Source organism: Clostridium pacaense (assembly GCF_020709765.2).
Classification (GTDB): domain Bacteria; phylum Bacillota; class Clostridia; order Lachnospirales; family Lachnospiraceae; genus Enterocloster; species Enterocloster hominis.
This window is the reverse complement of sequence record NZ_JAJFEB020000003.1, coordinates 1-57,671: the sequence shown is the minus strand read 5'-3', so window position 1 is coordinate 57,671 and position 57,671 is coordinate 1. Positions and strand designations below refer to the sequence as shown.

General features: G+C 51.3%; 49 protein-coding genes (1 of these 49 running past the window's edge). 12 read left to right on the top strand and 37 right to left on the bottom strand.

The window, feature by feature from the left end:
* Window positions 1-1,293: the final stretch of an ATP-binding protein gene (locus LK536_RS36395; RefSeq protein ID WP_227795208.1), read on the top strand. The gene continues 1,548 nt to the left of window position 1, outside the view; only the last 1,293 of its 2,841 coding nucleotides appear in the window; its start codon lies beyond the left edge, outside the window; the stop codon is at window positions 1,291-1,293.
* 107 nt (window positions 1,294-1,400) lie between these two features.
* Here LK536_RS36395 and LK536_RS36390 read toward each other — a convergent pair whose 3' ends face one another.
* Together LK536_RS36390 and LK536_RS36385 are read right to left on the bottom strand one after the other, a co-directional pair.
* Window positions 1,401-2,729, bottom strand: a complete 1,329-nt coding sequence (locus LK536_RS36390; protein WP_227795367.1) for a replication-associated recombination protein A — start codon at window positions 2,727-2,729, stop codon at window positions 1,401-1,403.
* 21 nt (window positions 2,730-2,750) lie between these two features.
* A complete protein-coding gene (locus LK536_RS36385; RefSeq protein ID WP_227795207.1) occupies window positions 2,751-3,773 on the bottom strand; it encodes a hypothetical protein in 1,023 nt (340 codons plus the stop codon).
* Between the two features lie 203 nt (window positions 3,774-3,976).
* Between LK536_RS36385 and LK536_RS36380 the strand changes: the two genes are divergently transcribed.
* Entirely contained in the window at window positions 3,977-4,822 is an 846-nt protein-coding gene (locus tag LK536_RS36380) for an RNA polymerase sigma factor (protein ID WP_227795206.1), read from the top strand.
* A gap of 12 nt (window positions 4,823-4,834) precedes the next feature.
* The gene (locus LK536_RS36375; RefSeq protein WP_227795205.1) at window positions 4,835-5,518 is read left to right on the top strand and encodes a DUF2461 domain-containing protein; all 684 of its coding nucleotides are present in this window, start codon (window positions 4,835-4,837) and stop codon (window positions 5,516-5,518) included.
* A gap of 58 nt (window positions 5,519-5,576) precedes the next feature.
* Here LK536_RS36375 and LK536_RS36370 read toward each other — a convergent pair whose 3' ends face one another.
* The 5 genes from LK536_RS36370 to LK536_RS36350 all read right to left on the bottom strand — a co-directional run bounded on the left by LK536_RS36370 (window position 5,577) and on the right by LK536_RS36350 (window position 9,402).
* Window positions 5,577-6,512, bottom strand: coding sequence for a patatin-like phospholipase family protein (locus LK536_RS36370; RefSeq protein ID WP_227795204.1), 936 nt, complete (start codon window positions 6,510-6,512; stop codon window positions 5,577-5,579).
* A gap of 79 nt (window positions 6,513-6,591) precedes the next feature.
* A complete protein-coding gene (locus LK536_RS36365) occupies window positions 6,592-6,885 on the bottom strand; it encodes a YciI family protein (RefSeq protein ID WP_008721274.1) in 294 nt (97 codons plus the stop codon).
* Between the two features lie 80 nt (window positions 6,886-6,965).
* Window positions 6,966-7,394 (bottom strand): prenylated flavin chaperone LpdD, encoded by a 429-nt coding sequence (gene lpdD / locus LK536_RS36360; protein ID WP_227795203.1) that lies wholly within the window; start codon window positions 7,392-7,394, stop codon window positions 6,966-6,968.
* A gap of 5 nt (window positions 7,395-7,399) precedes the next feature.
* A complete protein-coding gene (locus tag LK536_RS36355) occupies window positions 7,400-7,960 on the bottom strand; it encodes a UbiX family flavin prenyltransferase (RefSeq protein ID WP_008721271.1) in 561 nt (186 codons plus the stop codon).
* Window positions 7,939-9,402 carry a UbiD family decarboxylase gene (locus tag LK536_RS36350; protein ID WP_235712093.1) on the bottom strand — a complete coding sequence of 488 codons (1,464 nt, stop codon included), beginning with the start codon at window positions 9,400-9,402 and terminating at the stop codon, window positions 7,939-7,941. Before LK536_RS36350 ends, LK536_RS36355 begins: the two co-directional genes overlap by 22 nt.
* Window positions 9,403-9,542: 140 nt before the next feature.
* On the opposite strand from LK536_RS36350, the gene LK536_RS36345 reads away from it, so the two are divergent.
* The 5 genes from LK536_RS36345 to LK536_RS36325 all read left to right on the top strand — a co-directional run bounded on the left by LK536_RS36345 (window position 9,543) and on the right by LK536_RS36325 (window position 15,619).
* Complete coding sequence (locus LK536_RS36345) at window positions 9,543-10,427, top strand: LysR family transcriptional regulator (protein ID WP_130789338.1); 885 nt, start codon at window positions 9,543-9,545, stop codon at window positions 10,425-10,427.
* A gap of 100 nt (window positions 10,428-10,527) precedes the next feature.
* Window positions 10,528-11,163: a TetR/AcrR family transcriptional regulator gene (locus LK536_RS36340; RefSeq protein ID WP_081739075.1), complete on the top strand. Its 636-nt coding sequence runs from the start codon at window positions 10,528-10,530 to the stop codon at window positions 11,161-11,163.
* 77 nt (window positions 11,164-11,240) lie between these two features.
* Entirely contained in the window at window positions 11,241-12,509 is a 1,269-nt protein-coding gene (locus tag LK536_RS36335) for an MFS transporter (RefSeq protein WP_227795201.1), read from the top strand.
* A complete protein-coding gene (locus tag LK536_RS36330) occupies window positions 12,494-14,827 on the top strand; it encodes an ABC transporter permease (RefSeq protein ID WP_227795200.1) in 2,334 nt (777 codons plus the stop codon). The genes LK536_RS36335 and LK536_RS36330 overlap by 16 nt, the downstream gene beginning before the upstream one ends.
* Before the next feature lie 33 nt (window positions 14,828-14,860).
* Window positions 14,861-15,619 carry an ABC transporter ATP-binding protein gene (locus tag LK536_RS36325; protein ID WP_227795199.1) on the top strand — a complete coding sequence of 253 codons (759 nt, stop codon included), beginning with the start codon at window positions 14,861-14,863 and terminating at the stop codon, window positions 15,617-15,619.
* Between the two features lie 21 nt (window positions 15,620-15,640).
* On the opposite strand, the gene LK536_RS36320 is transcribed toward LK536_RS36325, so the two are convergent.
* The 4 genes from LK536_RS36320 to LK536_RS36305 form a co-directional block, all read right to left on the bottom strand.
* Entirely contained in the window at window positions 15,641-17,008 is a 1,368-nt protein-coding gene (locus tag LK536_RS36320) for a homoserine dehydrogenase (protein ID WP_008721256.1), read from the bottom strand.
* A gap of 49 nt (window positions 17,009-17,057) precedes the next feature.
* Window positions 17,058-18,047 carry a zinc-dependent alcohol dehydrogenase gene (locus LK536_RS36315; RefSeq protein ID WP_227795198.1) on the bottom strand — a complete coding sequence of 330 codons (990 nt, stop codon included), beginning with the start codon at window positions 18,045-18,047 and terminating at the stop codon, window positions 17,058-17,060.
* 86 nt (window positions 18,048-18,133) lie between these two features.
* Window positions 18,134-19,459, bottom strand: coding sequence for a GntP family permease (locus tag LK536_RS36310; protein ID WP_227795197.1), 1,326 nt, complete (start codon window positions 19,457-19,459; stop codon window positions 18,134-18,136).
* A 510-nt stretch (window positions 19,460-19,969) separates the two neighbouring features.
* On the bottom strand, window positions 19,970-21,892 hold the full coding sequence (locus LK536_RS36305) for a sigma 54-interacting transcriptional regulator (RefSeq protein ID WP_008721246.1): 1,923 nt from the start codon (window positions 21,890-21,892) through the stop codon (window positions 19,970-19,972).
* Window positions 21,893-22,110: 218 nt separating this feature from the next.
* Between LK536_RS36305 and otnK the strand changes: the two genes are divergently transcribed.
* Both otnK and LK536_RS36295 read left to right on the top strand, forming a co-directional pair.
* Window positions 22,111-23,406 (top strand): 3-oxo-tetronate kinase, encoded by a 1,296-nt coding sequence (otnK, locus tag LK536_RS36300; protein WP_227795196.1) that lies wholly within the window; start codon window positions 22,111-22,113, stop codon window positions 23,404-23,406.
* A 15-nt stretch (window positions 23,407-23,421) separates the two neighbouring features.
* Window positions 23,422-24,015, top strand: a complete 594-nt coding sequence (locus LK536_RS36295) for a class II aldolase/adducin family protein (protein ID WP_227795195.1) — start codon at window positions 23,422-23,424, stop codon at window positions 24,013-24,015.
* A 155-nt stretch (window positions 24,016-24,170) separates the two neighbouring features.
* On the opposite strand, the gene LK536_RS36290 is transcribed toward LK536_RS36295, so the two are convergent.
* The 26 genes from LK536_RS36290 to LK536_RS36165 all read right to left on the bottom strand — a co-directional run bounded on the left by LK536_RS36290 (window position 24,171) and on the right by LK536_RS36165 (window position 55,811).
* Window positions 24,171-24,965 (bottom strand): hypothetical protein, encoded by a 795-nt coding sequence (locus LK536_RS36290; RefSeq protein WP_227795194.1) that lies wholly within the window; start codon window positions 24,963-24,965, stop codon window positions 24,171-24,173.
* Between the two features lie 146 nt (window positions 24,966-25,111).
* Window positions 25,112-26,239 carry an alpha/beta hydrolase family protein gene (locus LK536_RS36285; RefSeq protein ID WP_227795193.1) on the bottom strand — a complete coding sequence of 376 codons (1,128 nt, stop codon included), beginning with the start codon at window positions 26,237-26,239 and terminating at the stop codon, window positions 25,112-25,114.
* Window positions 26,217-27,026, bottom strand: a complete 810-nt coding sequence (locus tag LK536_RS36280) for a response regulator transcription factor (protein ID WP_227795192.1) — start codon at window positions 27,024-27,026, stop codon at window positions 26,217-26,219. The genes LK536_RS36285 and LK536_RS36280 overlap by 23 nt, the downstream gene beginning before the upstream one ends.
* Before the next feature lie 49 nt (window positions 27,027-27,075).
* Window positions 27,076-28,848 carry a sensor histidine kinase gene (locus tag LK536_RS36275; protein ID WP_227795191.1) on the bottom strand — a complete coding sequence of 591 codons (1,773 nt, stop codon included), beginning with the start codon at window positions 28,846-28,848 and terminating at the stop codon, window positions 27,076-27,078.
* A 112-nt stretch (window positions 28,849-28,960) separates the two neighbouring features.
* Window positions 28,961-29,785, bottom strand: a complete 825-nt coding sequence (locus LK536_RS36270; RefSeq protein ID WP_227795190.1) for a carbohydrate ABC transporter permease — start codon at window positions 29,783-29,785, stop codon at window positions 28,961-28,963.
* The gene (locus LK536_RS36265) at window positions 29,785-30,639 is read right to left on the bottom strand and encodes a carbohydrate ABC transporter permease (RefSeq protein ID WP_227795189.1); all 855 of its coding nucleotides are present in this window, start codon (window positions 30,637-30,639) and stop codon (window positions 29,785-29,787) included. The genes LK536_RS36270 and LK536_RS36265 overlap by 1 nt, the downstream gene beginning before the upstream one ends.
* A gap of 118 nt (window positions 30,640-30,757) precedes the next feature.
* Complete coding sequence (locus LK536_RS36260) at window positions 30,758-32,128, bottom strand: ABC transporter substrate-binding protein (protein WP_227795188.1); 1,371 nt, start codon at window positions 32,126-32,128, stop codon at window positions 30,758-30,760.
* Window positions 32,129-32,395: 267 nt separating this feature from the next.
* Complete coding sequence (locus LK536_RS36255) at window positions 32,396-33,481, bottom strand: acyl-CoA--6-aminopenicillanic acid acyl-transferase (RefSeq protein WP_040381196.1); 1,086 nt, start codon at window positions 33,479-33,481, stop codon at window positions 32,396-32,398.
* An 86-nt stretch (window positions 33,482-33,567) separates the two neighbouring features.
* Complete coding sequence (locus LK536_RS36250; protein ID WP_008721227.1) at window positions 33,568-34,041, bottom strand: hypothetical protein; 474 nt, start codon at window positions 34,039-34,041, stop codon at window positions 33,568-33,570.
* A gap of 11 nt (window positions 34,042-34,052) precedes the next feature.
* The gene (locus LK536_RS36245) at window positions 34,053-34,841 is read right to left on the bottom strand and encodes a DUF3100 domain-containing protein (protein ID WP_034576566.1); all 789 of its coding nucleotides are present in this window, start codon (window positions 34,839-34,841) and stop codon (window positions 34,053-34,055) included.
* Between the two features lie 28 nt (window positions 34,842-34,869).
* On the bottom strand, window positions 34,870-35,934 hold the full coding sequence (locus LK536_RS36240; RefSeq protein ID WP_025483556.1) for a tartrate dehydrogenase: 1,065 nt from the start codon (window positions 35,932-35,934) through the stop codon (window positions 34,870-34,872).
* Between the two features lie 196 nt (window positions 35,935-36,130).
* A complete protein-coding gene (locus LK536_RS36235; RefSeq protein ID WP_227795187.1) occupies window positions 36,131-37,465 on the bottom strand; it encodes a sulfatase family protein in 1,335 nt (444 codons plus the stop codon).
* Window positions 37,466-37,506: 41 nt separating this feature from the next.
* Window positions 37,507-38,340, bottom strand: a complete 834-nt coding sequence (locus LK536_RS36230; RefSeq protein WP_227795186.1) for a carbohydrate ABC transporter permease — start codon at window positions 38,338-38,340, stop codon at window positions 37,507-37,509.
* Window positions 38,341-38,352: 12 nt separating this feature from the next.
* Window positions 38,353-39,228: a carbohydrate ABC transporter permease gene (locus LK536_RS36225; RefSeq protein ID WP_008721219.1), complete on the bottom strand. Its 876-nt coding sequence runs from the start codon at window positions 39,226-39,228 to the stop codon at window positions 38,353-38,355.
* A 100-nt stretch (window positions 39,229-39,328) separates the two neighbouring features.
* A complete protein-coding gene (locus LK536_RS36220; RefSeq protein WP_227795185.1) occupies window positions 39,329-40,705 on the bottom strand; it encodes an ABC transporter substrate-binding protein in 1,377 nt (458 codons plus the stop codon).
* A 169-nt stretch (window positions 40,706-40,874) separates the two neighbouring features.
* Window positions 40,875-41,597, bottom strand: a complete 723-nt coding sequence (locus LK536_RS36215) for a response regulator transcription factor (RefSeq protein ID WP_227795184.1) — start codon at window positions 41,595-41,597, stop codon at window positions 40,875-40,877.
* Window positions 41,575-43,290: a sensor histidine kinase gene (locus LK536_RS36210; RefSeq protein WP_025483566.1), complete on the bottom strand. Its 1,716-nt coding sequence runs from the start codon at window positions 43,288-43,290 to the stop codon at window positions 41,575-41,577. Before LK536_RS36210 ends, LK536_RS36215 begins: the two co-directional genes overlap by 23 nt.
* 133 nt (window positions 43,291-43,423) lie before the next feature.
* Window positions 43,424-44,305 (bottom strand): LysR family transcriptional regulator, encoded by an 882-nt coding sequence (locus tag LK536_RS36205; protein WP_008721213.1) that lies wholly within the window; start codon window positions 44,303-44,305, stop codon window positions 43,424-43,426.
* 16 nt (window positions 44,306-44,321) lie between these two features.
* Window positions 44,322-45,923, bottom strand: a complete 1,602-nt coding sequence (locus tag LK536_RS36200) for a sensor domain-containing diguanylate cyclase (protein ID WP_025483569.1) — start codon at window positions 45,921-45,923, stop codon at window positions 44,322-44,324.
* Window positions 45,924-46,109: 186 nt separating this feature from the next.
* Window positions 46,110-48,584, bottom strand: coding sequence for a DNA helicase RecQ (gene recQ / locus LK536_RS36195; protein WP_227795183.1), 2,475 nt, complete (start codon window positions 48,582-48,584; stop codon window positions 46,110-46,112).
* Window positions 48,585-49,051: 467 nt separating this feature from the next.
* Window positions 49,052-50,029 carry a nucleoside hydrolase gene (locus LK536_RS36190; protein WP_329602197.1) on the bottom strand — a complete coding sequence of 326 codons (978 nt, stop codon included), beginning with the start codon at window positions 50,027-50,029 and terminating at the stop codon, window positions 49,052-49,054.
* A gap of 82 nt (window positions 50,030-50,111) precedes the next feature.
* Window positions 50,112-51,029 (bottom strand): ABC transporter permease, encoded by a 918-nt coding sequence (locus LK536_RS36185; protein ID WP_227795181.1) that lies wholly within the window; start codon window positions 51,027-51,029, stop codon window positions 50,112-50,114.
* Window positions 51,026-52,105: an ABC transporter permease gene (locus tag LK536_RS36180; protein WP_227795180.1), complete on the bottom strand. Its 1,080-nt coding sequence runs from the start codon at window positions 52,103-52,105 to the stop codon at window positions 51,026-51,028. Before LK536_RS36180 ends, LK536_RS36185 begins: the two co-directional genes overlap by 4 nt.
* Before the next feature lies 1 nt (window position 52,106).
* Complete coding sequence (locus LK536_RS36175; protein WP_025483575.1) at window positions 52,107-53,645, bottom strand: ABC transporter ATP-binding protein; 1,539 nt, start codon at window positions 53,643-53,645, stop codon at window positions 52,107-52,109.
* Between the two features lie 84 nt (window positions 53,646-53,729).
* On the bottom strand, window positions 53,730-54,848 hold the full coding sequence (locus tag LK536_RS36170) for a BMP family lipoprotein (RefSeq protein ID WP_025483577.1): 1,119 nt from the start codon (window positions 54,846-54,848) through the stop codon (window positions 53,730-53,732).
* 24 nt (window positions 54,849-54,872) lie between these two features.
* Window positions 54,873-55,811, bottom strand: coding sequence for a nucleoside hydrolase (locus tag LK536_RS36165; RefSeq protein WP_227795179.1), 939 nt, complete (start codon window positions 55,809-55,811; stop codon window positions 54,873-54,875).
* 286 nt (window positions 55,812-56,097) lie between these two features.
* On the opposite strand from LK536_RS36165, the gene LK536_RS36160 reads away from it, so the two are divergent.
* Both LK536_RS36160 and LK536_RS36155 read left to right on the top strand, forming a co-directional pair.
* Complete coding sequence (locus LK536_RS36160; protein WP_025483579.1) at window positions 56,098-57,111, top strand: LacI family DNA-binding transcriptional regulator; 1,014 nt, start codon at window positions 56,098-56,100, stop codon at window positions 57,109-57,111.
* Between the two features lie 245 nt (window positions 57,112-57,356).
* The gene (locus LK536_RS36155) at window positions 57,357-57,533 is read left to right on the top strand and encodes a DUF6774 domain-containing protein (protein WP_168164728.1); all 177 of its coding nucleotides are present in this window, start codon (window positions 57,357-57,359) and stop codon (window positions 57,531-57,533) included.
* Window positions 57,534-57,671: the final 138 nt, after the last annotated feature.

Genomic DNA, 57,671 nt, shown 5'->3' with positions numbered 1-57,671 from the left:
ATGGGAGAACTGATTTATGCCAACCCTGTGGCCTTCATAATCATCTTCAGCGCATTTGTGCTGTTGTCAGCCGCATCCATCCTCTATATCATGAAGGCGCGGCTTAAGAACGCCATGATTCAGGGAGAGCTTGAAAAAGCAGAGGCCCAAAGCAGGGCCAAGGGAGAATTCCTGTCCAGGATGAGCCACGAAATACGTACACCCATGAACGCTATCATGGGGCTGGCCAACCTGACCTGCATGGAAGGACATCTTCCTGAACGTGTGGAGAATAATTTAAAGAAGATATTGTCCTCCTCCCAGTATCTGCTGTCCCTTATCAATGATATTCTGGATATGTCCAGGATTGAGAACGGGAAAATGGAAATAATGGACGAAAGTTTCTCCCTCCGCCACCTACTGGCGGATTTGGAGGGCATGATGCGCAGCCAGGCAGAATCCAAGGGCATCCTGTTCACAGTGGATTTGGCAATCACCCATTCCGATATCCAGGGCGATCCGGTCCGGTTAAGACAGGTGCTGGTGAACCTGCTGTCCAACGCAGTCAAATTCACCCCTGAGGGCGGCCAGGTAACGCTCCTGGTCCGGGAAACGGAATCCGATGAAACCAGGGCTGGCTTCCTCTTCTCAGTAAAGGACAATGGCATTGGGATTGCGGAAGAATATCAGAAACAGATTTTTGATTCCTTTGAGCAGATTGGGTCCTCCAGTGCAAAAAGCGCCGGAACAGGCCTTGGCCTTCCCATCAGCAGCAGTATTGTAAATGCGATGGGCGGTAAGCTGAAGGTAAAAAGCGCCCTTCATCAGGGGGCTAAGTTTTATTTCCAGGTCGTGTTCCAGCTGTCTGACCAGCCTGAGAAGCCTGCCAACTCCGCCGCGGAACCAGAAGTGCCAGGGTCTGCCCCCCTGGACGGTATGCGGATCCTGCTTGCTGAAGACAATGACCTGAACGCAGAAATCGCGACCGAGCTGCTTCAGATGAATGGGGCCAATGTAGAACGCGTATCCAATGGACTGGAAGCGCTGGAGCATTTTACTAAAAGCCCGGCCGGCACGTATCATGTAATCCTTATGGATATACGCATGCCGGTGATGGACGGCCTGGAGGCAACCAGACGGATCCGGGCCAACGCGGATCCGGCCGGCAGCTCCATTCCCATCATTGCCATGACTGCCAATTCCTTTAAGGAAGACTCTGATGCTGCTGTCCAGGCCGGCATGACCGGGTTTGTATCCAAACCAGTGGACATGGCATATCTGCTAGATGTATTGAGGCAAAGTCTTTATAATTAAAGTCTTTATAATTAAAGTCTATATAAACAAGGAAACATATTAAAAAAGCGGCTTTCATCCGTTTCACTTCCCATAGGGAAGCCACGGATACGGCCGCTTTATCTTTGTCACACTTCTGTCGATTGTCCGGATTTCCATTGTCTTATCTGTTCCAGACGCCTTTTAATTTCCGGCTCCTTCCCCTGGCCGTTTGGATGATAATATTCCCTGTCTATAAGCGCATCCGGCAGGCACTGCATGCGGGCCATCTTCTCCCCTGTGTCATGGGCATATACATACCCCTCCCCATAATGCAGTTCTTCCATCAGCTTCGTGGGCGCGTTCCTTATGTTCAAGGGGACGGTTTCCGCCATGGTTGCCTGGGCATCCTCTTTGGCTGTCTCATAGGCCGCATAGGCGGAATTGGACTTGGGGGCCATGGACAGGTAAATGACCGTATGGCTCAGATGTACATTGCACTCAGGCATACCCAGAAAATGACATGCCTGGTATGCTGCCACCGCAAGGGGCAGGGCCTGGCTGTCCGCCATTCCCACATCCTCACTGGCAAACCGGATCAACCGCCTTGCCACATACAGAGGGTCCTCCCCTGCTTCCAGCATCCTTGCCAGCCAGTAAACCGCTGCATCCGGGTCAGAGTTGCGCATGGACTTGTGGAGTGCGGAAATGATATTGTAGTGCTCCTCCCCCTTCTTATCATAGAGGAAGCTTTTCTTCCCAATGCACTGCTTCAGCACCTCCATGGTAACCGTGGTCTTATCCGCACTTATTTCCCCGTTGGTCACAGCCATCTCCAGGGTATTGAGGGCGGTCCTGGCATCTCCCGCCGCAAACTGGGCTATCATATCCAGCATATGGTCATCAATATCCACATCCAGATAACCCAGCCCCTTGGGACTCTTTAAAGCCTTTTTCAGCAGGCTGGAAAGATTTTCCTGGGTCAGGGCCTGGAGCACGAATACCCTGCACCGTGAAAGGAGGGCGCCGTTGATTTCAAAGGAAGGGTTCTCCGTGGTTGCCCCAATCAGTATGATGCTGCCCTTTTCCACATAGGGGAGGAAGGCGTCCTGCTGTGCCTTATTAAAGCGGTGGATCTCGTCCACGAATACCACTGTCTTAATCCCCATCCTCCGGCTGTTCTCGGCCTGGGCCATCACCTCCTTAATCTCCTTTATACCGCTGGTGACCGCGCTGAAATTAATGAATTCAGCATGGGTTTTATGGGCTATGATGCCTGCAAGCGTGGTTTTGCCCACCCCAGGCGGCCCCCAGAATATCATGGACGGGATCTTGTCCTGCTCTATGAGCTGGCGGAGTATCTTTCCCTTTCCCAGCAGATGCTCCTGCCCCACAAACCCGTCCAGGTCATCCGGCCTGAGCCGGCTTGCCAGGGGATTATAGACCTCGCGGTCGTCAAACAATGACATCTGTTCCATCATTATAATCCACCTTTCTCTTTACTTTCTCTTGTTTTCAAATGCATACCGCTTCGAATAATAATAGGTGACCGTCCCCTCACCCACGAACTCCCCATCCTCCTGGTACAGGCGTATGGCAGCGGGAAGAAGCATCGTCTTCTGAATCTCCCGGCAATGGTACAGCATCATCTCATAGACCGCATCGCCTGTCTTCAGGCTTTCCATGCCGTCATAGGAGTCTACGATGGCGTACAGCAGTTCATTCCCGGCCTGAGGTTCGTTTCTGTGGGCCGCTTCCATGCCGCCTTCCATATCTCCCTCCGCCGGTACCACCGATACACATGCCAGATAAAAACATTGTTTATCCAGCTTCTTATCCTGACCGGACAGATTAAGCTGTACCTGGAACAGATCCGGGTTTTCACTGTACAATTCCTGCGTAATCCCATGGTTCACACACGTCCCATTTCCGTCATATAGTTTAAAGGGCATGCCCGGCCGTTGAAAACATTCCGGATAATCCGGCGGTATCTCCATGATGACATCCAGATTTTCCGCTAAATGAAAGACAGCATCCTTCCTCCCAAGAGAAGATGCATCCCTGGGATCCAGTATCTCCGTTTCCATCCTGGTATTATAATATAAATAAACAGGTTCTCCAGAAAGGAATACAGCCCTTCGTATACACTCCTCCTCTAAAACTGGCTGTCCCCCGCCTTCTTTTCCTTCCACTTTTTTCAAATAGACATGGGTGGGCTGGATGAACATAAAATAGACAAATGCCAGGGCCACGACTGCCTGTAACAGGGACATCCCATGGCTGTAACGGAACACACGCAGGGCATTCCATCCGAAAAACGCCACAATCAGCATCCTCACCAGATAAGAAACAGGCAGGCTCATCTCCCCCCGCCATCTGACCTTTCCGGTAAAACGGCCTCTCTCATAAGTAAAGACAAAACTTTCATAGACATTCTGGCAATGTTCACACGTACCACGGTAAAACTTAGGCTTATCAATCTCACGTCCGCACCAGGGGCACTTCTTTTCTACCATCAGCATGGGCTGGCTCCTTTTCCTTCAAGAGTATGGCTTACAGCATCTGTATTAAATATATCATGAAAGGCTACGACTTTCCAGATAATCCGTTTCATGACAGACCGAGGCGTAAACTTTATTGACATGGCAGCCAATGACTGTATAATATGATTTATCTGTCACACATCCCCCAATGCCTTGTCTAATTAATAAGGAGGTATAAGAAAATGAATAAAAACCAGAATGTATCAGAATTAATTGACAAGGCCGCTGCCGGGGACAGGGAATCCCTTGAGGCGCTGATCGGCAGCATACAGGACATGGTCTTCAATCTCTCACTGCGGATGCTTGGGACATTTCCTGACGCCGAGGACGCGTCCCAGGATATCCTTCTGAAGGTGATGACCCACCTTTCCTCTTTTAAGAAGGAGAGCAGCTTCTCCACCTGGGTCTTCCGCATTGCCACCAATCACCTGATTAACTACAAAAAGCATATGTTTGCCGGACGTCCGCTGGATTTTGAATTCTATGGGAATGATATCCGCTGCGGAATGCCCGGGGATCTTCCTGACCTGACCCAGGACGTTGACAAGGAGCTTCTTGCAGAGGAGCTGAAAATGTCCTGTACAAATGTAATGCTCCAATGTCTTGATATGGAAAGCCGCTGTATCTTCATCCTGGGCACCATGTTCAAATTAGACAGCCACACAGCCGGGACCATACTCAACATGACGCCGGAAGCTTACCGCCAGCGCCTTTCCAGGATACGCAGGAAAATGGCCGGTTTCCTCACCGAATACTGCGGCGAATACGGCTCCGGGACATGCCATTGTGCCAGCCGGATAAACTATGCCATTAAAAGCCGGCGGCTGGATCCCCAGGCCCTGGATTATACCGCTGCAAAGGAAATCAATCCCGAAACAGCCGAGAATTTTAAGAACGCCATGGAAGACATTGATGGCCTTGCTTCCCATTTTACATTCTGCCGGATGTATGAATCACCGGAACGGACAAAACAGTTCTTTTCCAGTTTTTTAGGATCCGCGGCACTGTCATTCGTAAAAAACGCATAGGAGGGACTGTCAATGACGGACAACACAATATTAAGATACCTGACTGAATTAAACGATAACAACGACCGCCAATGGTATCACTCCCATAAAGAGGAATTCCAGAAAGCCAAGACTGAATTTGAGGGCCTGATCCAGGAACTGATTTACAGGATTGGGAAAACCGACAGCAGCATCCTGCACCAGAATCCCAGGGACCTGACCTTTAAGCTGGTAAGGGATACGCGGTTCAGTCATGACAAATCCCCTTACAATCCGGCCTTCCGCGCCCATATTTCCTCGAAAGGGAAGCTTCCCATCCCGGTGGGATATTATATCATGATAAAACCCGGCGGCCAGTCCTTTTTAGGAGGAGGGCTTTTCACGGATATGTTTAAGGATGCAACCGCCATGATACGGGACCATATCCTTACGCATCCCGGCCAGTGGGAACAGGTTATCCAGTCTCCTGATTTCAAGGAAACCTTCACGGTCAGGGGCATGGCACTTAAAAATGTCCCCCGCGGCTACGACAGGGAACATCCTATGGCAGAATATCTGAAATTTAAAAGCTGGTACCTGGAATATCCGGTCAGCGATTCAATTGTTGGGGATACGGAACAGTTCTTACAACTGGCCGTGGATATTTTCCTGAAAATGAAGCCCTTTAATGACTATCTGAACCAGGCCCTTGCAGGGTTTAAAATGCCGGAAAGATGAAGGAGTTGGACATCTGCCGGAACTGAGGGCTGGGCGGATTCTAGGGACCAGGTGGATTCTAGCTGCCGGGCGGATCCTGGCTGCCGGGCGGATCCTGGATGCCGGGCGGATCCTGGACACCAGGAAGTCCTTCCCTGTCCAGCACCTTCCTGATTGTGGGAATCATCCTCCTGGTATATTGGTATCCAATCTCCACACACGCCTCCATTTTATCAAATGAGAGCAGTCCGGCATCTTCCGGGAGGGGCAGATGGAGCCGGAGTGCCTCTGACGGTGGACGGTATTCTTCCAGAAGGCTGCCCATAATGGAAAATGAATGGGAAAGTACTTCAATGATTGAATCATCATCCGGCGCCGAATACGGCGCCCCTACGTCCACGGCTATGACGGGCCACACCCCGGCTGCTTTCAAAAGCCCGCCCGGCTGGTTGTGGGTAACGCCTCCGTCCACCAGAAGGCAGGAACCGATTTTTCTGGGTGCAAATACTCCCGGCACGCTGGAGCTGGCCATCATGGCTTCACACAGATAGGCGTCCCAGGACCATCTCACATGCATCTGCGGGCTGGCTGTTTCTGAATTGGTAAAACACAGGGTCTGGCCGCTTATGAGGTCCACTGCGGGAATCACAAGCTTTACCACGGATTCGTCCAGCTGCTTTCTGCCGGTAAGTTCACAGAAGTAGGAAAGCAGTTTATCCCCCTTGATATACCCCTGCAGATTGATTCTTCTCCCGGTCAGAAGCCGGGGCACAAATTCCATAATCCCGGAATAGTCCGGGTCCAGGTAGTCATTTCCATGGACAGCCAGCTGGTGTACTGCCTTCTCCATCTCATGAATCTGCATACCGGAGGCATACAGGCCCGCGGCGATGCTGCCCGCGCTGGTGCCTGCCACTGCATCCGGCAGAAGCCCCGCTTCTTCCAGCGCCTTCAGTACGCCCACGTGGGCAGCCCCCCTGGTCCCGCCCCCTGACAATGCCAGTCCATAATGCATAAAGGTCCCCTCCGGATCTCACATCCTATGGTATAGGATATGACGGAGAGGACCTGAATGCCCTTACTTTTCTTTCATTTTATTCCATCCAGGTTCCGGCGGACGGATTTATATAGTGGGGTTCAAACTCCACCCACCTGTAGTCCTGGATGCCATGCAGTTTAAATGGTTCGTTATCCAGATACGCCTCTGCCTGTTCTGCGGTATCCGCCCTTATAATAAAAACACCGCCGCTCATATCTGTCTTTAATCCGGAAATCAAGACGTTCCCCTGGTCCATGGCCTTCTGTGTGTAAGCCATGTGCTGTTCCATGATGGCATCATCCATGTTTTCCGCTGCCCGGATGATTCCTTCTACCATAAAATATTTCACAGTCAATCCTCCTGTCCGTTATCCCTGTGCTTCAGGCCGTTCCTGAAAATGTTTTCCGCCATCTGCGGGTTCATTCTGTATTATACCACAGATGTCCCATCGGATTCACATGATTTATAAAACCGGCAGGCCTCCTCCAGCATTTCCCCGCAGATCTGCACAACCAGTCCGATGCCGTTCTTAGACAGGCCATCAAAATGAATCCCGCACTCCACGCTGAACGGCTCCCCCAGGACACGGCAAAGCGTTTCCGACCAATGGCTGCTGACCACGCCGTCTTTATGTCCCGGAAACTGGATTGTTTCTGTATCCCGGCCCGGCGAAGTCCGGCTGAAGGCGCCCACATGGGTTCTTGAACCTCCTGTAATCAACACACTGCCTCCTTCATCCAGCCGGAACATATATGCCCTGATGCAGCCGGAAACTTCAGGATCATCAATCCATTTTTCTATAACAGCAGGACAGGGCGGATTTTCCATATGGATTTTTTCTGCACAAATCTTCCCCATAACCGTCAGCCTCCCCAGCGCCTGAAGCCTTCATATTCCATGCCCAGCTGGTCCATTATCCTTCCGACTATGTGATTGGTCATTTCTTGCAGTGTCTCCGGCTTATGATAATAACTGAGGACCGGAGGAAGGATGACAGCGCCCATCTGGGACAGTTCGTACATGTTGCGCAGATGGACCTGGCTCAGCGGGCACTCCCTGGCCACCAGCACCAGCCTGCGCCTTTCCTTCAGGGTCACGTCCGCCGCCCTGAGGAGCAGGTTATCGCTGTATCCGCTGTGGATGCCGGCCAGTGTCTTCATGCTGCAGGGGACCACGACCATGCCCATTGTCTTAAAGCTTCCGCTGGCCAGGGCCGCGCCCAGGTCCTGGTTATCATAGACCACGTCTGCCAGCTGCCCGATTTCCCCGGCGGACATCCCGGTTTCCTGTTCGATGGTCATGGCGCCGCCTCTTGAGATGACCAGGTGGGTCTGTACCCTCTCTTTTTTAAGCGCCTTTAAAAGGGCTTCCGCAATGGGCGCGCCGGAAGCGCCGCTGATTCCTATGACAATCCTGTCAGCCATTTTTCCAGGTCCACCTCCATAAAACGCGCCCTGACAAACCGCTTCTTCTGGTCATAGGGCACGGTACAGTCAAAGATTGTCTTGCATGCAATGCCTTTCCCCCGGATACCAGGTGAACACTCCGGGGTATTGGACGGGTCCAGGGGATGGCAGCGCACGCCGGGAATCGTGATGATGTCCGCGTCTCCCTGGAACCTTGTATTCATGGCCCACAGTACATCGCTCATGTCAAAACAGTCCACATCCTCATCCACCAGGAACACATGCTTTAACTCGCTGAACGCGGAAAATGCAAGCAGGGCTGCCTGGCGCTGCCGCCCCTCGTCGCTTTCCGTCTTCTTTTCAAACTGCAGTACCGCCATGTATTTGCCGCCTCCTGCCGAAGGACAGTATACATTCTTAAGCCGCCCCGGCATGGCCTTCTCCACCATGCCGTAGATGCTGGCCTCTGTGGGGATTCCCGCCATGGACACATGTTCCTCGCTGGGGCCGATACAGGTCTGCATGATGGGGTCCTTCCTGTGGGTCACCGCCTTTACCCGGATAAGCCAGCACTGGCTGCTGGCAGGACCCGTATAGCCCGGAAATTCCGGCATGGCGAATCCCGTGTGGCTGTTCTGGTCCTCCTGGACCCGCACGCCGGGAACCACCTCACCTTCAATGACATACTCTGCATTGGCAATGGCCCTCTCTTTAACCGTAAGGCACCTGCACAGCTTCACCGGTTCCCCCCTGAGCGCGCCTGCAATGGACAGCTCGTCGTATCCAAGAGGTGTTGTGGGAGGTTCGAAGCAGGAACCGATCTCGATGGCAGGATCCACGCCAATGCTGATGGATATGGGCAGTGCCTGTCCCAGTTCTTCCGCCCGTTCCGCCATGGCGCCTATATGACGCGCCCCCGGGGTAAAGAAAATGGACAGCTCATCTTTTCCCTGGATGCAGAGCCGGTGGATGGTCACGTCGCTGGCCCCTGTGTCGGGATGGCTGGCATAACACATCCCCAGTGTAATATAAGGCCCCGCGTCATCCGGTGTATTGGTCGGCGCCGGGACCAGCTTGGCCAAATCGAATCCCGGCTCATTTGCCAGGTGCACCACTTCCTGGCAGGCCGCCTTTTCCTCTGTCACAACCGGCTGTATGGGGTGTGACGCACATTCCCACAGTTTCTTCCCTAGATCCCCGCTCCGGCATCCAAGAAGGGCAGCCACACGGGTCCTGCTGGATAAAACGCCGATTGCCACCTTTGCATCCGGATGCCCCTTTATCCTGTTAAATACCATGGCAGGCCCTTCCTTCGTGGGGCGCATCACCGTTCCTCCTGCACCGACGTAACGGTATACGCCGGAAAGCTCCGCCCTGGGGTCCACCTCCACCTCTGTCTCTGCATACTGGCCCGGCATGGTCTTTAAAAGCTCCAGGGCCGAACGCAGGTCATTTACCATCTGTCCCACCTGATATACCTCCTCTTTGTTGTCATTTTTCCATATGAATGCTTCCATGTCCAGTTTATATTTTTTCATCTATGGAATCAATTCAAGTTGTGGTATAATTGTTTCCATAATGGAATCATTGGAGGCAGGCCATGACATTTGAACAATTACAATGCTTTATTGCATCCGTGGAGGAAAAGACATTCTTTGATGCCGCCCAATCCCTTTATATCTCCCAGTCCTCCCTTTCCAAACAGATCATGAAGCTGGAGCAGGAGCTGGGGGTCATGCTGTGGGACCGGAGCAGGCGCAAGGCCGGACTGACCGAGGCCGGGAACTTATTTTATCAGGACGCCCTTATTTTACTGAAACAATATTCCCAGGCCAGGAACAGGCTGGACCGGTTCCGGGAAGAACCGCAGCTGGCACTGTCCATCGGCACACTGCCCATTTTAACCCAATACCAGCTCACGCCTGCGTTCCGGGATTTCCAGGCAGCCCATCCTGATATACGCCTGTCCCTCCATGAGGTGGAGGAACTGGAACTGATGGAAGGGTTTGAAAAAGGGATTTATGACCTGGTGATTGGCCGGGACGCAATGTTTTACGGGACCAGCTGCCAGACACAGTTCATTGCCGGCGACGAGCTGGCCGCCGTGCTGGAATCCGGCCATCCCCTGGCCGCTAAAAGCAGGCTCCGCCTGGAGGAACTGAAGGATGAGGATTTTATTTTCATGAACCCTTATACCTCCATCTATAACCTGTGTGTAATCCGGTGCCGTGAAGCAGGTTTTTCCCCCAGGATCCTGCGCACGGCACGGGTTGAATCCATACTAAGCGCGGTGCTCATCGGCGAGGGGATCAGCCTGCTGGCAGGGAACAGTGTGCGGATATTCAAACCGGAACACATCGCGGTCATCCCGCTGGCGCCGGAAATCCCCCTTCCCGTGGTGCTTGCCAGACATAAAGGGCGCCCGGTTACCAGGGCCATGGAGCTGTTCTGGAATACGGGATTCCACCCATTGGATAAACTTTAATCATACGCCAGGATATGTTACCAAAAACACTCCTTGACTTTTGTATCACTCTATGATATTCTTTATTAAACTGACCGTCGGTCTATAAGGTGGTGAATGAATGATGCGCAGGCCCAAAGAGCCGGAAGTAAGAAAAAATGAGTTATTAGATGCAGCACAAAAGCTGTTTGTGGAAAAAGGATATGCAAAAACAACGGTTACGGATATCCTGAACGTATACGGGCTGTCAAAAGGCGTATTCTACTACTATTTCAAATCCAAAGAAGAGGTTATGGATGCAATCATTCAGCGCATGGTTGACGATATGGTGGTCCATGCCAGGAAAATCGTGGAAAACCCTGACATGACCCCGCCCCAGAAGATATTTGCCATTTTAATGGGCCAGGGCCAGTCAGAGGGAATGATAAAAGATAAGGAAAACATGACCCGGCAGTTCCATGAGGTCCAGAACGCCGAGATGCACCAGAAAAGTTTATCTCTGAGCATAAAGAACCTTGCGCCTGTCATGGCGGAAATACTCAGTGAAGGGAACGGCGCAGCTGCATTCTCCACGGATTATCCCCAGGAGACAATGGCTTTGTTCCTGGCCGCAGGGCAAGTGATCTTCGATGAAGGATTATTTCAGCGGAGCAGCGGGGAGAACGCCCGGTATGCGGCTGCCTTCATTGAAATGATGGAAAAAACATTAGGGGTCCCCCCTGGATATTTTAATGAACTTAAGAAAAAATTTGCATGATACCTGTGTCACCCATTATCATGCAATTTTTTACAGCTTTTATAGACTGACGGTCAGTTTGTATAGGAGGTTTCAGAATGCAGGAAAAAACGATCCATACCCCATCACCTAAAAACTTCAATTTAATGGTGTCCGGCCAGATCATCTCCATATTAGGTTCAGCGCTGCTGCGGTTTGCGCTCTCCCTGTACGTCCTGGATACAACAGGCAGCGGGTCTTTATTTGCCACGCTGTTTGCCATATCCAATATGCCCCTTCTGCTTGCCCCCCTGGGCGGGGCCATTGCCGACCGGTTCAACCGCCGCAATCTGATGGTGATATTTGATTTTACCAGCAGCGCAATTGTATTGTCCCTGATCATACTTATGAGTGTGGGCAGTATCTCTGTCTTCACAGCCGGGACGTCCATGGTGCTCCTGTCTATTGTCAGCGCCCTTTATACCCCCGCCGTAACGGCAAGTATCCCCCTGTTGGTTGAGGAGCAGAAGCTGGAAGGGGCCAATGGCCTTGTCCAGGCGGTTCAGGCCCTGTCAGCGGTTGCGGCTCCGGTCCTTGGCGGGATCCTGTACGGACTCATGGGACTTAAGACCGTTGTTGCGGTTAGCTGTATCTCATTTTTCCTGTCTGCCGTAATGGAGCTTTTCATCCAAATACCTTTTGTGAAAAGACAATGGACCGGGCCTGTCATACCGGCCATCGCAAGGGATATGAAAGAAGGATTCATATACGTCCTTAAACAGGAATTCATACGGAAGGTCAGCATGATTGCCGTCCTGCTCAACCTGGTCCTGATTCCTTATTTCCTTGTGGGCGCCCCGATTGTGCTGCGGGTAACGATGCAAAGCAGCGATACCCTGTACGGGATTGGGATGGGACTCATTAACTCTGCCACCATTTTAGGCGCATTGTCCATTGGCGTTTTCGCAAAGAAGATGAGCCTTAAAACCTTGCACCGCTGGCTTTTTGCCTGCGCCCTGATGATGGTGCTGATGGCAGCATCCCTAATGCCCCTTTTTCTTGGGCTGGGGTATTACCCTTCGTTTATCCTGTTCATGCTGGGCGCCATCCCTATTGCGGCAAGCATGACGGTCATCTCCATCTACATCATCACAAAGGTCCAAAAAATAACACCGGACAAAAACCTTGGAAAGGTCATGGCAATCATTACGGCAGTCTCCCAATGCGCAGCGCCCTTGGGCCAGATACTGTACGGCGTTATCTTTGAAAAATGGAGCACCCAGGTATTCATACCCACATTCTTAGTGGGTATCATGACACTGCTTCTGGGTGTCCTGACATGGTATCTGTTAAAATATGAGGAGGTCACACCATGTACGGAAAACTAATCATGAACGACATACGCAAAAGTAAGCTGGTTTCCATCACGACCGCGGCCTTTATCGTGGCTTCGGCGGCCCTGACATCGGCAGCAGCCATGCTGGGCATGAATCTGTCCGGAGCGGTTGACCATCTGATGGAGGAGGCAAAGGCAATCCACTTCCTGCAGATGCATTCCGGTGATATTGACGTACGGCAGCTTCAGGACTTCGCGGAGACCCAGGGCAACGTGGAGGCATACCAGCTAGCCAGGTTCCTTAATGTGAAGGGATTGGACATTTCCATAGGTGAAAAGTCCCTGGAGGGAAGTGTGCAGGACAATGGATTTACCACGCAGAACAGGACCTTTGACTTTTTATTGGATTTAAACGGTGATGTCATCCATCCGGCTGACGGCGTGGTCTATGTCCCTCTCTGCTATAAAAAGGACGGAAGCGCCCAAATAGGCGATACGCTGACCGTGCACGGCGTGTCCCTCACGGTGGCCGGATTTTTGCGTGACTCCGCGATGAACGCCGATATTACCGGCTCCAAGCGGTTTCTTGTCAGTGAGGATACGTTCAGGAATCTGGAAGGCTCCGGCAGCATGGAGTATCTGATTGAGTTCCGTTTAAAAGACCCTGCGGCCTTCCCTGCGTTCCAGTCGGATTATTTCGAGGCCGGACTGCCGTCCAATGGCCCGCCTGTCATCAGCCGTCCGCTGCTTGCCATGATGAACGCAGTAACCGACGGCATGATGATTGCAGTGCTGGTCATGATAAGCATCCTGGTAATCATCGTGGCGTTCCTCTGTATCCGCTTTACGCTTCTCGCCAAAATCGAGGAGGATTACAGGGAAATCGGTGTACTCAAGGCCCTGGGCCTGCGCGCCAGGGACATCGCAAAGCTGTATTCTGCCAAATACGGAGCCATTGCCGGGGCAGCCTGTGTCCTGGGATTCCTGCTCTCCTTCCCCCTCCTTGCCCCACTGATGGGCAATATGCGCATTTACATGGGGGACAGCGGCAGGGGCGTGGTTACGCCGCTCATAGGCGCACTTGGGACTTTAACCATCTTCCTTGTGGTGATGTGGTATGTAAAAGCCGTTTTGGGGCGTTTCCGTAAAATCCCCCCGGCACAGGCGGTCCGGTTCGGCGCACCCATGGAACACCCCAATGCTGCAAAGGGATTCTGTTTCAGCGAAAACAGGCTCCTTCCGCCCAATGTCTTCCTCGGTATCAGGGATGTGCTTTCCCGCAAAAAACTCTACATGACCATGTTTGCGGTGCTGGCTATTTCATCCCTTATCCTGATTGTCCCGCAGAACATCTACAACACCATTTCAGCCAGAAGCTTCATGACATACATGGGCGTTGGTGAAAGCGACATCTCGGTATATCTGTCCCAGACACGGACAGACGATGTCCGGCAGGTAACAGCGGACCTAAGCGCCGCGCTGGCGGCGGATGAAAATGTTGAGGGATACACGGTGCTTTCCGGCATGGTATTCAGCATGCCGGGGACAGACGGCCGCGTGGAGCGGCTGCGGGTGGACCTGGGCGACCATAACGCCTTCCCCGTCATGTATTCCCAGGGAGGCCCTCCTGCAACCGACAGGGAAATCGCCCTTTCCTCCCTGAACGCCAGGGGGCTTGGGAAGACAATGGGGGATGGGCTGACACTCATTGTGGACGGCAGGGAAAAGCACATGACCGTATGCGGAATCTATCCCGACATCACCAACGCCGGGAAAACAGCAAAGGCCTCCTTTGAGCCGGGGGGTGCTGATTTAATGCGGGTGGTCATCCCTGTGGAACTCCGGAATAAGACGGAAGCAGCCAAAACCGTGTCCCGATATCAGTGGGAATTCCCATCCGCCACGGTCACGGCTGCAGACGAATATGTGCGCCAGACATTCGGCGGCACATTGGAGGCCATACGGAAAGCGTCTTACGCCTCTGCCGCTGCCGCCATATTGCTTACCATCCTGGTCACCTTGCTGTTCATGAAAATGCTGGTGGCAAAAGACCGCTATCCCATCGCGGTCCTGAAATCCATTGGTTTTACCAGCGCGGATATCCGCAGGCAATATATGACCCGTTCCATAACCGTGGCATTGTCCGGGATCATATGCGGCGTAATCCTGGCAGACACCTTGGGAGAGGCGGCGGGCGGGGTATTGATTTCCTCTTTAGGCGGCACCGCCTTCAAATTTGCAGTAAACCCGTGGTTTGCTTATCTGCTTTCCCCGCTGTTACTTGGGGCTTGCGTGATGGTTGCAACGGTATCCGGCGTATCGGATATACGCCGGTTGAAAATTCCGGAACATATTAAGGAGGCATATTGAAAATTTGGGAACATATTTAAGGAGGCATAGGATATGGAAGACATTGTTACTGGAACAAATATAGTGAAAATTTTTGGAACCGGAGAAGAACAGGTGAAGGCGTTAAACTCCGTCAACGCACAAATCAAAAGAGGTGAGTTCACCGCAGTGATGGGTCCTTCCGGTTCAGGGAAAACCACGCTGCTGCACGTGCTTTCCGGCATGGACAGCATTAGCAGCGGTTCGGTGAAGTTCATGGATAAAGAATTGTCCGGACTCAGCGAAGACGGACTTGCGGATATACGCCGGACAAAAATGGGCTTCATCTTCCAACAGCCTGCTATGCTGAAGAACCTTAACCTCCTGGACAATATCATCCTTCCCGCAGCCCTGGGCGGCAGACATGCTGCCGCCGGATCCGTTCAAAGGGCAAGGGCCCTGATGAAGGAAATGGGCATTGGAGGACTTGAGCACAGGGATACCAGGGCGGTTTCCGGCGGACAGCTCCAGCGCGCGGGAATCTGCCGCGCCCTGATGAACCATCCGGAGATTCTCTTTGCCGATGAACCCACCGGCGCCCTTAACTCAAAATCAGCGGAGGAAATCATGGGGCTGCTTGTGGATATCAACAGGAATGGCACCGCAATCCTGCTCGTGACCCACGATGCGCTGGTCGCCGCCAAGGCTGACAGGGTGCTGTTCACCAAAGACGGCGCCATCGTTTCTGACCTGCTGCTGCAAAAGTTCAGTGAAACGGATATGGGGGCAAGGACAAAGAGAGTACTTGCAAGGATGGCTGCTATCGGTATTTAGGGATTAGATTTCCTCCATCCATCAGATTTCCAATCCTTTGGCATACAGCTTATATGTCTCCAGATGGGTCAGCTCCACGTCTTCCAGTGTGACGGGGTCCCCCTTCTTCACATCCCGCAGCAGGGTCGTGCCGTTCAACAGATAGAATGGCGCCAGATGCCCAACGGAACTGCTCTCAAGAAGCTCAGGAATCAGGCCGTCTATGGAATGATGGTGTCCCTGCACCTTAAGTTCAGTGCCTTTTGGCAGATCCCGGTCAGCCACTCCGGCCAGGACAGATACCTGGCGGCATTCCGGGTGCGTGCCGATTCCCATTAAGTCCCCTAACAGGATGGATACCGGGGTTTCAAGGCCCATATAGTGATATGGATAGTAGATGCAGCAGTACTTGCCGTTTTTACTCATCACATGGCCTTTGCCCTTCAGGATATCCCACATCTTCTCATTCTCACATCTGACGATGATGAATTCACCTCCGCAGAAGCTGGCCTCATCCGTTCCCCGCAGATTATAGAACACATCCACAACTCCTGTTTTCTTTAAGATGCCGCCGTCCTCCTCAGGAATGAAAATGTCCGCAAGCTCGCTGGTCTTGGCAATGGGATAGCTTAAGAACGGCGAGGACGGTACGAATCCGGTTATGTTGGACACAAGGTTCATCTCGCAAAGGTCGGCGGATATGACGCCTGTGTATTTTTCCAGCATCCTGCGGCGGGCTTCAAGTGTCTCAACGCCTTTGTAACGCCAGTGGTCCATCATTTCCGGTAACGGCTGGGTGACTCCGGTTCCGTCCGTCAGGGTAAATTCACCTGTCTCCCTGTCCCAGACAAAGTCGTACTCGCTGGCCTTTCCTGCGCATACCACCTCAAGCCCCAGAAGCATTGCCCATGAATAGAGGTCTAAAAGGTTCCTTGGCTGGTCGCCGTTAACCAGGGAATATACCGCGCCGTTCTCAGCAGCCACCTGGTTTAGGAGGGGACCGCACACGCTGTCCGTTTCCTTGGAAACCATGTAGACGTTGATGCCTCTGCGAAGGGCCGAAAGGGCTGCGTCAGAGCTTACTGCCGTATTGCCGGTACATTCCACAAGGGCCGTGACCCCGCATTCCATCACCAGACGGTAATCGCTGACAATCAGGATTGCATCCTCTGGCGCCTGGTCAATCTGCTCCCTGGTTCCGCAGATTACGATATTGGTTTCATCGTATCCGATTTCCTTCAGCACCTCCAGGCATTCGTCCGTGTGCCTGGAGCTGATGACCCGAAGCTGCATATGCTTTACCTTGGGAATCTGGGCAAGCAGTGTATAGCCATATCCCCGGGTAGCCCCGATGATTCCCACCTTTGATGTCTTTCCATTGTTATTGTTGATTAAGTTGGTATAATCCATAATTATGATACTCTCCTTTATTGATTCATTGGCTTATCTGCGTGCGTTCTCATGGACGGAATACAATCTTAATTGCGGCATCGTCCTTGTCCGCCAGGTCAAATCCGGCCTTTATGTCAGCCAGCTTAAACTCATTGGTAATCAACGGCGCAATCCTGACCGTTCCCTGGATGATGGGGCGCAGGGTGTCGGGAACCCATACATAGCGCTGCTGCCATGTGTGGTGCACCAGACAGGTATTTACGAATTCCAGGCCGTCATCATGCCAGCGGCTGATATTCAGGGTCACCGGTGTGGTTACCCAGCTGTAGAATACGAACTTGCCGTTGTGGCGTATCATTGCACTTGCCGCATTAAAGGATTCCGCTGTTCCGGCAGCCTCAACCACCACGTCCGCGCCGCGTCCTCCGGTCAGGGCCTTTACCTTTGCCACCGGGTCCTCCTCCCTGGAATTAATCACCACATCCGCTCCCAGGGATTTTGCCAGGTCAAGCTTGCCCTCCAGCACATCCACCACAATCACCTGATAGGCACCCTTTAATTTGGAACACTGGGCAATGATTTGTCCGGCATAGCCGCCGCCCATGATTACCACCGTATCCCCCAGCTGTACGCCTGTGTTAAGCCCGGAATACATGGCGCAGGCCGTTGGTTCACCCAGGGCGGCTATATCCATATCCAGTCCCTCCGGAACCGGCTGAAGCTGGAATTCCTTGGATTTGAAGTAGTCGGCAAAGTTATTGTTCCAGCCAAATGCCATCACCTTATCGCCCACTTTATAGTCGCTGACACGGTCCCCGACCGCAACAACGGTCCCCCCGCTCTCATGTCCGAGGAGGAATGGGAATTCCGGCGGCTGGCGGAACTCCGCTGTCTGGGGCGGCATGGATCCCCTGTAAAAGCTTTTGTCTGAGCCGCAGATTCCCATCATATGATTCCTTACAATGATGTCATCCTCGCCGCATTCCAGTTCACGTTCAATTAACTCGATGTCGTATGCTTTGTTCAGGCGTGCTGCCCGTGTTACAAATTTTTCCATTTATCAGTTTCCTTTCTGGTTCCTTTCTTCAGGGAAATGCTCCCTGTTTGGATTTCCATCTGTGCCGGATTCGATTACTTGCCAGGTTAGATTACATGCAGCGCAAACAGGATACAGGTAAATATGGCGCCGATGAACCCAGCCACCGTGGACGCGCCGCCAACCGCGCGGATGCCCTGGTTCACATCCATATTGGACATGGATACGGTTACCCAGAATCCGGATGAATTGGCATGTTTAAACATCAGGGCGCCTGTTCCGCATGCCAGGAAGGCTGCGACCGGGGAAATGCCCAGGGTTGCCAGCATCGGCTCTACCAGCGCTGCCGCTGTCATGACGCCAAGTGCATTGGATCCGGTTACCACATGGATGATGGCCGCGATGATGATTGGAATCAGGATGGCAGGGAAGGAGGACTGTACGATGATGTCCGCAATCTTCTCAGCAACGCCGGCGTTCTTTACAAAGGTTGCAAGGGCGCCGCCCATACCGGTTACAACGATAGGCATTGCAGCTGCAACGATTCCTTCATTTACCCAGTCATTTAATACTTTCTTGCTCTTCCATTCCTTACCTGTCAGAAGCAGGGAAAGGATACATCCTGTAAACAGCGCTGCCAGCGGGCTTCCGATGAATGCAAAGAAGTTTGCCACCGGTGTCTCCGGCATCATGACAGATGCAACCGTATTCGCCAGGATTAAGAACAGGGGGAACAGGATTGGAAGCAGGGACTTGGACAGGGATGGAAGTTCCATGTGTTCTGTCTCCTGGGCCGCCTTCAGGAATTCCTCCTTTGGAAGCACCGGTGTCTTCAGTGTCATACAGTAAATGGTTGCACCCACCACACTAGGGATTGCAACGATAAGTCCCCACAGGATTGCCTGGCCCAGAGGTACGTTTAACAGGGCTGCGGCGGACACTGGTCCTGGTGTGGGAGGTACCAGGGAAGCGGTTACCAGGGCGCCCAGGTAAAGGGCCGCGCCGTAGCTCATCATGGATTTCTTGGTCTGTACTGCTAACAGAGATACGATGGGGATTAACAGGATGACCACGGTATCGGCAAAAATCGGTATGCCCAGGATAAAGGAACTGAGGGCAATGGCCCAGATCATGTTCTTCTCACCAACCAGCTTGATGGCCCATTTAGTAATACGCACAGCCGCCCCTGTTTTCTCCAGGACCGTACCCATGGTACATCCGAGGAAGATGACGATTGCCACGCTTTTGATGGTTCCTGAGAAGCCGCTGTTTATGGTTCCCTCGATTTCAGCCCATGGGGTTCCCAGTGCAATTGCCAGTATCAGGGCGGCAATCAGGATTCCCATTGCCGCATTGACCTTGCATTTGGAGATGAGGAAAATCATTAACAGGATTACAAGTGCAAAAACAATAAGTACATATGATGTTGACATAAAACCAACCCTCCCAAATTTGTATTTTACTGCCGGATTTCTTTTCATCAGGTACTCCTAGTTCTCCATCCGGCCAGAAACCATACTGCCAGTGCTGGATATTTTGTCAGCCTGCAAGGCGGAGGAAGGAAGCGGAGTGGGTCCTCCGCTGACTGACGACAACGCAGCAGATGGCAAAATAGGCAGTGCTGGGAGTATGGTTTCTGGCCGGATGGAGCACTAGCATAACTGATTCACCGAAACCGGACAGCAAGTTTTGTTGCCAGATTAAAAAGCAAACTTCATGCCAACTTTTTTGATGCAATTATAAACATTATATAAAATTAGGGAAAAAAGAATTATCTGCTTGCACGGAACTGATATCCTTTGGCTGTAAAACAGAAAAAGCGATGCAACGCCTGCAACATTTACTTTAAATATTGCAACATTTTGCATCACTCTTCCCATGTTACCTCTGATTTTCCTTATAAAGACTATATTCCGAAACGGTTTTAGAGCCGTCCTTTCCAGCTACATCCCGTACTTCTGCATTTTCCTCCATAAGGTTGACCGGTCCATGCCAAGAAGCCTGGCTGCCCGGGTGCGGCTGCCATTGCATTGTTCCAGGGCCTGGCGCAGCCTTTCCGGTTCGCTTAGCGCGGCAGCGTCCTTTATCCCCTCCCTGGCAGACAGCATGAGGGATCCGCCTGAATCCGGATCCATATCCAGATCCGGAGGATAAAGGGCATCCTGAAGGTTTTTCCTGGTAATGATATTCCCGGTTTTCAGCACGCTGGCCCGCTCCACCATATTCTTCAGTTCCCGGATATTACCGATGAACGGATATTGATGCAGAAGGGAAAGGGCGCCCGGCTCCAACTGAGGCAAGGGTGTCCTGGTTTCCCGTCCCTGGACCTGCAGGAGATGGAGGAACAGAAGCTCCACGTCATTTTCCCGCTCCCTTAAAGGCGGCAGGAACAGGCGCAGCACATCCAGACGGTACACCAGGTCCCTGCGGAACTGCCCCTTGTCAGAGAGCTTTGATATGCTCTTATTGGTGGCGGAAATAATACGCACATTCACGTCAATCACCTTATTGTCACCAATCCTGCGCACCTGGCGCTCCTGGAGGACTCGCAGGAGCTTGCTCTGAATGGGAAGGGATATCTCCCCCACCTCATCCAGGAACAGGGTTCCGCCATGGGCCTGCTCAAAAAGCCCCATCTTCCCGCCTTTGCTGGTCCCGGTAAAGGCGCCTTCCACATATCCGAACAGTTCGCTCTCCAGAAGGTTCTCCGGAAGGGCAGCACAGTTGATGGCCACGAACGGGCCGTTATTCCGGCTGCTGCTGTTATGGATACCCTGGGCAAACAGTTCCTTGCCTGTTCCTGTTTCCCCTACAATGATCACGTTGGAATCAGACGCGGCATACCGCCTGGCTGTCTCAATGGTCTGGTCAATGACCCGGCTCTGGTGGATGATATCCTGGAACGTATATTTGGCCTGGAATCCGCGCTCGCTGAGTTTGCGGCGTATCTGGCTTTCCAGGTTCTGGATCATTGTGATGTCGGACAGGAAGAATACCACCCCTGAGATTTCCTTATTGGCAATGACCGGGGTACAGCTGACCGACACCGTGACCTTTGTTCCGGGGATGGTGAGGATCCTGCCGCTCTCCTCCTGTCCGCTGGTAATCACGGAATGGAACATTTTATACAGGTACGGAAGGGCCTGCTTCAACGGACGGTCCATCAGGCTGATGTCCCCGTTCATCTGACGGATGACCCGGTTGCGGACCTGGATGACCCCGGCTGCATCCACATAAAGCAGGCCGTCCTTGGAGGAATAGATGATGGTTTTATACATCTGGGAAATGATCCTCTGATGGCGTATCTGGTCCACGGTATGGATTGCCTCATCCACTGCCTGAAGCACCGTATCCTCGCCTGTCCGTATCACCACAGCCGGAAAATCCTTCTGGCGCGCCAGGATATTGGCGGAATATCCCCCAATCAGGGCATCACAGCCAGCCGCAATGGCCTGGTCAAGCTTTGCCGCCAGGTCTTCATGGCGGACCGGCGCATGGACCTCCACATCGATTTTGAAAAAACGGCATATGTTCTTCACCTCATACATCTGCCCGCCAAACCCAAGGACAGCCACCTTTTTTGGATGATACTTCTCACAGCACTCCGAGATGGCCCTTACCATGTCATACCCGGATATGGACAGTCCGATGGTGGGCACCTGTTTGTATTTGGCCACTGTCTTCTGGGCCGTGTATCCCCTGGCAATGATGGCATCATACTCATCTGCCGGGATATCCGGCGTATCCTCCACCGTCATGACCTGTATGTCCGCGTTAAGCCGCTTTTTCTCCGGATGATGGGATATGACATGCTCTACCTTTTCTCTTAATTCAGGATACGGGACAATAAACAGAAGACGGATCATACACTACCTCCCCACGGTTTCATCAAAAGTGTTGCATCGATGTTGCATTTGCCTGATTATATAATAACCTGCGATTTAAAGTCAACAGAAAAAGCCGCATACGCGGGTTTTTTCCAATTTGCTGTGCCTGGCATGAAATTTGCTGTATAATAAAGGGAAATGCAGTATCATATGTCAGAAAGACAGGTTAGAAGGACAGATTAAAAGGAGGACTACAGATGGCGGTTTTAGGATGTATTGCCGATGATTTTACCGGAGCCAGCGATGCGGCTTCGTTCCTGGTCAAGGGAGGGATGAGCGTACGGCTTTATAACGGTATTCCAGACATACAGGCACCGGACAATGAGACAGGAGGGCAGGAGGAAGAGGCACAGGCCGTGGTAATCGCACTTAAATCCAGGACCCAGGAGACTGCACGGGCCGTGTCCGACAGCCTTGAGGCGGCCCGTTTCCTGCTCAGCCAGGGAGTGGAACAGATTTATTTTAAATACTGCTCTACCTTTGATTCCACACCCAAAGGCAATATCGGGCCTGTTGCAGACGCCCTGATGGACCTTATGAAGGTGCCTTACACCATTCTGTGCCCTGCCCTTCCGGTCAATGGCCGGACCGTGGAGGACGGCAGGCTTATGGTGGGCGGTATCCCCCTCCACGAAAGCCACATGAAAAACCATCCGCTCACCCCCATGTGGGACAGCAGGATTGATAAGCTGATGGAACCTCAGAGCCGGTATTCCTGCCGCTGCGTGGGGGAGCAGGGAGCCGATGGATTCATGGCAGGGTCAGGTTCCGGAGAAACCGGGGACAGACAGCCCGGCGAACCATTCTATATCATCCCGGACTACAGGACGGATAAGGACGGTGAACGGATTGCCTCCATGTTCGGGCATCTTGCGCTTCTTACAGGAGGCAGCGGTCTTTTGGAACCACTGGCCAGGCAATGGACCAAAAAGCTTTCCTCCCAGGGAAAGATTCCTGATAATGCCACAGCAGGAATGGCCCTTCTTCTGGCGGGCAGCTGTTCCAAGGCCACCCTTTCACAGATTGCATGGTATCAGAGCCAGGGCGGCCCCTGCTGCCATCTGAACCCAAGGGAAATGCTGGAGGGAAGGCAGACCGTTGATGACGCATGGAGGTTTATAAAGGAACACAGCAGTGAAACAGCCGCTGTCCTCGTATACAGTTCCGACACCCCGGATAAGGTAAGGGAATACCAGAAACTAGGCGCCGAAAAGGTAGCCGCCATGCTGGAAGGAGCGGCCGCCGAACTGGCTGCCCGCGCAGTAAAAGCCGGATATACCAGGATCATATCCGCCGGGGGCGAAACCTCGGGGGCAGTTACCAAGGGACTGGGCTTTTCCTCCTACTGGATGGGCGAAAGCGTGGCCCCCGGCGTACCGATCATGGTTCCGGCAGAAAGACCGGATATCCGCCTGATCCTTAAGAGCGGGAACTTTGGACAGGAGGACTTCTTCGGACGTGCCCTGGCCATGACAGCAAAACCAAATAACTAATACAGGGAGGCAATCATGGAAGACTTAATATTACAAGAAAAGCTGGATTCAGCGGTATGGGCTGCCCACAGCCTGTTTGAACGGGGAAAGACCGCTGGTTCTTCCGCTAACATGAGCTTCAGGCACAATGACCTGGTCTATATCAGCGCCAGCGGCTCCTGTTTCGGCACCATGCGCAGGGAAGATTTCACGGCTGTCAGAATGGACGGCACATCTGTATCGGACAAAAAGCCCAGCAAGGAGTGGCCCCTTCATCTGGCGCTCTATGGGAAATCCGCGGACATAGGCGCGGTCATCCACACCCACAGCACCTACTCCGTGCTCTGGAGCTTTGTCCCTGCCCAATCAGAGCAGGACTGCATACCGGACCACACACCCTATCTGAAAATGAAGCTGGGGACCGTGGGCCTGGTTCCCTATGAAAAGCCTGGCTCCGAAGCCCTTTTCTCAGCATTCCGTGAGCGGGTCAGTGACAGCGACGGCTATCTGCTGAAAAACCACGGACCGGTGGTTCCCGGCAAAACAATCATGGATGCATTCTATTGTCTGGAAGAATTGGAGGAAAGCGCGCGGATTGCCTGGGAACTGTATAGGGCCGGGCTGGTATAGTGGGGCGTGCTTATTCCTAAGTGGGTACCTCTGGCGGATTCCTTAGGGCTGACGCATAAAAGGCTGACACATAAAAGGGCTGGCAAAAAGACGGATCCGCCTGGGTTTTCATCACCCCCGGCAGTCTCTTTGCATCAGCCCTTTTATTGATAACCTTATTCCTGTCCTTCCGTCAGCATCCCCTTGGACGGTTCCTCCTCACCCGCGTGGCTGGCGTCCTCTTTGCTCTCCTTCAGTTCATCCACAGACTCCTTCAGTTCCCTGCCCTGGCTTTCAGCCAGCTGGTCCGCCTGGTCCCTTAACCCGGCAATCTCCTTTTCCTTTCTTTCCAGGGCGCCCATCTCATTATCAATCATGTCCTTGACCGTGACACCCTCTCCCTTGCCGGACAGCACATCCACATGAAGTTCACCCATGCCAAGCTCCGCTTCCTTTACATGAACCTCTCCCTCAACACGGTTTTTCACCGAGGAAACCGTCTCCGCATGCTTTATGCCGTCCGACAAGTTGGCCAGATTGCTCAGATATTCTGTCTCAGCCTGTTCTTCCGTCCTGGCGGCATGGGATTTTCCTGACTTTTTCTTATCCTCCTGTCCTGCGGCCTCTTTGGCCTGCTGGGCATAGAGTCCCGTAATCTGCTTATCGATATCAGCCAGCTGCCTGCCATAATTTTTCAGCTGGTCCTTAATATCCTCCACCTTCCCGCCGTTTTTAAGCGTCTCCTCAATCAGGCTGTTTTTCCGGTCCATGATGGACTGCTTCTGCTTTGTCAGGTTGTCTATCATGCTCATCAGCTTCCCCTGGGGCGAGAGCGTAAGGCGGTCCTTCCTGGCCCTGTTCCCCTGACTTTCCCTGCTGCCGGCAGCCCCTCTTTTTGCAAAGGATGCGTTGACCCTCGCAGCATTGATGACCGTATTGCGGGGCTGGCCCGCACTGAACTGTATCCTCATCCTGTATCCTCCCTCTTGGCCGATAGTAAATTCCTGTTATTTATATTATCGTACCAGATGGAGGAAACTTTACAGTTTCACAGGAATACTTTCACCTGGCGGTAAATGCCTTCTGCATCCGGCCCGTAACCGCACACCAGCCCTTATCACTTCATATGTCTATCTGCAAAATCCATAAAACAGTTCCAGTCATACTCATCCATATCATGATTCCCGGTCTTACGGTGATGCCCAATCCTGCCCTCATGGAGCGGATGCTCCGGAAGGGGCATTTCCCTCTCAGCCATCCCCGGCACGCCAAGAAGCTGGTAGACCGGGTCTGCCTGTACACAGGATTCAAACTGGCCTTCCGGGTCCGCCCAGCTGTCAAATGTCTTGGATGTGGTATATACCAGCCTGGGGGCAATGAGGGCCAGCAGCATGTGCTGGTCAAAGGGAAGCGCTTCCTCATTGTCCTTATACTTCTGGTAATTAGGGCAGAACCAATAGGGGAAGCGGACCGCAATGTCCTTAATCCGTTCGCCCCTGGATCCCCGCGCAATGGCGTCCCCGCTGTTTCCTGCACAGCTGCTGACAGCCATGGCAAAACGCCTGTCCATTGCCGTGCACCACAGGGCTGTCTTGCCGCCCCTGGAGTGTCCTGCCACGGCCACCCTCTTCTCATCAATCAGCGGGTCTGTTTCAAAGTAATCCATAATCCGGCTGGCAGCCCAGGCCCACGCGGTTATGGCGCCCCATGCATCGGCAGGCCGGTCCTCCCTGTATTCCGGGAACAGCCTGTGGAAACAGGTACCAAATCCCTCATCATAATCCGGCGCAACCTCCTGGGTGCAAAAGGCCGCGCAGGCATATCCCCTGGATATGATTGTCTCAGCAGGATAGAACGGACTGAGGAAATGTCTGGCAGGGTCGCTGTCCCTGATCCCGCGGTTGCAGATTGTTATGAATGCCGGTACCGGCCGGCTTTGTCCCACCGGGATGAACACAACAAAATTAAAACTAAAATGGTTCCCTCCCCGGATGGCCTCCACTTCCACTGTCCGGCGCAGCGCCCGGCCCTCCATGATTTCCGCTCCCTGCCTGGAATCCGCCACCCGGATTTTTATTTCCACATCACCCATGTCCGGCAGACGTCCATACTCCTCACGTTGGAACAGTTCCAGGATTTCCGGCCTGCGTTTTTCAAACCATGTCCTGCTGTCCTTAACATCCGTGCCATCCAGACAGGTGAGGACCTGCGGCACATTCCTTTTATTCTCCGGCATCTGAATCATTTTTCTTGCCCTCCTTTTTTACATTGAATTTTATATCGCTGGGCGCATAGCCAAACTGCTTCTTAAAAACCTGGAAAAAATATGCGTAATCACTGTACCCAAGCATGCGGGCGACTTCATTGACCCTGTTCTTGGGATTCCTAAGCAGGATACGGGCATTTTCCATCTTCATCATGGTGACATAGGAGGAAAATCCTGCCCCTGTTTCCTTTTTGAAGCATTTACTGAAATGTGACATGGATACCAGCAGCTCGTCGCATACGTCACTGAGCGAGATATTGCGGTTGATATTCCGGTCCACATAGCTGATTGCCTGGGAAACCATGGATGAGTAGCCTTGCCTGCCGGAACGGATTGCATAAAGCCGTGCCTCCAAGCTGTCCATATGGGCAGGTACCGACTCCGCCTCTTTCTTGCGCAGCGTGTCTGCCACATGCATAAGCGCCTGCTCCATTTCCTCTGTCATGATAGGCTTCAGAAGATAGTCGCATACCCCATAACGTATGGCCTGCTGGGCATATTCAAACTGGCTGTACCCGGAAATGATGATGAACTGGGTATCCTTTCTGGCCCCCTTAATCTTCTTAATCACATCCAGCCCGTTAAAGCCAGGCATCTGTATGTCAATTATCACAATGTCCGGCGCCGCATCGTGGATCAGCTCCAGTCCCGCAATCCCATCATATGCCGTCCCGGCCACGCGGCAGCCGCATTTTTCCCAGTCCGTGGATTTGGCAATTGCCTCCACTGCAATCTTATTGTCGTCTATGATTACGACTGAATACATCCTTCTTCCCCCCTTTCCCGCCTCAGTGTGTACCGCTGGTAAAATCCGGTCATGATCCACACCTCAGCGGCAGCCTGAGCCTGACTTCCGTATATTCGTGGTATTCTGACCGGATGGTAAGTCCATATTCCTTTCCGTAAAGCATCTGGATACGGTCCTGCACATTCCGTATCCCTATATGCCTGGACTCACCCGTCCCGGCCATCAACTGTTTCAGTTTTTCGGGTGTGATTCCCTGGCCGTCATCCCATACAGAGATGACAAGGCAGCCCCCCTGCTCCCGGATCCGAATCCGGATGGTACAGGTCCCAATCATCGGCTCCATGCCATGGACCAGGGAGTTTTCAACAATGGGCTGCAAAATATAGGTAGGTATCCCCACATCAAGGAAACGTTCATCCACATCCCATTCAATGTCCAGCCTGTCAGGATATATATCCTTATACAGTTCCAGATAGTTCTTGGAATACTCCAGCTCTTCCCTGAGCTGGCATGAAACATTCCTGCGCTCCAGGTTTCCCCGGAAGAACTTGGACAGCATGCATATCAGCCTGCTGACCTGCCTGTCCCCGTTAATCTGCGCAATCCCGTTAATGGACTGCAGGATGTTAAACAGGAAATGCGGGTTGACCTGGGACTGTAGCTCATGATAGCGGAATTCCAGCAGCTGGTACTGGTTCTGCTGCTGTATCTCCTTATCACGCACTACCTGGTCCATCAATGCCTTAATCCTGCCTGACATTTCCTGGATATTAAATGCAAGCACATCCATCTCATCCCCTTTGCGGAACAAGGTAGGCTCCAGTTCAAAGTCCCCCTTGGATACCCGGTGTATATTTTCCAGAAGTATTTTCAGGTTCTTTGCCATGTTCCCGAACATAAGCCAAAGGGAAATGATGATTACCAGGAATACAAGCAGCCCGATTCCCGATATAAGATATAAAAGGTCTGAAAACCGCTTGTTCTTTTCCGTCATGTCAATGACATGGGCAATCTTCAGCTTCCCCCTGTTAATGGGGTATTCAGCGTAAAGATAGCTGCGCTGGCGTCCCTGGGAGGACTGCTCCGTATTTGGCAGGTCTTCCCCGGACCAGGTTCCCTGTCCATAGGAAGGATCCGTTGAATATATGGGAATCCCATTCCTGTCATAGAGGGTGAAGCTTCCCACTTTACTGCTGTCAATGTGTTCAAATATGGCTTTCAGGGATTTGTTCTTCACCTCGGCTGCAATGTATCCGCAGAACTGCATGGTATTGGTGTCAAAGAGGCTGCGCATCAGCACGATCCCATCCTCATTGGCACTTGTAAGCCACACAATATTGCCGGGCCTGTCCGAAAGGTTTTCCTTGTTATCCATGTACAGGGAAAGAAGCTCGATGCTTCCGGGCACAGCGCTCTTGGGCCTGGAATCACGGTATGCCATATAAACCTCATTCCTCCTGTCAATCACCGCAATCCAGTTGATATCATTTATGCTCAGCATTTCTTCCAGATGGTTCCGGATCCTCAGGCGCTGGAAAGGGATCTCCTTTCCCTTATCCTCCTCCCTCACCCCGCTGAGCAGGGCGCCGAACCGCTCGTTGGTGGCTGTCAGCGGAACGGTCTTCTCTGCCAGTTCCTTTAAGGTAATGTCCACGTTCTGGCATATCTGTCCTGTGAGCGTATCCGAATGATAGGTCAGTTCTTCCTCAAACCGGCTGCAGCTGGCTTTATATATCCACAGCAGGGCAATAAAGAACGTGATTCCCAGCATAAGGGTGACCACAATCATTTTACAATATAATGTCTTCCTGAAATGTATCCTGTTCCCCGGCTGTTCCATCCCCGTACCTCCGCTTCTGCGGGAACACCTGTCGGGACCCGCTTTTATTTTCCCAATATACCAACCGGCCTTCATCCTGTCAACGCGTGCGGGGGCTTTCAAACAGGCATGATCATCCCTTCACTGCCCCGGATGTAATGCCGCCGATAATATATTTCTGCAGGCTCAGGTACAGGATCAGTATGGGAATCATGGACAGGATGAACAGGGCAAATGCCAGCCCCAGTTCAATGCTGTTCTCACCAAAAAAGAAATACTGGGTCAGGGGTACATTGCGGACCGCCTTTTTCTGAAGAAGGGTCAGGGACATCTGGAAATCATTCCACACATTCAGGGTGTTCAGTACCACGGATGTAAGGATGATGGGCTTCATCAGCGGGAACACAATCCTGAAAAATATGGAATAAAGACCGGCTCCGTCAATGGCCGCGGCCTCCTCCAGCTCCCTGGGTATACTCTTTACGAATCCCGATACCAGCAGCACTGTAAATGCAATCTGAAACCCTATCTTAGCCATGATGAATCCATGGAGTGTGTTGAGCAGCCCCCATTTTGTCATATCAATATACAGAGGCGTCATGATGGACTGGAAGGGAATGATCATGGCTCCCACAAAAATGTAATAAATGGAATTGTAAAGCCGGTTATTCTTTCTTGCAATCATATACGCCGACATGGTGCAGATTAATGTGATGACCAGCACGGACGCCACCGTGGTCACAAGGCTGTTTTTCATGGCCAGCCCAAACCCCGAGGTCTCCACGGCCCTTGTAAAATTGTCCCAGTGGATTACCTTTGGAAATGCCAGCCGGTTGCTTACCATCTCAGGCTTGGACTTAACAGAATAGATGATTGCAATGTAAAACGGGCTGATGACAAATAAGGTAACAGCCAGCTTGAAAACCAGGAACAGCCTGTCTTTTACGGTTTGTTTCATTATATTTCCACCTCCCTGGCCCTCAGGGTCCTGGACACAATGGTACTCACGGCAAATATGGCAATGGTGAACACCACTGCAATGGCCTGGCCGTAGCCAGCCCGGAAGTATGTAAACAGGTTATTATAAATCAGCATGGCAACTGTCTCCGAAGCCCGTCCCGGGCCGCCCGCCGTTGCCGCCATGGGATAATCAAACACCTTCATGCCCCATGCCAGGAGCAGGGTAAAGTTAGTGGTGACCGCCGGGGCAATCATGGGAAATGTTATATCCTTAAATTTCTGCCAGCCCGTGGCCCCTTCTAAGTCAGCCGCCTCATAGTAATCCGTGGAAACGCCCTGTATGGCCGCAATATACACCACCATGCAGTAACCGGCATCCCTCCACACGGAAATCACGGCCAGGCCCAGCATGACCCAGGTGGTGTTTCCTAAGGGACTGGGGACTCCGAAAATATCATAGAAGACATCGCTGTACACATACCTCCATATGTAGGATGACAGTACCAGGCTGAGACAGTAGGGTACAAAGATACAGGTCCTGAGCACATTATTCAGCTTTGATACCCTGGATATCATCAGGGCAAACAAGAGGCCTAAAAGATTGGAGCCTACCATGGTCACGGCTGTGAATACAAGGGTATTCTTTGTGGCATTGATGACATTCCCATCCTTAAAGATCCTCAGGTAATTGCTCATACCTACGAATGTCTTACCCGGACTCATGCCATCCCACTTTGTAAATGATATGGGAAACCCCTGCAAAAAGGGATAGGCCACGAAAATGGAAAACATGATCAAGGCCGGCAATATGAATGTAAATTCCTGAAACCTTTTTTTCGTCTTATGGTTCATTCTTTCCTCCATTTCACTATAGTGTATCAGGGAGGCCCGGCAACCGGACCTCCCTGGACTTCCGTACCAGCGTGTTACCTGTCATTGACAACCCACCGGTCTATATGAAGTTGAAAAACTACTGCCGGATGGACCCTATCTCATCATCAATATCTTTAAGCAGCTTTGTCACATCCCTCTGGCTGTCGTCCAGTGTGACAAATTCCTGCAGTTTGGTGCGGAACGCAGTGGAATACTCAGAAGTATAATCCGGCACCAGGCTCTTGGATACAATCATGTCGTTGTCAATATAGTTCTTTATTTCCTTGATGAACGCATCGGCATCATCTGTCGGAACCGTGACGTTGCTGGTCATCAGTTTGGCAGTGCCCATCCAGGTCTTGGAGCTTTCCTCACTGGCAAAGAAGTTAAGCAGTGTCATGACCTCATCCTTATGCTCGGTCTGCTGGGAAACCACAAACACATCATCAATGCCGATCCAAAGCTTGTTTTCCTCCGGATTATCAGACCATGGCGTGGGGAACATGCCGAAATCCCCGTCCGGGTTTGCAGCAATCACATCCCCCATCAGCCATCCGCCGTTCATGTACATGGGCCTCTGGCCTGCCGCGAAGTTCTGGATGCCCTGGGTCTGGTCAACCGCCGTATCCCCTGCATCTTTATAGGAGGCAAACTTTGAGAACATCTCCATGGCTTCCACTACCGTTGGGTTGCCGGATAAATCCTTTACGCCGTTCTGTGAATCAATCCACACATTTTCATTGCCCGTACCCGCTGCCATGCTGGTAAAGAAGGAATCCAGTTCATGGAACACGCCGTGTATGAAGTTGTAGGGATGGACCATGGGATAAACCCCCTTGTCCATGAATGTATCACATACCTTGAAGAAATCCTCCTTGGTAGTGGGCACCTCCACCCCTGCCTCCTCAAACATTTTCTTATTATAGAAGGTTGCCTTTACCTGCGCATCAATAGGGAAGCCGTATACGCCGCCGTTCACCGTACACTCATCCACCAGCATGGGCAGCACATTGGTCATACACTCCTCATCCTTAAGGTCCATGAAGTATCCGCCGTCCACAAACTCCTGCATGGTCTGGGGTTTTCCGAACATGATGTCCGGCGCCTCCCCCGCTGCAATATAATTTTTATAAGTTGCAATATAGGATGAGGATGCAACCACCTCCACATCCACATGGATCTCAGGATGGGCCTCGTTGAATGCGCTCAGCATTGCGTCCAGAGCATCCCTCTTGGCCTGCTCGCCCATATAGTGTACCAGACGTATGGTAACCTGCTCACCTGTGGCTTCTGTTCCTCCCTTGTCCCCACCTGCCTGTGTCTCCCCTCCGGATGCAGCTGCCTGGGCCGTTGTGTCCGGCGCTGCCGTGGTCTGGCTGCTGCCTCCCGATGAACAGCCTGCGGCTGATGCTGCCATGAATGCAGCTAATGCCAGGGCCGATGTGCGCTTTACAAAATTTTTCCTCATGATACATCCTCCTCTTGTCTGTAAATGGTTATAACAGAATTTTAGCAGACCGGCGCTTATACTTATATACGAATTTTTAGCTGTATTATTATATTTCTTGTTATTTTTCTATATAAATAGTATATTATGCACAAATAATCATGGAATATCTTATCACAGGCTATCTTTTATACGAACTAAAAAAGGCTGCCCGTTCCCGGGCAGCACAATCTGTCTCATATAACCAACGCGTCTTTCCTTAACCGATAAATCCCATATCCTCCGGATTTAAATCCCATACTCCTCATACCCCTGCTCACAAGGATTCCCCTTACAGAAATAAATCCTCCCCTGGGTCAGGTTGACCACCATGGAGAAGACGGTCCCCATCCGTTTCCCCTTTGGCGCAGTCAGATCCTCATGTCTGCAGATACTGGACGGATATTCCACATGGTCCCTGAGCACTTCCATGATATCCTTCTCCGATATATCCCTGCCTTTCTTCCTCAGCAGCTTATCCGCCCTTCCCAGCCGTACGAAGGTATCCGGGAACTTCTGCTTGGACGTGTCCTTCCTGGGCAGGATAGGAAGGCGGGGGCTGACAAAGTGATTCGTGTGGACCAGGATTCCATCCCTTGGATACAGCACATCAAAATCCTCGTTCTCTATCTCAATGTCAGCGCACTCCCCGTTTTTGTGGCCAATCATAAAGTTGGCACAGCACCCCAGCGGGAACCTGGTGGCGGCGCCGATGGCCTCTGCCAGTGAGCCGCAGTCCAGGATTCCCCTCATGGCCAGGTGGAGCGGAAGCCCCTTAGGGGCCTGGTTGGTGGACAGGGCATTCAGGTACAGGCAGATACCGGCGCTGTTAAAACCGGTCTTTCCGATAATCCCTGCCTCAGTCACCATGAAGATATCCGGCTTTCCGTTCTTCTGCCTGATTTTCATCATGACCATGGACGCCCTCTGGCTGGTCTTCCAGTCCCAGTTATGGGCCAGGAAGGCGTCGCCTCCCGCCCCTGCGTCGCTGCTGATTCCGATGGACGTACATCCGCCGTCCGCCTTATCCATCTCGTTGCCCACGAATACCAGTTCACTCCGGCAGTTAAGTGCAAGGATATCCTCAAACGAAAACCCGGAACCAGCCGCAACGCCTTTTATCTCCTCCAGATAATCCGGATTGTAATCACGGATGATATCCGTAAACCGGGTGGAAAGTTCCTTTGCCCGCTCCCATTCCAAATCTGAATAATCCTTAAACATTTCCCGGTAGCATTGGATGGTCCCTGCTATCTTTTCCTTAAAAACCTCGCCGTGCCTATATCCAATCTCATAGGGTGTCCCCTCTATTTCCAATAATGGGAAATTCTCCATGTTCCCTCTCCTTTCCGCCGCATGACGCACAATCCACCGCGCCAATCCAAGCTTAACCGTTTAACCCGCAATCCCTGCACAATCCGTCACATGCCAAACATCCGTCCCATCACTTCCGCCATGCCGCCCGAAACAAAGAACGTGCCCAGGATGACCAGCAGCGAGACAACGATTCCCTTCCAGCCGATCTTCACGAACTCCCGCCAGTCGCGGCCAACAATCACGCCTGCGTATGCAAGGATCGGTGTCACGACCGCCATCAGCGCCACCTTATTAGCCCAGTAGATGACAAACCCGGATATGGGTGAAAATGGCATTGCCACCAGCATGCCGATCAGCGCTATGTAAGCAACCGCCGGAAGGTTTCCAGGAACAAAATGCTTCACCGTCAGCCCTGCCAGGCTGATGACAGCAAAGATAAGCATCCCCGGTATGGACTCCAGAAGTATTCCGCCATAGCCCACAATGTTACAGGCAACTGACAGGATTGCCACGATAATGAATGTCATGACCCAATCAAAAAACTCACTCCCAAAACTGACTCTGTTCTCCTTATCCATATGAAATCCCCCTATTTTCCTTTTTTCATGGCCTTATAGATAACGTTCCCCAGCGGCACTGTGATGAACAGTCCCAGATACACTGAAATCGATGAAGAAATCACATTGCTGATACTGGCAAATGCAGTCAGCACATCCGGATTCGCTGTGGGCGCCGCCTCCATGACACCGGCCAGACCGGCCGTCATCATGGACGCACTGCCCGCCCCCACTGCCATGGCAGCTGATTCCGGTGAAAAGATGCCAAGGCTCACAAATATGGGCGGTACGATACTCATGAAAATGGTACCGAAAATAGTACCCACGATATAACAGGTCATGACCCCCTTAAACTCAGCGGAGTCAGCCCCAAACATATCGGAAATCAGGGCCACGTTAGGTTCACGGCTCATTGCATGGGTCATGCCCACAGCCTCACGCCCCATTCCAAGAAGAAGGGCAATGGGAAGTGCAACCAGCAGGGTCCCCACATTTCCCAGGTTCTGCAGGATCAGCACAGGACCCGCGCTGATTACATCCTTAATGGAAGCGCCGCTGGTAATTCCCAGCTTTGCCATCAGGAATGCCACGCTCAGTGTCAGAAGCGCCGAACCGATTTCTGCCTGCTTTTCCTTCACAAACCGGATTGGCTTAATCATATAAACAATCAGAACGAAAATCATGGAATACAGCAGCGGAAGAAGTGTAACCGTAACCCCGCCAACCGGTATCTTGATAGGGCCAACAGCCTCTGCCAGGATACAGCAAACCAAAATCACCAAATGGAACTTATAATCTCCCCAGTTCTTATCTCTCCACATATGCACCCTCCATATAATAGTCTTGCTTTTACTGCCTCAGCTTTGAAATAACTTCGTCCCCCACCTGGCTTGTGGTTGCCGTGCCGTCAAGGTCAGGTGTAAGTACCTTTTTCTCCTTCAGGATCTCCTCGATGATATCAATCAGCCTTTCCCCCCACTGTCTGTATCCAAAGAAATCCAGCATCTGGCTTGCAGACCAGACCGTGGCCAGGGGATTGGCCTTTCCCTGTCCCGCAATATCCGGCGCAGAGCCATGGATCGGTTCGAACATGGACGGGAACTCCCGTTCCGGGTTCAGGTTTGCTCCTGCCGCCAGTCCCATGCCCCCTGCAATTGCAGCGCCCAGATCCGTCAGGATATCCCCGAACAGGTTGGAGGTGACAACTATCTCAAACCGTCCCGGATCCTTTACCATGAACATGCTGGCCGCGTCTACCAGATAGGAAAATGTCTTCACATCCGGGTAATCCGCTCCCACCTCCTTAAATATCTGATCCCAGAAAACCATGGAATAATTCAGGGCATTCCCCTTGCTGATACTGGTCAGGGTCCTGCCCTTTTCCCTTGCCAGATCATAGGCATAACGGATGATGCGTTCACATCCGTGCCTGGAGAATACGCCCTCCTGAAGCACCACTTCATGAGGTTTTCCCTTAAACAGCCAGCTGCCGCTCCCCGCGTATTCGCCCTCGCTGTTCTCCCTCACAAATATCATGTCAACGTCTTTCCTGTCCACATCCTTCAGGGGACACGGCGCCCCTTCCAGCAGCTTTACCGGCCGCAGGTTCACGTACTGGTCAAAGCTTTTGCGTATGTTCAGGAGCAGATCCCACAGTGAGATGTGGTCCGGCACACCGGGATATCCCACTGCCCCTAAGAAGATGGCGTCAAACTGTTTCAGCTTCCCAATCCCGTCCTCATCCATCATTTTCCCTGTCTTTAAATAGTACTCGCATCCCCACGGAAAATATGTAAATTCAAACGAAAATCCTCCGTCGCATTCCGCCACCTGCTTTAAGACCCTGACCCCCTCAGCCAGCACTTCAGGCCCAATTCCATCACCTGCGATTACAGCAATCTTATGTGTCTTCAATGCCATACCCCTCCTTGTTTTTTGTCTGCCTATATCGTAATCTTTTATCCGTCATAAGTAAAATATTTTTTTCTGATTAAATCATCAGAAAATCTTATGGCAAAATTGAAGATGGAAAAAATGGCAAAAAAAGAAAAGGCATAACCGCCTCATGGTATAATCCATACCAGAAACAGCCATACCCTTTCTGCTGGTTTCATTTCACACAAAAATCCTCCCCGGCCTTAACCCCCAGCTTCATAATCCGTTCCCGCAGACGCTCCTTCACCGCCCCATACCCAGGCTCTGCAATAAGGTTATCCCTCTCCAGCGGATCCCGTTCCAGGTCAAACAGATATTTCTCCTGATAAACAGGACTTCCGCTTTCCGTCCAGGGGTTGGCCTCAGGGGCATATACCACATATTTATACCGTCTGGTGCGCAAGGCCCGGCCCACAAAGCTTTCACTGATCTGGATATAGACCTCCTCTTCCCAGTCAGGGGCATCCACCTCCTGGAGGGGACGTCCCTGAAGGTCCAGTTTCCCGGTTTCAATCCCGGCCGCTGTCAGGATGGTCCTCGGCAAATCCAGAAGGCTTACCACCCGTTCCTCGTTTACGCCTTTCCTGAACCCATCCCCTTTAATCAGCAGGGGGACATGGATGGTTCCCTCAAAACTGTTGCGCTTATAGTCATCATAACCATGTTCCACCACCTCATCCGAGCGGGTGCGGAAGTGGCAGCCGTGGTCGCTGGCATAAACCACCATGGTCTGTCCGTAAATCCCCTTTTCCTTCAATGCCTCAACCACACGGCCGAAATTAGTATCCAGTGCATGGCAGCAGCCCAGGTAATCCGGGTAAAACTTTTCCCAGTCCCCTTTTCCAGGTTCCAGGTCGGCCGGAGGCACAAAATCCCCGAACCGCTCCCTGCTTCCCTCCGGCCCCTCATAATCCCCCCTGTCATTCTGATGGTGCGGTTCAATATGGGAAACCATCAGGAAAAACGGTTCCCCGCTGTCATACTCCTCAATGTAACGGACCGCGTAATCGGTCAGACAGTCTGTCCTGTAGCCGGTAAACTCCAGTTTATTGCCATCCTTGTCAAACACATAGCCGCCATATCCATGGGAAGTAAACTCCAGCACATCCGCGGCCATCCAGTAATCATCATACCCTCCCCGCCGTTCAAGGGGAACCGGAATGGTTTCATAGTGGTTCTCATGCTCATCCGAAGCCAGATGCCATTTTCCCACATAAGCCACCCGGTAGCCCGCCTCCCTCAGGTATCCGGCCAGGGTTTTCTGCTCCGCCGGAAGGGAGACCGCGTTGCGGTAACAGCCGGTCTGTGTCGGATACAGCCCGGTCTGAAGCATGGCCCTGGCCGGGCCGCACACTGGCTGGGGCGTGAATGCATTGGAAAAATTCACCGCGTCCTCACATGCAAACCGGTCCAGGCACGGTGTGACCGGCAGGGGCTGCCCGTTGCATCCCAGGGTGTCCGCCCGCTGCTGGTCGGAAAAGAAAAATACTATATTCTGCTTCTGTTTCATGACTTCCTCCATTTCTCAAACCACCGTTCCTTTATCCAGGCCTATTCCTTCACCGCCCCTGCGGTAAGGCCCGCTATCATGTATTTCTGCAAAAAGATGAATATGACCAGGATGGGGATGGCCGCGCCCACCGCTGCCGCCATGACCCTTCCCCAATCGTAATTGTATTCGCCCAGATAGGTCATTGCGATACCGGAGGCAAGGGTGCGCATCCCGGTCTTGTTGACCAGGGTCAGGCCCCAGAGGAAATCCTCCCAGGAAATCAGGAAGGAGTACAGTCCCACTGCCAGGATACCCGGCTTTACCAGGGGCAGGATGACCTGCATGAGGGTCCTTCCCTTGGAGCAGCCGTCAATATAGGCAGCCTCCTCCAGGGACTTGGATATGGTGTCAAAAAATCCTTTGAGTATCCACACCGACATGGGCAGGGCATTGGTGGAGCAGGCCAGCACCAGGGCCGTATAGGTATTCAAGAGCCCCAGACGGAAGTACATGTTGTAAAGGGCTATGAGAAGGGTCATGGCCGGGAACATCTGGGTGGAAAGAAACAGCATCATCACAAACCGGCTCCCCCTGAACCGGTACCTGGAAAATGAATAGGCTGCCAATACCGCCAGGATAAGGGTCACCAGGGTGGTGATTCCCGATACGATCACATTGTTCCTGTAGAATACAAGGAACTTGCCGTCCGTCAGGATTCCCCTGTAATTGGCCATGGTGGTGGTCACCGGGACAAACTGGGGCGGAAGCTTCAAGATGGCTTCATTGGGCTTGATGGAGGTGAGCAGCATCCAGTAAATGGGAAAAACAAAGCATATGGTAATGGCTGTTATGGATACATATTTAAGAATGGACTGCCATGTTTTCTTTTTCATCCGCGCACCTCCTTAATATTCCACTTCCTTGGCGGAAAGGACCTTGTTGTAAATAGTGGAGAAGATAATCAGGAACACCAGCCAGCACACACCGATGGCAGCGCCCTTACCCAGGTTAAAGCCTGAGAATGCTGTCTCATAGGTGTACAGCGGCAACGTGGTGGTGGCCCTTACCGGACCTCCTCCTGTCATGGTGAAGAACAGCACGAACATCTGGAAGTTGGACACGATGGAGGTAAGGGTCACTGTCCTCACAACCGGCATGATACAGGGAACCGTGATACATAAAAACTTCTGAAGTCCCGTGGCCCCGTCTATCTCAGCCGCCTCCTTTAAATCCTCGGGAACGGTCTGTAACCCGGATAGAAGCATGATCATCATAAGGGGCATCTGCTTCCAGACCGCGGATATCACCACGCCGGCCATGGCTGTCCCCGGACTTCCAAGGACACTGTAATCCCCCAGGTTCAGCAGATAGTTCACAATGCCATACTGCGGCTGGAATATGAACATCCAGGTAACCGCCACCACCAGGGACGGGATCGTCCACGGAAGGAACAGGAGGCTCCGGAACAGCTTCCTTCCCTTCAGATTTTTGCTGTTAAGCAGAAGCGCCACGCCCAGGCCGATAAAAAATTGGGCTGCCACCGTACTGCACACATAGATAAGGGTCCGCCCAAAGGTACGGATGAACTCCGCATCCTTAAACACCGCCTTGTAATTGGCAAAATCATTCCATGTGATATTATTCATGTCCAACAGGTTGTAATGGTAAAAACTCATCCCAATCACAACAAACACAGGTATGATGATGGTGACCATGAGCATTGCCACCGCGGGCACCAGAAGCATCACCATAAACCAGTTGACTTTTTTCTTTGTTCCCATGCCAGACCTCCCATTGATAAAAGCGGAGCGGATGCAGGATGATCTGCAGCCGCTCCTGATTCAGACTGATGCTTCCCTGACTTCTGGATTCACGTTTTATTTACTGTCCATACATCTCTCTGATTGTTGCATTTGTCTCGTCCAGCACCGTGGCAATGTCCTCATTATTGACAACAATACGCTCAATGGCCTTTGTCACCTCGTTCATGGCATTATCAAACATGGCATTGGTGGCCGGAAGCGGGCTGGCTGTTTCAGACTGCTTGTTAAATACCTCCATGAAATAATCCTCATTCATCTCAGGAAGTGTTGCTATGGATTTCCTTGCAGAGAGGACCGCATTGGACTTGTGGTACTTTAACATTGCATCCTTGCCAATCAGGTACTCTACCAGGCGGATGGCTGCTTCCTTGTGCTCTGATTTCTCAAATACAGCCAGCTGGTGCTCTGTATACACGGTCTCGCTTCTGCCTGTCTCTCCTGCCGGGATAATGGCGATTCCCATTTTCTTATCAAATTCCTCGCCGATACCGCTGCTGGCCCGGAACGCGCCGCGACCCATGTCACCGTCAAATATGATGCCGATCTGGCCGGATGCGAACAATCCGCGTAAATCCTTAATCTCAAGTCCTGCCGGAATCACCTTGGCATCCACCAGCTCCTTGGTCCAGGTCAGGGCTGCCACATTGCCTTCATTATTCAGGTCAACCATCCCGTCCTTATCCACAAAATGTCCGCCAAAGGTATAGAAGATACCGTTAAACACAGTTCCCGTGTGTGCAACCTTGCCCGTGGGAAGCCCCAGGCCGTAGATGGTATTGCCGGAATCGTCCTTGCCAAGCGCTGCCACTGCCTTGGCAGCCTCCGTCATCTCATCCCAGGTTGCAGGCGCCTTCTCAGGGTCCAGGCCTGCCTTGGTAAATAAATCCTTGTTGTAATACATGGCAATGGGGTGGGGCGCCCATGACAGCGCCTTTACCTTGCCGCCATATGTAGTGCCGGACAGGTAACCGGGATAGATATCATCCAGCACATCCTTGGAAGCCAGGGAATCCAGTTCAGCCAGGATGCCTGCCCCGTTAAAGGCGCTCATCATCTGTGAATTCCCCATGATTACGTCCGCTGCATTGCCTGAGGTGCCTGCAATCAGGACCTGGTCCTTGTACTGGTTAAATGGGATGGCCTGGGACTCAACCTTGATATCCGGGTTGGCAGCCATGAAATCATCCAGCAGTTCCTTAAAGATTGCCGATGTGGCCTCCTCCGCCTCCAGCCAGTTGCTGATCGTAATCGTCACCTGTTCCCCTGAAGCGGCCACCGGTGCAGCTGATTCTGCCGCGGACTCTGTCCCGGCCGCCTCTGTCTTAGCCGCCTCCGTGGGCGCTGCCGTGGTGGCTGTCTGGCCGCCTCCGCAGCCGCTGAGTGCCAACCCTCCCACCATCAGCGCCGACATCATGACCGCAAGTGTTTTTTTCATAAAATACCTCCTCTTCTCTGCGCAGCCTGTGCTGCGGATCATATGGTCCCGTTTCAACTATCATACTTAAATTATAAACAAAGTCCCTCCAAAGTTGAAGGGACGTAAAATTTGGTTTTAGTGCTATTTTTATAGTTTTTGACGATAACATGTTAATATTTTGTCTATATCAACGGTCCGCATTGGGTGTGGTCCCAAATTTTTCTTTATAAATCCTTGTAAAATGCTTGGTACTCCCATATCCCACCATCTCCGCAATGGCTCCAATCTTAAGGTCCGTGTTGAGAATCAGCTTGCGCGCCTTCTCCATGCGCAGGTCCGTCACATAATCAATGTATTTTTTCCCGGTCTGCTTCTTAAACAGCGTGGAGAAATAAGCCGTATTCATGTGGACCGCCTGGCTCACCTCCTCCAGGCTGATACTGCGGTAAAAATTATTCTCTATGTACTGGATTGCCTTCCCGATGCTTCCCCCATCATCCGCGGCCTCCGTCTTACCGCTGCCATTTGCCGTCCTCACCTCTGCCTTTATATCCAGAAGGCGTTCCAGGCAGGCCGCCACCTCAAACCGGTTCAGGGGCTTTAAGAGATATTCCCGCACACCGCAGCGGATAGCCGTCCTGGCGTATTCAAAGTCCCGGTACGCGCTGATGATCACATAGCTGCACCTGGCCCCGTCAGCCTGGGCCTTTTCAATCATTGCCAGGCCATCCATCACAGGCATGCGGATATCCGTGATCACCACATGGGGATTCCACATTGCGATGGCCTTATAGCCCTCCATCCCGTTATCGCACTCCTGTACCTGGACATCCTGGCACACGCTCTCCACGATTTTACAGATGCCCTTGCGGATTAAATCCTCATCCTCACACACCAGGATCCGTTTCATGCTCCTCCCCCCTTTCCAATGGAATCCTCAGGGACACAATGGTCCCGGTCCCTGCGCCGGAACGCAGGGTCACCCGGCTCCTTTCCCCGAACAGAAGCCTTAACCTCCGGCTTAAATTGCGCAGCGCGTAACAGTCCATGGTGTTCTCCTGGCAGTCCGGGTCCAGCAGGAACCGCACCCTTAATAACCGTTCATGGGAAACCGTGGTCCCGTCATTAAATATCCTCAGCTCCAAAAATCCCCTCCGCCTGCAGATGGAAACCAGGATGCGCTTATGGTTGGGCGTGTCCTCAAACCCGTGCCGGAAGGCATTTTCCACCAATGGCTGTATGGTAAGCCGGGGCAGTTTTTCCTGCAGGCACGATTCCTCCACCCGGTATTCCATCCGGAACCGGTCCGGGAAACGGATTTTCTGGATGGTCACATAATTCCTTACATTTTCCAGTTCCTCCTGTACCGTTACCAGAGGGGACGGCTCCATGGAATAGCGCATCATCATGGAAAATGCCTGGGTCATATCCACGATTTCATAGTGGTCCCTGACCAGGGCCATCATGGAAATGCTCTCCAGCGTATTATAGACAAAATGGGGATTGATCTGGCTCTGGAGGGCGCGCAGGGTTGCCTGCTGGCTCTCAATCTTCACCAGGTACTCATTTTCAATCAGCTGTTTCATATCCCTTGCCATGGTGTTGAAGCTGCGCGCAAGTTCCCCGATTTCATCCTTCAGCCCGTCCTTAACCTCCACCTCCAGGTCCCCGGCCGCAATCCGTCTGGTGGCTTCCCCCAGCCGTATGATCCTGCCGGCCACCCAGTCCGCCAGCAACCTGTCCATCAGATAAATCAGGAGCACCAGCACCGCCATGCCTGCCATGAAGTACACAAAGGCCGCCGTGTACCCCTGGCGCAGCTCCTTCATCTGGAGCCTGTACTCCACCTGGCTGTCAAACATCCGTGAATAGGAGTACAGGGACACAAACCCTCCCTCCGTCCGTTCCTGTCCTGAGATGATCCTGTTGCCTTCAAACACAATGGAATCCCCATCCCCGGACACCAGGTCATAAAAGGGCTGGATCATGGCCTGCTTATCCAGTTCCATATAAACCAGGCCCAGAACCTCCCCGTTGCGCACGCTGATGATGTTGGAGGCCAGGATCCAGACCGGCCTCTTATCCTGCACGGAGATTCCTTCGGTCCGCACAAATGCTTCCCTTCCTGACAGCAGGTCCGAAAACCAGGGCATCCCGCCATATATCCTGGACAGCGGCTGGTCCGAAAAATCCCTGGAATACGTCTTGTCCGCCTCCCTGATATAGATGGCGATGGCGCCTGTCCGTCTTCCCACCGTGGACACATTGGCAAGCCTGTTCCGAAGGAAATCCCGCAGGTCAAGCTGCTCCTTATATGTGCCCGCCACATAATTATCAATGGCTGTCTGCACATTCATATCCGTGACCATGAAGCCCAGGCTTTCCTGGGCCTGGTTATAATACCCGTCCATCTCCTCCACGGTCTTATCCAGTAAAAGCTGGGCCTGGCGCCTGGCGCTCTCCGCCCCCGTATTGACAAACACAAAGAAAACCACTGCAAATATGACCACAATGGGCACAATCGCCACCAGCCATGTGGACAGTATCAACTTCTTACGGATGGGGGCATTCTTAAATGCACCCAGACCCAAAAGCCGTTTCACGCTTTTTTATCCCCCTTCCGGAACCGGACGTTTTCCTGTCCAGGCCATTTGCCATGGAACTGCCCATGGAACTGCATTACCTATATTGTGTTGTACAGCCCGTGATGCCTGCGCTCCCGGATGATCAATCACGTTACATATTGGATTTTACATACTTCTTCGTGAATTCCAGGAACCTTGCAGCATCATGGAACATATGCTGGTTCTTTTTCCAGACCAGTCCAATCTGGATATGCAGCGGGTCCTCCAGGGATATGCCCTTGATATCCGGCACGGCCTGGGCTATGTCCCGGAACATGAACCCGCCTGTAATCCCGTCGGATATGAACTCCCTGATGGTATAGAACTGGCTGGAATAATGCAGTATGTTCGGCCGGTAGCCTTCCTTTTCAAACCTCTCCTTAATCACCACATTCTGATAAAAGCCGTCATTAAACATGATGAGCGGCTCCTCTTTTATCTCCTGGATTGAAACGGTTTCATGGTTGGCCAGAGGATGGTCCTTTGACACGCAGAACACGGTTTCCGTATCCGTCATCTTCAGGATATTATAAGCGTCTTCCGACAGCTGGTTGGTGGGCAGGATGGCGAAATCCAGGGTACTGTCATCCAGCATTTCCAGGAGATACCGGCTTCCGCCTTCCCGGGAGTTGAGCATGACCTCCGGGAAGGCTTTCCTGAATTCCCTGTACATTTTTGGAAACAGGAAGGTTCCGATCATGGGAGGAATACCCAGATTAATCCGTTTCCTCTGGTTCCCCATATCGCACATCATCTGGTTCAGCTCATCCGCCTGTTCCAGCAGCACCATGGCCCTTTCATAAAAATACGTGCCTTCCCGGGTTATCTCAAACCCCTTGTTGTTCCTTTGAAGAAGCAGGACCCCAAACTCATTTTCCAGTTCCCTGATTGCCATGGAGATAGAGGGCTGGGAGACATGAAGCTCAGCAGCAGCCCTGGTTATGTTGCCGCTTCTGCATGCGGCGCAGAAGTATTGTAATTGGTGTAATTTCATAGGATCATCCTCATAGTCAGGAAACGGCCGCACTGGCGAACCCGCCGTCATGGGTTTCCTTGGCCCGGTACAGGGCGGCATCTGCCAGCTTTGCCAGCTCCGCGTAGCTGTCCCCTCCATGTGCAATCACGGCACCCGCGGACAGTGTTATGGGCGGGATATTCCTCCTAACCGCCTCCCCTGACAGGGTATGGTTGATATCCTCCACAATCCGCGCGGCAACCGAATAATCATTTGTATTGGCCACAAATATGGAAAACTCATCCCCATGGAGCCGGGACGCAAGGTCGATTGTCCTGATACGCCCGATTATCATCTGGGCCGATAGTTTAATCACCTCATCGCCCACCAGGTGTCCGTAGTTATCATTAATCAGTTTAAAATGGTCGCCGTCCAGCATGATAAGGATACCGCTCTGATCCGGTTCCATGGCTTCAATGCATTTGGATACATTTTCACGGAATGACTTAAAATTCATCAGGCCCGTCAGGTCATCAACCGCAGCAGCCCTCTGGGCCGCCGTCAGGGCAAGCTCCAGACGCTTCTGCATCTGCCCCAGTTCCACATAAGCCGCGCGCAGCTCCCTGTTCTTCTGTTCCTTGGTGACACGCCCTGCCCCATAGATGAGCAGCAGTTCCAGGAGCAGGAACGGAACAAGCCAGACCTGTACCGTGGCCTTCAGCATGGACAGTACAGGCACCAGTATGATGACATGGTACATATCCCCGTGGCGCAGGTAACCATAGTAATCCCTGTTCCCAAGCTTTACACGCAGTGCCGTCCCCTCCTGCTCCAGCAGCCTTGGCAGACCGCTGTTAAGGCTTGCGCGGAACGCATGGAAGGCAGATGCCGACTGGATCTGCTCATCCATCTTCTCCCGCTGTTCCCCGGACAGTTCCAGGGAAGCCTCCATGGAAGCGTTCAGCGCGGACTTTGCCTCTGCCTGGGACGTATACAGGTTCCCGCCCAGATAATCCTCATCCATACTTCCGATAACCGTTCCATTGTTATCAAACAACAGCATCTGCTCCCCGTCATACGCCTTCATTGAGGACACAAGCTCCTGTATGTCCCCCATGCGTATATCGTAGGCAAACACGGTTTCCCCATCCGGCTGCAGCTGAGAAATGGTGGAAAGTATGTAGTGGTTTGCATAACTCATATAAGGCGGCGTGAACACAATCCGTCCATCCCCCTTCACCGCATCCGTATACCATGGACGTGACGTTGCCTCATAGCCCGTATCCTCATACTCTGAATACGGGGTATCCCAGCTGTACAGGTACCGTCCTTTGTAATACATATAAAGCCCGTCAAATGTGTCCCCCTCAATCTCCAGCATCCGGGAATCCATCTCCTTCAGATAATCCCAGATTGCATCCGGGTCCGGATGTTCCTCAATCTCGCGGGCCATCATGTGGGCAAACAGCCTGAAGGAATGTATGTAGTTCCCCATCACGTCCTCCACCCCCTCCATGGAAGCTTCTGCATGTTCCGACATGCCGGCATCCACAGACAGGGCCTCCCTTTTGCCCAATACCAGAACAGCCAATACATTGATTAACAGGAAAAAGGCTGTGAAACAAAACCTTCGATACCACTTTTTATTCTTTTGCATCCCCATATCCCCAACGGTTCCACTTTCTGTATTTTTCTGTTATTATATCACGGAAATGTAATAAAGCAAAATATGTTTATGCATGATGAACAAGCAATCCAGACAAAACAGGGGAGAAAAGGGCAGACTGTCCATGGTCTGCCCTGCTGGATTGTGTTAAGTTATTGACAATTTATCCGGATTAAATCATTCACGGTCCCATCCACTCCGTGACAGCCATTCCACGATGCTGCGCTGTGCCTCTTCCGAATAAAAAAACACATCATATTCATTTCCCTTCTCACTAAGCCTCTTCTCCGCCATGATCCCAAACTCCTCCCCCTTGTCCGTCAGGCGCTTCCGGGGAGTCCCGTTTAAAAACCACACTTCAAAACATCCCTTGTCCATCAGCCACTGCTCCACTGATTTTATGGTCAGCCGCTTCATGGCCTCCCCGTCACGCAGATCATTCATCTGTCCGATGAAATCACTGAGGGAGACGCGTTCCGAATAATGGATCTGTTCTGCCAGTTCCTCTGTCATCACGAACTCTGTCTTAGACTTTTTGCCCTTCTTCTTAACCGTACCCATCTCCACGGCCCCGCCATGGGATGCAGGCTTATGGCCCTCTGCTTCCCTTTCCTGGCTTCCAGTTTCCCAGGCAGCCATGGCCGTCTCCAGGTTCCAGTCTTCAAAGTCATCACTGTCGCTGGTAAAATACAGATCATCGTCACTATAATAGGACGGCTCATCCATCCAGTCCTCCGGGCTGTTCCTACCATTTTTTTCATTTTCCTGCCTGTTGACCGGCAGCGCAGATGCAGGCTTCCTTTCCCCCACCTCTGCTTTTACACACTCCAAAAAACGCTCTCCGTACTTCTCAAACTTAAATTCCCCGACCCCGGATACCGAAAGCATCTCAGACTTTGTCCCGGGCTTAACCATGCACATGGAGACCAGGGTCTTATCCGAGAACACAATATAGGGCGGCACGCCTTCCTCTTTGGCGATTTCCGTCCGCAGCGCCCGCAGCTTTTCAAATAATCCTTCGTCCGAATCCAGAAGTGATATGCCGGCAGCCTTTCCCTTCTTAGGCTTCTTCCCTTCCTTTATCTTCGCCGGATGTTCCAGCTCCTTTGCCATCTTCATCGTAACCGGCTCGCCGTCTTCCATTACCCGTCTGGAATTGCCGGTCAGCTTCACAATCGCATACTCATCATTTGTCACTGCCAGGTATTCTTTTAACATCAGATGGTTCATCACCTGCCGCAGTTTATAAGTGGGAACCTTTGACAGCGCTCCGTAAAATGCACTTTCATCCATCCTGTAATTCCGGATTTTCGCCGTATTGGCCCCATGGACCGTATCAATGATCACATTGGTCCCATACCTCTGCCGGCAGTTCTCAACACACCCAATCAGCCCCCTGGCAATCTCCGTCACGTCCACCTCTTCAAACTGGCTCAGGCAGTTAGAGCAGTTCCCGCAGTAATTGCTGCCGTATTCCCCGAAGTAGCGCAGTATGTAATCCCTCAGGCACTCATTGGTAAAACAGTAAAATGTCATCTTGCGCAGCCGTTCCCTGTCCCGCTCCATGACAATCTCACGGGTCAACGGATCCAGCGCCTCGTTATCCTGGTTATGGTCAATAAAGAACTGGTTTGTCACCACATCCTGTCCTCCGTATAAAAGGATACACTCCGAAGGCTCACCGTCACGTCCGGCCCTTCCTGCTTCCTGATAATAGGATTCCATATTCTTCGGCATATTGTAATGCACCACGAACCTGACATTGGACTTGTCGATTCCCATACCGAAGGCATTGGTCGCCACCATGATCTGTGCCCTGTCATAGATGAAATCTTCCTGGTTACGCTTGCGTTCGCTGTCACTTAAACCGGCATGATACCTGGTCATGGAAAATCCTTCCCGCATAAGCTGGCTGCAGACTTCCTCCACCACCTTCCTGGTCAGGCAGTAGATGATCCCGCTCTCCCCCTTATGGCGTTCCAGATAGTTCACCAGGGTGGCATACTTATCCTTTGGGCTTTGGACGGCAAAATAAAGATTGGAACGGTCAAATCCGGTCGTCATCACATTGGGGTTCCTGAGCATAAGGATATCGATGATATCGTCCCTGACCTCCGCCGTGGCCGTTGCGGTAAACGCGCTTACAATGGGCCTCACCGGCAGCTGGTTTATAAAATCCACAATCTTCAGATAGCTTGGCCTGAAGTCCTGCCCCCATTGGGACACACAGTGGGCCTCGTCCACCGCAACCATGGATATCTTAACCCGTCCATCCAGGGCGAACCGGAGGAAATCCTCGGACATCAGCCGCTCCGGCGCCACATAGATAATGGGATACCGGCCGGCCCTCGCCAGTTCCAGCACCTTTATATACTGGGACGCGGTCAGGGAACTGTTAATAAAGGCAGCCAGGATACCCACCTGGTTCAGGTTGCTCACCTGGTCCTTCATCAGGGATATTAAAGGTGAGATGACCAGGGTAATCCCGTCCATCATAAGGGCCGGGATCTGATAGCACAGGGACTTGCCCGCGCCCGTGGGCATGACGCCCAGCACATCCCGCCCCTCTAAGATGCTGTTAATCAGCACATCCTGTCCGTCCCTGAATGTGTCATATCCAAAGTATTGTTTTAAAATTTCATATTGTGTCATTTGTCTTTCCTTCTGTGAAAATGTGTTTTGTCCATACCTTTCATTATATGGGAGTTTGATTTTTACTTCAAGTGATAATCGCTTTTTCTGATGGGGTTGATATGAGGACCAGGCAAAATGCCGGTTGATGAAGATATGAATCTGATGGAGGTACTGTTTTTAGATAAATAAGAATGTATTCATTATAGCGGATTTATATGGCGATTACAATAGCAGTTGATACAAAAGCGATAAAACGATAAAATGACCGGAAAATAAGACCGCATATTCCTGCATATTAAAATCAGGCACAATGCAAATGCGGTATGTGTCCAATCCATCCGTACACATACCGCATTATATTTTTATCTGCCCTTGATTTCCAATGAGATGATGCTGGCGTGGGACGCCATGTCCCCACAGAAGTCTACCGCAAGGCGCCAGGATTGGAGGACGTAACCCCCTCTAATATCATAACGGAAATGACTTTATATTTTCGTATGACAACATCCAAGCCTGTCACAGAGCAATCCGAAAAACATTTCCTTATCTGCTTTATAGGCAACCTGTATGTTGGGCAGTCCATCCTTTTCATGTCTGATACGCGTATCCACAATCAGCTGGCCGTCTGCTGCCCCGCCATTCACATCAATATCGCACCGGCTCCGTCTCATATCCGTAATCACCTCCGGCATAATAACGCTGGCCACTGCCAGGGCATCGTGGACAGCATCTGAATGTCCGTTGCCATCCCCCATTACCCCCAATGCCTCAATCCGCATCTCAAGCAAGCTGGCTGCAAGTCTGGCTGCCGGTGTTTTAAGGGCCCTGAGGCTGGCTGCATCTTCCAGGTCCAGTTCAGCGGAATGTGTTGCATTCAGCCCAATTATCCTGCATGGGACGCCGCTGTCAATAATAATCTTAGCCGCTTCAGGGTCGTGGTAAAAATTAGCTTCTGCACATGGGGTTATGTTCCCCATCCCAACAGCCCCTCCCATAAAAACAACTTCTTCCATACGGGTTATAATGGATGGTTCCATCCTGATTGCTATTGCCAGATTAGTAGGAGGTCCTACCGGAATTATTGTAATCTTTTCCTCTGTCCGCAGCAGTGTCTCCACCAGATAGGAACATGCATGGGACGGACGAGCCTTGACTTTTGCCGGCGGCAAATCCAGATAAGCCGGATGTATAGAAAATTCCTTCCCATCCTTCCATACGCTGATTCCATCCTTCTCCAATGCTCCATTTCTCTGCTTTGTCAGGTAACGCACCATTGGCTGAGGACATCCTTTATACACAGGTATCTCATTTTCCTTTCCCAGAAGCCCTAAGACCCTCAGGGTATTCTCCACACAGTTCCCCACAGGGCGGTTCCCCCATGTTACGGTAATCCCCAGGACATCCAATTCCGGAGATAACGCCGCCAGCATAATTGCAATTGCGTCATCGGATCCCGTATCCACATCCAATATCACCTTTTTTCTCTGTTGTAATGCCTGCGCTCCCATTCATACCACCATCCCTTCCTCATATTCCCCATCATCCTCACAAAGAGCTCTTAGCCTTTTCGTCCTTTATACCCTTTCTCCACATTGCCAGGACAAGCACTGTAATTGTGAAGACATAAGGAAGCATCAGGATGAACTGAGAAGGAAGTCCATAGGACTGAAGCCTGGCCCCCACAGAGTCAATGAATCCGAATATCAGGGTTCCCATCCAGACAAGGATAGGATTCATCGCGCCAAAGTTCATGGCTGCCACCCCCATGAAACCTCTGCCATTTGTAATGTTCTCAGCAAACATCTGTGAATATCCCAGGGACAGATGGGCGCCAGCCAGTCCGCCCATGATGCCGGAGATAATCATTACCTGGTACTTTAAATTCCTTACATTGATGCCCGCAGTCTCAGCCGCCATAGGAAGGCGGCCCACGCAGCGAACCCGAAGCCCCCAGACCGTCCGGAACAAAAGGAACCAAAGGACCCCCACCATGATGATTCCAAACACTTCCGTGACACACCAGTTATTAAATATGCCATTAAGCACGGCATTCTGTTCCAGGGCCGTTATATGGATTCTTGGTATCGGCACTATCTCAGGGCTGGTAAATGTACCAGAGGTTCCAAGAAACTGCTTTATACCAAACTTTGTGATGGCAAGCGCAAACATATTGACAGCAATGCCTACCGCACAGATATGGGCATTGTACTTGATGTTGGCTACCGCCATGATCATTGCAATTGCAATCCCGCTGATGATTGCGGCAACGATGGCCACCAGCCAGCTTCCAGTAACAAAGCTTGTGAGCACCGCCACAAAGGCTGATGTCAGCATGATTCCCTCAGTACCGATGTTAAGGATATCTGCCTGCTGTGTTATGGTGGCACACAGAGCCGCAAACAGAATAGGGGTCGCAGACCGGATAGTTGCATAAATTAACGTATAATCGAAAATATTGCTCATTTACGTTCACCTCCTTTGTCAGCGTTCTTTTGGTCCCCTGCCCCGCTCTTTACAGCCTTTTTCTTTTTATGAAATGTAAACAGGGTTTCCATGGTTGCGAAAATAATGAATACCGCAGTGATTGTATCAACAATAGACCTGGGAACACCAGCAAACCGTTCCATGGAAAGCGCTCCTGCTTTTAACGCAGCCACAAAGAATGACATGATTGGGACCAGGCAGATATCATTCCACACAATCATAGAAGATAGCATGCCGTCATTGGCAATGTTCAGTGAAAAATTATCCAGGAAATAACCATAAACCCCCAATGATTCGATTGCGCCTGCAATTCCCCCGAACGCCCCGGACAACATCATTCCCTGGATGACTGTCCTGCGCGCATTAATCCCTATGTATTCAGCGTGATGTATGTTAAGTCCCACGGTTGTGAATTTATATCCCAGCGTGGACCTGTATATCAGCCATATTGCCCCCGCAACCAGCAGAAGGGCCACAAACAGTCCTGTATTGGCCTGGCTTGGCCGCATGATTTTGGCAAGCATGACCCCCTCCGAAACACTGAGTGTCTGAGGGATTCCCGTCTTTGCACTCATAGGTCCGTTGCACAGCCAGGAAGTCAGATATTTTGCAACATAGGTAGCCAGTATACATACACAGATTTCATTTACTTTCCACCTGACCTTCAGGATTGCAGGTATGGCGGCCCACAAAGCGCCTGCCGCAGCTGCTGTCATAAAGCATATAACCAGATGCAGGGGAGCCGGAATGCCGTGCAGATAATGACCTGCCCATGCAGCAGCAATAGCCCCCAGATATAGTTCCCCTTCAATACCGGCGTTAAAGCATCCCACCTTGGCAGCAATGGAAAAGCCAACACCGGTCAGCAGGATTGGCACGAATTTCTGCAAGGTTGTACCCAGATTGACCTTTCCCACAAACGCCCCTTTAAATAGCTGGATATATGCCTCCAGGGGATGATATCCGACAATCATCATGAACACTGCCCCAACTGCCATTGACAGGACCAGTGTAAGCAGCAGGGTTACATACCGGTTTTCCTTTTTTTCCGCCATATCAGGATACCTCCTTATTTTGTCCTTGTGTCTCCCCCAGCATCAGGAGTCCTACATTATCCGTTGTGGCCTCATCACTGTCCACAATCCCCATGATCCTGCCTTCATACATTACGACAATCCTATCAGAAAGTGCTAAAACCTCTTCCAGATCAGCCGACACCAACAGGATTCCTTTTCCGCTCTTTTTTACATCGTTCAGAATCTTCCTGATTAATTCTATGGCACCAATGTCCACACCCCTGGATGGCTGGGATGCAATCAGAAGTTTTCCATCCGCATCCACCTCCCTGGCAACTACAATTTTCTGTGCATTCCCGCCGGACAGTGACTGTGCAATCACATCCGGTTCTGTTGGACGGATATCAAACTGGGGAATCAGTTTCTCAGCGTATTGTCTAACCACCTTTTTATGCCTGGTTATCCCGCTGGCAAACGGAGCATCTTCAAATTTCCAGGCAATCAGGTTGTCCTCAATTGTCATCGCCCTGTTCAGCCCCCTCAGGTTGCGGTCCTCCGGTATGTGCGTCAGTCCTGCAAGCCTTGCCTTTTTGGGACTGTAATTCGTTATGTCCTCCCCATCCAGGAGGATTTTCCCCTTCTCAACCCTGCGCAGCCCTGCAACCGCCTCAACCAGCTCACTTTGCCCATTACCGTCAACGCCTGCAATGCCGACAATTTCCCCTGCACGCACATCAAAGGATACGCCTCTTATCTTTGACATCTCCTTCTCCCCGGAGGTCCAGACATCCTTAATCTCCAGAATCGGCTTTCCAATATCTGTCTTTTCCTTTTCAATATTCAGAAAAACCTCACGCCCAACCATCATCTTGGCAAGCTCTGTGGTATTTGTTTCACTCTTATTAACCGTTGCGATAAATCTTCCGCCCCTCATAACGGTAATCCGATCCGATATTTCCATGACTTCATTTAATTTATGGGAAATAAAAATAATGGATTTCCCATCATTTCTCAATTCCTGGAGTATTTCAAAAAATTTCTTACACTCTAACGGAGTAAGCACTGCCGTGGGCTCGTCCAGGATCAGTACATCCGCCCCGCGGTACAGGGTCTTAATGATTTCCACTCTTTGGGCCTCCCCTACGGAAATCTGGTTTATTTTCTTATTTGGCTGTATATCCATGTGATAACTGTCCACATATTTCTGTATTTTAGCCCTGGATGTTTCAAAATCAATGGTAACACCTTTCCTGGGTTCAAAACCCAGGATTACATTTTCCAGGACAGTCAGGTCATCCACCAGCATGAACTCCTGATGGACCATACCAATTCCCTGTTCAATAGAAATCCCCGGCGTCAGATGTGTCATTTCCTTTCCGTATATCCTGATGGTTCCTCCGTCTGGCTGGTACAGGCCATAAAGCATCTTCATCATAGTAGATTTTCCCGCCCCATTTTCCCCAATCAAAGAATGGATTTCTCCTTTTTTCAGGTTGAACTGCCCTCCATCCACGGCATGGACCGCTGGAAAGCTTTTATCTATATCCGTCATTTCCACAATATAACTGCTGTTTTCCATGTACACCCTCCTTCTCCCTGCAAAAAGTGCCCGGAGACCTCCTCCGGGCAGTTCCTCCGGGCAGTTCGTGCCATAAATACATCTTTACTTTTCAGGGTTTCCATACCCTTCATAAGAATTGACTACGATTTCCCCACTTGCAATCTTTCCTTTCAGTTCTTCCACCTTGTCCTCAATGTCCTGAGGGAACTTATCCCCCAACGCTTCTTTCATGACAGAAAAATCAGTCAGGCCAACACCATCGTGGGCCAGATCCATATAGGTTATGGAACCGCCCTCATATGTGCCATTGACAACGGATTCAATCATCTGGAACGTACATATATCCACCCTTTTCTGCATGGAAGTGAGGATATGCCCAGGATACAGGCTGTCCTGGTTAGTATCCACACCAATTGCATATACATTAAGTTCCGATGCAGCTTCCATAGCCCCGATGCCCGTGATATTGGCCACATTCATGATGATATCCGCGCCCTGATTAATCTGTGCGGTTGCCAGTTCCTTGCCTTTCAGGGCATCAGTAAATGTTCCTGCAAAGGACTGAAGCACCTCAATCTCCGGGTCAATATATTTGGCGCCCTGCTCATATCCTGTAAAGAAGTCATGAAGAACCGGAATATCCATTCCTCCTACCCACCCGATAATCTTTTTATCATTCACGCCTTCAATTTCAGTCTTGGTAGTAAACATGGCAGCAGCCGCACCTGCAAGGAACGAGCCTTCGTTCTGTGCAAACAGCGTGGAAACCACGTTATCGCCCGCATCACTGACACCATCAATCAGCGCAAACTTGGTATCTGGATAATCAGGGCAGTGTTTCTTCATAATATCCAAAAACTGCGTTGACACACCTATTACCAAATCGTAGTCTGCATCAGCCATGGCCACGAAATTAGCCTCCCAGTCAGCTGCCTCCCCTGATTCCAGTTCCTGTACTTCTATCCCATACATCTCCTTTGCCTTCATGGCCCCGTCATGGGCCAGGTCATTAAAGGATTTATCTCCCAGGAAACCAGAATAAATAAGTGCAACCTTTACAGGCTCCCGGCCCGCCTCAGCTTCCTTCCCCTGTTCCTCTGAGGCTGCCGCAGGAGCTTCGTTTCCTGTATCCGCCTGTGTCTGTTTTTCAGAGCCTTTGCATGCAGTTATTCCCACTACCATTGCACAACATAGTAAAAAAGCCAATATCTTTTTTTTCATTATGTAACCCCTCCTTATATTTAACTAATCATACAGTTTCAAGCTGTCCTCCACTATATCCCAGAACTTCTCTGCATCCAGTTTAACAGCAACCTTTGTATTCTTCACCTTGTCCGTCAGGTTAAAAAAGTCGCAATTCGTCCTGCCCTGACTCGGTCCTCCCGTTATATCAATCTCCGTATGCATTGCCTTTACCTCTATACAGGTTGGGTCAAGCAGATAAGCAATGGTAGTGGAATCATGAAGCGGGCCTCCCTCCCATCCAAATACCTTTTTCTGGGTCATACAGAAAAATCTCATCAAATCCACAAAAAGTTTGCCTGCCTTCGTATCTATCTTGGCCATCCTGTCAACTATCTCAGGATAACAAAGGGCCTGCCGTGTCAAATCAAGTCCCATCATGACGATGGGACGCCCACAGCTGAACACCACATGTGCGGCCTCAGCATCAGCATATATATTAAACTCTGCTGCCGGCGTCACATTTCCATGTTGATATGCCCCTCCCATCAGGACAATCTCGTCTATGTTATTCAAAATCCTTGGCTCTTTACGGATAGCCATACCAATATTGCTCAGAGGGCCTGTGGGTACAAGTGTGACCGGTTCACTGGAATCCATCACTGTTTCAATAATAAAATCGACTGCGTGGCGAGGGTCCAGTTCCTTTGTCAGTGGCCCGAATACAGGGCCATTCAGACCAGTATCCCCATGAATCCTTTCCTCCGCAGGAACAGCAGCCCGTACAATGGGTCCTGCCAGCCCCTTGCAAACCGGAACATCAATGTCCAGGTATTGGCATACATTCAGCGCATTCCTGGTGACCTTTTCCAGGGTCTGGTTTCCATTTACAGTGGTGATTCCCAAAAGCTCCAGCTTGGGGTTCCTGGCTGCCAGAATAATGGCAACCGCATCGTCATGTCCTGGGTCGCAGTCAATAATAATCCTTCTTTTCTGATTCATAATCTTTTAACCGTCCTTCTTTAATAATGTTGATGGTGAGTAAGAAACAATCAATGATACAATGGCCATTTGTATGATAAATCGTTTTATCTTATGAGTCTTATATTAGCATATGATAAAACGATTTGTCAATAATTTTTTGTGCATTTTCTTATTTTTTCTTGTTTATCAGCCACTTATTTATGTATATTTTTCTATTTTGCTTTTATTTTTTAATATCCTTTGCTTTTTTTCCATTTAAGTGTTAAACTTTTGATAAAAGTTTTATCTAGGAGGAATCAATATAATGAAAGTCACCATAAAAGATATCGCACAGGCGGCCGGCCTTTCTCCCGCAACCATATCCCTGGTATTGAACAACCGGCCTTCCAGAATCGCCCCCCAGACAAAGGAGCGCATCCTGACCATTGCCCGTGAGATGGGCTATCGGCCAAATTCAGCTGCCGTCAGCCTGAAAACCAACCGCAGCTATACAATCGGACTTATTGTGCCGGATATCCGCAATGACTACTATGCCACTTATGCAAAGGGCCTTGAGGATACCTGCCAGGAATGCGGATGGAGCATGATCCTGTGTTCCACCAACTTTAACTATGAGCGGGAAAGGCAGTATATCGAGACATTACGCACAAAGTGTATTGACGGTATCTCCGTAGTGTCAACCCCGCCCAATCCGCCTGTATCCAATTCAGACCACGTTGAACTGATTCTTTCCTTGAATATCCCGGTTGTCCAGATGGACCTGACATCCTATCGTCCGCCTGTCAACGCTGTGATTTCCGACCATGTAAAGGGAGGATATATGGCTACCCGGCACCTTCTGTCGCTGGGACACAGAAAAATAGCTTTCCTCACAGGCCCCAGCTACCTGGAAGGTTCTGACAGCCGACTGAAAGGCTGCAAAAAGGCCTTTGATGATTATGGAATGGAATGGGACGATGATATGGTGTATGTGGGGAATTACACCTACGAGTCCGGGCTGGATGGGATTGATTACCTAAGTGATAAAGAATTTACCGCTGTATTTGCATTTAATGACCTGATGGCCTGCGGTGTGTATAACGGGCTGGCCAAATATAACCTTTCTGTCCCGGATGACGTCTCTGTGGTAGGTTACGATGACCATTTTGTATCAGGCATACTCAGTGTCCCACTGACCACCGTACATCAGCCTATCTTTGACATGGGGAAAGAAGCGGCCAGGATCCTGATTCATGCAGCGGAACACGAGGATGCGGAACCTGTCATATCACACTTTGATTTAAAGCTGATTGTGCGCAGCAGCACACGGAAAATTTGATAAAACTTTTATCACCCATGTTAAATCGTTTCATCTACTAAATTATGTTATAACCCTATATGAAACCTGAAAGCCTCCATCTCCTGGTCCCGGCCAGTAATCCGTATATTCAGAATACGGTTCTTGCAGCAGAACTGATAGAACCATTTAATAAAGAGGGAATGACAGCCAATTCCATCCGGTGAAAAACCGGTATGTATTCTACATCCCCTTTCCCCCGCATACCATTATGTGAGGTGAATATCATGCAATCCTGTGAACTTGCTCTTTCCGTATCGACTTTGGCATGCTGCATTGCCGAGGGCAAAAGCCCTGAGGAAATCGCACTGATCAGTTCCATCTTCATGCAGCTGGGTGACACATTAGCTACCATTGCCGCCCACCAGGCCCTGTGCTGTCCGCCCAAAGATACCAAGGAATAGGAACCAGTGCCAAGTCCAACCCGGCAGGCGTCTTATTTAGCCTGCCGGGTTTCCCTCTGCCATTAAAGTGTCGTTAATATTTATGGCCTAAAAAGTACGGTTTTACAAGGTTTTTCAGTGCATTTGTGACTTTACTGT

Bases quoted from the DNA above. Each gene is read 5' to 3' on its own strand.
- LK536_RS36390 (WP_227795367.1), bottom strand. From the start codon at position 2,729: ATGGAACAGATGTCATTGTTTGACGACCGCGAGGTCTATAATCCCCTG.
- LK536_RS36385 (WP_227795207.1), bottom strand. From the start codon at position 3,773: ATGCTGATGGTAGAAAAGAAGTGCCCCTGGTGCGGACGTGAGATTGAT.
- LK536_RS36380 (WP_227795206.1), top strand. From the start codon at position 3,977: ATGAATAAAAACCAGAATGTATCAGAATTAATTGACAAGGCCGCTGCC.
- LK536_RS36375 (WP_227795205.1), top strand. From the start codon at position 4,835: ATGACGGACAACACAATATTAAGATACCTGACTGAATTAAACGATAAC.
- LK536_RS36370 (WP_227795204.1), bottom strand. From the start codon at position 6,512: ATGCATTATGGACTGGCATTGTCAGGGGGCGGGACCAGGGGGGCTGCC.
- lpdD (WP_227795203.1), bottom strand. From the start codon at position 7,394: ATGGGGAAGATTTGTGCAGAAAAAATCCATATGGAAAATCCGCCCTGT.
- LK536_RS36355 (WP_008721271.1), bottom strand. From the start codon at position 7,960: ATGGCTGACAGGATTGTCATAGGAATCAGCGGCGCTTCCGGCGCGCCC.
- LK536_RS36350 (WP_235712093.1), bottom strand. From the start codon at position 9,402: ATGGTAAATGACCTGCGTTCGGCCCTGGAGCTTTTAAAGACCATGCCG.
- LK536_RS36345 (WP_130789338.1), top strand. From the start codon at position 9,543: ATGACATTTGAACAATTACAATGCTTTATTGCATCCGTGGAGGAAAAG.
- LK536_RS36340 (WP_081739075.1), top strand. From the start codon at position 10,528: ATGATGCGCAGGCCCAAAGAGCCGGAAGTAAGAAAAAATGAGTTATTA.
- LK536_RS36335 (WP_227795201.1), top strand. From the start codon at position 11,241: ATGCAGGAAAAAACGATCCATACCCCATCACCTAAAAACTTCAATTTA.
- LK536_RS36330 (WP_227795200.1), top strand. From the start codon at position 12,494: ATGTACGGAAAACTAATCATGAACGACATACGCAAAAGTAAGCTGGTT.
- LK536_RS36325 (WP_227795199.1), top strand. From the start codon at position 14,861: ATGGAAGACATTGTTACTGGAACAAATATAGTGAAAATTTTTGGAACC.
- LK536_RS36320 (WP_008721256.1), bottom strand. From the start codon at position 17,008: ATGGATTATACCAACTTAATCAACAATAACAATGGAAAGACATCAAAG.
- LK536_RS36315 (WP_227795198.1), bottom strand. From the start codon at position 18,047: ATGGAAAAATTTGTAACACGGGCAGCACGCCTGAACAAAGCATACGAC.
- LK536_RS36310 (WP_227795197.1), bottom strand. From the start codon at position 19,459: ATGTCAACATCATATGTACTTATTGTTTTTGCACTTGTAATCCTGTTA.
- LK536_RS36305 (WP_008721246.1), bottom strand. From the start codon at position 21,892: ATGATCCGTCTTCTGTTTATTGTCCCGTATCCTGAATTAAGAGAAAAG.
- otnK (WP_227795196.1), top strand. From the start codon at position 22,111: ATGGCGGTTTTAGGATGTATTGCCGATGATTTTACCGGAGCCAGCGAT.
- LK536_RS36295 (WP_227795195.1), top strand. From the start codon at position 23,422: ATGGAAGACTTAATATTACAAGAAAAGCTGGATTCAGCGGTATGGGCT.
- LK536_RS36290 (WP_227795194.1), bottom strand. From the start codon at position 24,965: ATGAGGATACAGTTCAGTGCGGGCCAGCCCCGCAATACGGTCATCAAT.
- LK536_RS36285 (WP_227795193.1), bottom strand. From the start codon at position 26,239: ATGATTCAGATGCCGGAGAATAAAAGGAATGTGCCGCAGGTCCTCACC.
- LK536_RS36280 (WP_227795192.1), bottom strand. From the start codon at position 27,026: ATGTATTCAGTCGTAATCATAGACGACAATAAGATTGCAGTGGAGGCA.
- LK536_RS36275 (WP_227795191.1), bottom strand. From the start codon at position 28,848: ATGGAACAGCCGGGGAACAGGATACATTTCAGGAAGACATTATATTGT.
- LK536_RS36270 (WP_227795190.1), bottom strand. From the start codon at position 29,785: ATGAAACAAACCGTAAAAGACAGGCTGTTCCTGGTTTTCAAGCTGGCT.
- LK536_RS36265 (WP_227795189.1), bottom strand. From the start codon at position 30,639: ATGAACCATAAGACGAAAAAAAGGTTTCAGGAATTTACATTCATATTG.
- LK536_RS36260 (WP_227795188.1), bottom strand. From the start codon at position 32,128: ATGAGGAAAAATTTTGTAAAGCGCACATCGGCCCTGGCATTAGCTGCA.
- LK536_RS36255 (WP_040381196.1), bottom strand. From the start codon at position 33,481: ATGGAGAATTTCCCATTATTGGAAATAGAGGGGACACCCTATGAGATT.
- LK536_RS36250 (WP_008721227.1), bottom strand. From the start codon at position 34,041: ATGGATAAGGAGAACAGAGTCAGTTTTGGGAGTGAGTTTTTTGATTGG.
- LK536_RS36245 (WP_034576566.1), bottom strand. From the start codon at position 34,841: ATGTGGAGAGATAAGAACTGGGGAGATTATAAGTTCCATTTGGTGATT.
- LK536_RS36235 (WP_227795187.1), bottom strand. From the start codon at position 37,465: ATGAAACAGAAGCAGAATATAGTATTTTTCTTTTCCGACCAGCAGCGG.
- LK536_RS36230 (WP_227795186.1), bottom strand. From the start codon at position 38,340: ATGAAAAAGAAAACATGGCAGTCCATTCTTAAATATGTATCCATAACA.
- LK536_RS36225 (WP_008721219.1), bottom strand. From the start codon at position 39,228: ATGGGAACAAAGAAAAAAGTCAACTGGTTTATGGTGATGCTTCTGGTG.
- LK536_RS36220 (WP_227795185.1), bottom strand. From the start codon at position 40,705: ATGAAAAAAACACTTGCGGTCATGATGTCGGCGCTGATGGTGGGAGGG.
- LK536_RS36215 (WP_227795184.1), bottom strand. From the start codon at position 41,597: ATGAAACGGATCCTGGTGTGTGAGGATGAGGATTTAATCCGCAAGGGC.
- LK536_RS36205 (WP_008721213.1), bottom strand. From the start codon at position 44,305: ATGAAATTACACCAATTACAATACTTCTGCGCCGCATGCAGAAGCGGC.
- LK536_RS36200 (WP_025483569.1), bottom strand. From the start codon at position 45,923: ATGCAAAAGAATAAAAAGTGGTATCGAAGGTTTTGTTTCACAGCCTTT.
- recQ (WP_227795183.1), bottom strand. From the start codon at position 48,584: ATGACACAATATGAAATTTTAAAACAATACTTTGGATATGACACATTC.
- LK536_RS36185 (WP_227795181.1), bottom strand. From the start codon at position 51,029: ATGAGCAATATTTTCGATTATACGTTAATTTATGCAACTATCCGGTCT.
- LK536_RS36180 (WP_227795180.1), bottom strand. From the start codon at position 52,105: ATGGCGGAAAAAAAGGAAAACCGGTATGTAACCCTGCTGCTTACACTG.
- LK536_RS36175 (WP_025483575.1), bottom strand. From the start codon at position 53,645: ATGGAAAACAGCAGTTATATTGTGGAAATGACGGATATAGATAAAAGC.
- LK536_RS36170 (WP_025483577.1), bottom strand. From the start codon at position 54,848: ATGAAAAAAAAGATATTGGCTTTTTTACTATGTTGTGCAATGGTAGTG.
- LK536_RS36165 (WP_227795179.1), bottom strand. From the start codon at position 55,811: ATGAATCAGAAAAGAAGGATTATTATTGACTGCGACCCAGGACATGAC.
- LK536_RS36160 (WP_025483579.1), top strand. From the start codon at position 56,098: ATGAAAGTCACCATAAAAGATATCGCACAGGCGGCCGGCCTTTCTCCC.
- LK536_RS36155 (WP_168164728.1), top strand. From the start codon at position 57,357: ATGCAATCCTGTGAACTTGCTCTTTCCGTATCGACTTTGGCATGCTGC.